The sequence below is a fragment of the Pseudochrobactrum asaccharolyticum genome (assembly GCF_003314995.1).
Taxonomy (GTDB): Bacteria; Pseudomonadota; Alphaproteobacteria; order Rhizobiales; family Rhizobiaceae; genus Pseudochrobactrum; species Pseudochrobactrum asaccharolyticum.
On the sequence record NZ_QNRH01000002.1, the window covers coordinates 805,826 to 860,826 of the forward strand.

Annotated in this window: 56 protein-coding genes and 2 tRNA genes (1 of these 58 cut by a window edge); 30 read left to right on the plus strand and 28 right to left on the minus strand. The window is 51.2% G+C overall.

Features of this window, described 5'->3' with window-relative positions; all coding sequences use genetic code 11:
- Positions 1–490, plus strand: the end of a protein-coding gene (hisC, locus tag DFR47_RS08225; RefSeq protein WP_113944006.1) for a histidinol-phosphate transaminase. The gene continues 620 nt to the left of window position 1, outside the view; only the last 490 of its 1,110 coding nucleotides appear in the window; its start codon lies beyond the left edge, outside the window; the stop codon is at positions 488–490.
- 1 nt (position 491) lies between these two features.
- Positions 492–1,424 carry a prephenate/arogenate dehydrogenase family protein gene (locus DFR47_RS08230; protein ID WP_113943861.1) on the plus strand — a complete coding sequence of 311 codons (933 nt, stop codon included), beginning with the start codon at positions 492–494 and terminating at the stop codon, positions 1,422–1,424.
- Between the two features lie 215 nt (positions 1,425–1,639).
- Here the strand turns inward: DFR47_RS08230 and DFR47_RS08235 are convergent, their stop codons facing one another.
- Entirely contained in the window at positions 1,640–2,656 is a 1,017-nt protein-coding gene (locus tag DFR47_RS08235) for a DUF2125 domain-containing protein (RefSeq protein ID WP_170137457.1), read from the minus strand.
- A gap of 312 nt (positions 2,657–2,968) precedes the next feature.
- Here DFR47_RS08235 and DFR47_RS08240 point away from each other — a divergent pair, with 312 nt between their 5' ends.
- Both DFR47_RS08240 and DFR47_RS08245 read left to right on the plus strand, forming a co-directional pair.
- Entirely contained in the window at positions 2,969–3,493 is a 525-nt protein-coding gene (locus DFR47_RS08240; RefSeq protein WP_113943863.1) for a gamma-glutamylcyclotransferase, read from the plus strand.
- A gap of 113 nt (positions 3,494–3,606) precedes the next feature.
- Complete coding sequence (locus tag DFR47_RS08245) at positions 3,607–3,900, plus strand: YggT family protein (RefSeq protein WP_113943864.1); 294 nt, start codon at positions 3,607–3,609, stop codon at positions 3,898–3,900.
- A 131-nt stretch (positions 3,901–4,031) separates the two neighbouring features.
- Here DFR47_RS08245 and ppa read toward each other — a convergent pair whose 3' ends face one another.
- The 5 genes from ppa to ftsE form a co-directional block, all read right to left on the minus strand.
- Positions 4,032–4,565 (minus strand): inorganic diphosphatase, encoded by a 534-nt coding sequence (gene ppa / locus DFR47_RS08250; protein WP_113943865.1) that lies wholly within the window; start codon positions 4,563–4,565, stop codon positions 4,032–4,034.
- 112 nt (positions 4,566–4,677) lie between these two features.
- Positions 4,678–5,508 carry a lysophospholipid acyltransferase family protein gene (locus DFR47_RS08255; protein WP_113943866.1) on the minus strand — a complete coding sequence of 277 codons (831 nt, stop codon included), beginning with the start codon at positions 5,506–5,508 and terminating at the stop codon, positions 4,678–4,680.
- A gap of 131 nt (positions 5,509–5,639) precedes the next feature.
- Positions 5,640–6,359: a YdcF family protein gene (locus DFR47_RS08260; RefSeq protein ID WP_170137458.1), complete on the minus strand. Its 720-nt coding sequence runs from the start codon at positions 6,357–6,359 to the stop codon at positions 5,640–5,642.
- Between the two features lie 154 nt (positions 6,360–6,513).
- Complete coding sequence (locus DFR47_RS08265; protein WP_113943868.1) at positions 6,514–7,509, minus strand: cell division protein FtsX; 996 nt, start codon at positions 7,507–7,509, stop codon at positions 6,514–6,516.
- Positions 7,502–8,161: a cell division ATP-binding protein FtsE gene (gene ftsE / locus DFR47_RS08270; RefSeq protein WP_113943869.1), complete on the minus strand. Its 660-nt coding sequence runs from the start codon at positions 8,159–8,161 to the stop codon at positions 7,502–7,504. The genes DFR47_RS08265 and ftsE overlap by 8 nt, the downstream gene beginning before the upstream one ends.
- A gap of 301 nt (positions 8,162–8,462) precedes the next feature.
- On the opposite strand from ftsE, the gene hpt reads away from it, so the two are divergent.
- Complete coding sequence (hpt, locus tag DFR47_RS08275) at positions 8,463–9,008, plus strand: hypoxanthine phosphoribosyltransferase (RefSeq protein ID WP_113943870.1); 546 nt, start codon at positions 8,463–8,465, stop codon at positions 9,006–9,008.
- A 65-nt stretch (positions 9,009–9,073) separates the two neighbouring features.
- On the opposite strand, the gene DFR47_RS08280 is transcribed toward hpt, so the two are convergent.
- From DFR47_RS08280 to argH, 3 genes are all read right to left on the minus strand, one after another.
- Positions 9,074–11,593, minus strand: a complete 2,520-nt coding sequence (locus DFR47_RS08280; RefSeq protein ID WP_113943871.1) for a TIGR02302 family protein — start codon at positions 11,591–11,593, stop codon at positions 9,074–9,076.
- A 34-nt stretch (positions 11,594–11,627) separates the two neighbouring features.
- Positions 11,628–11,810, minus strand: a complete 183-nt coding sequence (locus DFR47_RS08285) for a lipoprotein (RefSeq protein WP_113943872.1) — start codon at positions 11,808–11,810, stop codon at positions 11,628–11,630.
- Positions 11,811–11,974: 164 nt separating this feature from the next.
- The gene (gene argH, locus DFR47_RS08290) at positions 11,975–13,375 is read right to left on the minus strand and encodes an argininosuccinate lyase (RefSeq protein WP_113943873.1); all 1,401 of its coding nucleotides are present in this window, start codon (positions 13,373–13,375) and stop codon (positions 11,975–11,977) included.
- A gap of 45 nt (positions 13,376–13,420) precedes the next feature.
- Between argH and tlpA the strand changes: the two genes are divergently transcribed.
- Positions 13,421–14,134: a thiol:disulfide interchange protein TlpA gene (gene tlpA, locus DFR47_RS08295; RefSeq protein ID WP_113943874.1), complete on the plus strand. Its 714-nt coding sequence runs from the start codon at positions 13,421–13,423 to the stop codon at positions 14,132–14,134.
- A gap of 81 nt (positions 14,135–14,215) precedes the next feature.
- Positions 14,216–14,836: a LysE family translocator gene (locus DFR47_RS08300; protein WP_113943875.1), complete on the plus strand. Its 621-nt coding sequence runs from the start codon at positions 14,216–14,218 to the stop codon at positions 14,834–14,836.
- A 5-nt stretch (positions 14,837–14,841) separates the two neighbouring features.
- On the opposite strand, the gene DFR47_RS08305 is transcribed toward DFR47_RS08300, so the two are convergent.
- A complete protein-coding gene (locus tag DFR47_RS08305) occupies positions 14,842–15,342 on the minus strand; it encodes a YaiI/YqxD family protein (protein WP_113943876.1) in 501 nt (166 codons plus the stop codon).
- 105 nt (positions 15,343–15,447) lie between these two features.
- Here DFR47_RS08305 and DFR47_RS08310 point away from each other — a divergent pair, with 105 nt between their 5' ends.
- Positions 15,448–16,335 (plus strand): DMT family transporter, encoded by an 888-nt coding sequence (locus DFR47_RS08310; RefSeq protein WP_113943877.1) that lies wholly within the window; start codon positions 15,448–15,450, stop codon positions 16,333–16,335.
- A 30-nt stretch (positions 16,336–16,365) separates the two neighbouring features.
- Here the strand turns inward: DFR47_RS08310 and DFR47_RS08315 are convergent, their stop codons facing one another.
- The 6 genes from DFR47_RS08315 to irrA form a co-directional block, all read right to left on the minus strand.
- Positions 16,366–17,631, minus strand: a complete 1,266-nt coding sequence (locus tag DFR47_RS08315) for an ABC transporter substrate-binding protein (RefSeq protein WP_113943878.1) — start codon at positions 17,629–17,631, stop codon at positions 16,366–16,368.
- A gap of 48 nt (positions 17,632–17,679) precedes the next feature.
- Positions 17,680–18,501 carry a carbohydrate ABC transporter permease gene (locus DFR47_RS08320; RefSeq protein ID WP_113943879.1) on the minus strand — a complete coding sequence of 274 codons (822 nt, stop codon included), beginning with the start codon at positions 18,499–18,501 and terminating at the stop codon, positions 17,680–17,682.
- A 12-nt stretch (positions 18,502–18,513) separates the two neighbouring features.
- Positions 18,514–19,446, minus strand: a complete 933-nt coding sequence (locus DFR47_RS08325) for a carbohydrate ABC transporter permease (protein ID WP_210207273.1) — start codon at positions 19,444–19,446, stop codon at positions 18,514–18,516.
- A complete protein-coding gene (locus tag DFR47_RS08330) occupies positions 19,439–20,620 on the minus strand; it encodes an ABC transporter ATP-binding protein (RefSeq protein WP_113943880.1) in 1,182 nt (393 codons plus the stop codon). The genes DFR47_RS08325 and DFR47_RS08330 overlap by 8 nt, the downstream gene beginning before the upstream one ends.
- On the minus strand, positions 20,620–21,468 hold the full coding sequence (locus DFR47_RS08335; protein WP_113943881.1) for a metallophosphoesterase family protein: 849 nt from the start codon (positions 21,466–21,468) through the stop codon (positions 20,620–20,622). Before DFR47_RS08335 ends, DFR47_RS08330 begins: the two co-directional genes overlap by 1 nt.
- Positions 21,469–21,603: 135 nt before the next feature.
- Entirely contained in the window at positions 21,604–22,083 is a 480-nt protein-coding gene (gene irrA / locus DFR47_RS08340) for an iron response transcriptional regulator IrrA (protein ID WP_245416485.1), read from the minus strand.
- Positions 22,084–22,227: 144 nt separating this feature from the next.
- Between irrA and DFR47_RS08345 the strand changes: the two genes are divergently transcribed.
- From DFR47_RS08345 to DFR47_RS08360, 4 genes are read left to right on the plus strand one after another with little or no spacing between them, the layout of a single operon-like run.
- A complete protein-coding gene (locus DFR47_RS08345; protein WP_113943882.1) occupies positions 22,228–23,148 on the plus strand; it encodes a metal ABC transporter substrate-binding protein in 921 nt (306 codons plus the stop codon).
- Complete coding sequence (locus tag DFR47_RS08350; RefSeq protein WP_113943883.1) at positions 23,148–24,041, plus strand: manganese/iron ABC transporter ATP-binding protein; 894 nt, start codon at positions 23,148–23,150, stop codon at positions 24,039–24,041. The genes DFR47_RS08345 and DFR47_RS08350 overlap by 1 nt, the downstream gene beginning before the upstream one ends.
- Entirely contained in the window at positions 24,041–24,904 is an 864-nt protein-coding gene (locus DFR47_RS08355; RefSeq protein WP_113943884.1) for a metal ABC transporter permease, read from the plus strand. Before DFR47_RS08350 ends, DFR47_RS08355 begins: the two co-directional genes overlap by 1 nt.
- Positions 24,901–25,749, plus strand: a complete 849-nt coding sequence (locus tag DFR47_RS08360; protein ID WP_113943885.1) for a metal ABC transporter permease — start codon at positions 24,901–24,903, stop codon at positions 25,747–25,749. Before DFR47_RS08355 ends, DFR47_RS08360 begins: the two co-directional genes overlap by 4 nt.
- Positions 25,750–25,960: 211 nt before the next feature.
- Here the strand turns inward: DFR47_RS08360 and DFR47_RS08365 are convergent.
- Positions 25,961–26,035 (minus strand) — tRNA-Gly (locus DFR47_RS08365).
- A gap of 202 nt (positions 26,036–26,237) precedes the next feature.
- Positions 26,238–26,312 (minus strand) — tRNA-Gly (locus tag DFR47_RS08370).
- 285 nt (positions 26,313–26,597) lie between these two features.
- Here DFR47_RS08370 and DFR47_RS08375 point away from each other — a divergent pair.
- The 5 genes from DFR47_RS08375 to leuB all read left to right on the plus strand — a co-directional run bounded on the left by DFR47_RS08375 (position 26,598) and on the right by leuB (position 30,713).
- Positions 26,598–27,113 (plus strand): prolyl-tRNA synthetase associated domain-containing protein, encoded by a 516-nt coding sequence (locus DFR47_RS08375; RefSeq protein ID WP_113943886.1) that lies wholly within the window; start codon positions 26,598–26,600, stop codon positions 27,111–27,113.
- 148 nt (positions 27,114–27,261) lie between these two features.
- Positions 27,262–28,338, plus strand: a complete 1,077-nt coding sequence (gene trxA, locus DFR47_RS08380; protein WP_113943887.1) for a thioredoxin — start codon at positions 27,262–27,264, stop codon at positions 28,336–28,338.
- Between the two features lie 95 nt (positions 28,339–28,433).
- On the plus strand, positions 28,434–29,132 hold the full coding sequence (locus tag DFR47_RS08385) for an LON peptidase substrate-binding domain-containing protein (protein ID WP_113943888.1): 699 nt from the start codon (positions 28,434–28,436) through the stop codon (positions 29,130–29,132).
- A gap of 26 nt (positions 29,133–29,158) precedes the next feature.
- Positions 29,159–29,350, plus strand: a complete 192-nt coding sequence (locus DFR47_RS08390) for a Trm112 family protein (protein WP_113943889.1) — start codon at positions 29,159–29,161, stop codon at positions 29,348–29,350.
- Positions 29,351–29,600: 250 nt separating this feature from the next.
- A complete protein-coding gene (gene leuB, locus DFR47_RS08395) occupies positions 29,601–30,713 on the plus strand; it encodes a 3-isopropylmalate dehydrogenase (RefSeq protein ID WP_113943890.1) in 1,113 nt (370 codons plus the stop codon).
- 94 nt (positions 30,714–30,807) lie between these two features.
- Here leuB and DFR47_RS08400 read toward each other — a convergent pair whose 3' ends face one another.
- Complete coding sequence (locus tag DFR47_RS08400) at positions 30,808–32,685, minus strand: MFS transporter (RefSeq protein ID WP_113943891.1); 1,878 nt, start codon at positions 32,683–32,685, stop codon at positions 30,808–30,810.
- A 381-nt stretch (positions 32,686–33,066) separates the two neighbouring features.
- Between DFR47_RS08400 and DFR47_RS21730 the strand changes: the two genes are divergently transcribed.
- Entirely contained in the window at positions 33,067–33,225 is a 159-nt protein-coding gene (locus DFR47_RS21730; RefSeq protein ID WP_170137459.1) for a hypothetical protein, read from the plus strand.
- A 103-nt stretch (positions 33,226–33,328) separates the two neighbouring features.
- Positions 33,329–34,360 (plus strand): aspartate-semialdehyde dehydrogenase, encoded by a 1,032-nt coding sequence (locus DFR47_RS08405; RefSeq protein WP_113943892.1) that lies wholly within the window; start codon positions 33,329–33,331, stop codon positions 34,358–34,360.
- A gap of 55 nt (positions 34,361–34,415) precedes the next feature.
- Here the strand turns inward: DFR47_RS08405 and DFR47_RS08410 are convergent, their stop codons facing one another.
- Entirely contained in the window at positions 34,416–35,261 is an 846-nt protein-coding gene (locus DFR47_RS08410; protein WP_113943893.1) for a YihY/virulence factor BrkB family protein, read from the minus strand.
- 168 nt (positions 35,262–35,429) lie between these two features.
- On the opposite strand from DFR47_RS08410, the gene DFR47_RS08415 reads away from it, so the two are divergent.
- The 7 genes from DFR47_RS08415 to DFR47_RS22220 all read left to right on the plus strand — a co-directional run bounded on the left by DFR47_RS08415 (position 35,430) and on the right by DFR47_RS22220 (position 40,988).
- The gene (locus DFR47_RS08415) at positions 35,430–36,287 is read left to right on the plus strand and encodes an SDR family oxidoreductase (protein WP_113944009.1); all 858 of its coding nucleotides are present in this window, start codon (positions 35,430–35,432) and stop codon (positions 36,285–36,287) included.
- 257 nt (positions 36,288–36,544) lie between these two features.
- Positions 36,545–36,736, plus strand: a complete 192-nt coding sequence (locus tag DFR47_RS08420) for a twin transmembrane helix small protein (RefSeq protein WP_113943894.1) — start codon at positions 36,545–36,547, stop codon at positions 36,734–36,736.
- A 32-nt stretch (positions 36,737–36,768) separates the two neighbouring features.
- On the plus strand, positions 36,769–37,374 hold the full coding sequence (locus DFR47_RS08425; RefSeq protein WP_113943895.1) for a cob(I)yrinic acid a,c-diamide adenosyltransferase: 606 nt from the start codon (positions 36,769–36,771) through the stop codon (positions 37,372–37,374).
- A gap of 393 nt (positions 37,375–37,767) precedes the next feature.
- Positions 37,768–38,517 (plus strand): electron transfer flavoprotein subunit beta/FixA family protein, encoded by a 750-nt coding sequence (locus tag DFR47_RS08430; protein ID WP_113943896.1) that lies wholly within the window; start codon positions 37,768–37,770, stop codon positions 38,515–38,517.
- 24 nt (positions 38,518–38,541) lie between these two features.
- Positions 38,542–39,471, plus strand: coding sequence for an electron transfer flavoprotein subunit alpha/FixB family protein (locus DFR47_RS08435; RefSeq protein ID WP_113943897.1), 930 nt, complete (start codon positions 38,542–38,544; stop codon positions 39,469–39,471).
- A gap of 281 nt (positions 39,472–39,752) precedes the next feature.
- Positions 39,753–40,634 carry a 3-hydroxybutyryl-CoA dehydrogenase gene (locus tag DFR47_RS08440; protein ID WP_113943898.1) on the plus strand — a complete coding sequence of 294 codons (882 nt, stop codon included), beginning with the start codon at positions 39,753–39,755 and terminating at the stop codon, positions 40,632–40,634.
- A 222-nt stretch (positions 40,635–40,856) separates the two neighbouring features.
- Entirely contained in the window at positions 40,857–40,988 is a 132-nt protein-coding gene (locus DFR47_RS22220; protein ID WP_281011583.1) for a hypothetical protein, read from the plus strand.
- Positions 40,989–41,106: 118 nt separating this feature from the next.
- On the opposite strand, the gene DFR47_RS08445 is transcribed toward DFR47_RS22220, so the two are convergent.
- Together DFR47_RS08445 and cysK are read right to left on the minus strand one after the other, a co-directional pair.
- Entirely contained in the window at positions 41,107–41,550 is a 444-nt protein-coding gene (locus DFR47_RS08445) for a DoxX family protein (protein WP_113943899.1), read from the minus strand.
- 455 nt (positions 41,551–42,005) lie between these two features.
- On the minus strand, positions 42,006–42,974 hold the full coding sequence (gene cysK / locus DFR47_RS08450) for a cysteine synthase A (protein ID WP_113943900.1): 969 nt from the start codon (positions 42,972–42,974) through the stop codon (positions 42,006–42,008).
- A gap of 315 nt (positions 42,975–43,289) precedes the next feature.
- On the opposite strand from cysK, the gene DFR47_RS08455 reads away from it, so the two are divergent.
- Positions 43,290–43,739 (plus strand): universal stress protein, encoded by a 450-nt coding sequence (locus DFR47_RS08455; protein WP_113943901.1) that lies wholly within the window; start codon positions 43,290–43,292, stop codon positions 43,737–43,739.
- A 260-nt stretch (positions 43,740–43,999) separates the two neighbouring features.
- Here the strand turns inward: DFR47_RS08455 and typA are convergent, their stop codons facing one another.
- The 4 genes from typA to DFR47_RS08475 all read right to left on the minus strand — a co-directional run bounded on the left by typA (position 44,000) and on the right by DFR47_RS08475 (position 49,718).
- Entirely contained in the window at positions 44,000–45,817 is a 1,818-nt protein-coding gene (gene typA, locus DFR47_RS08460) for a translational GTPase TypA (protein WP_113943902.1), read from the minus strand.
- A gap of 322 nt (positions 45,818–46,139) precedes the next feature.
- Positions 46,140–47,528 carry a magnesium transporter gene (gene mgtE, locus DFR47_RS08465; protein ID WP_113943903.1) on the minus strand — a complete coding sequence of 463 codons (1,389 nt, stop codon included), beginning with the start codon at positions 47,526–47,528 and terminating at the stop codon, positions 46,140–46,142.
- 408 nt (positions 47,529–47,936) lie between these two features.
- Positions 47,937–49,205 (minus strand): multidrug effflux MFS transporter, encoded by a 1,269-nt coding sequence (locus tag DFR47_RS08470; protein WP_113943904.1) that lies wholly within the window; start codon positions 49,203–49,205, stop codon positions 47,937–47,939.
- A gap of 45 nt (positions 49,206–49,250) precedes the next feature.
- On the minus strand, positions 49,251–49,718 hold the full coding sequence (locus DFR47_RS08475) for a MarR family winged helix-turn-helix transcriptional regulator (RefSeq protein WP_113943905.1): 468 nt from the start codon (positions 49,716–49,718) through the stop codon (positions 49,251–49,253).
- Between the two features lie 155 nt (positions 49,719–49,873).
- Between DFR47_RS08475 and DFR47_RS08480 the strand changes: the two genes are divergently transcribed.
- A complete protein-coding gene (locus tag DFR47_RS08480) occupies positions 49,874–51,910 on the plus strand; it encodes a M3 family metallopeptidase (protein WP_245416486.1) in 2,037 nt (678 codons plus the stop codon).
- A gap of 146 nt (positions 51,911–52,056) precedes the next feature.
- Here DFR47_RS08480 and DFR47_RS08485 read toward each other — a convergent pair whose 3' ends face one another.
- A complete protein-coding gene (locus tag DFR47_RS08485; RefSeq protein WP_022709608.1) occupies positions 52,057–52,263 on the minus strand; it encodes a DUF1737 domain-containing protein in 207 nt (68 codons plus the stop codon).
- Between the two features lie 109 nt (positions 52,264–52,372).
- On the minus strand, positions 52,373–53,260 hold the full coding sequence (locus DFR47_RS08490) for an HpcH/HpaI aldolase/citrate lyase family protein (protein WP_113943907.1): 888 nt from the start codon (positions 53,258–53,260) through the stop codon (positions 52,373–52,375).
- 256 nt (positions 53,261–53,516) lie between these two features.
- Here DFR47_RS08490 and leuD point away from each other — a divergent pair, with 256 nt between their 5' ends.
- Together leuD and DFR47_RS08500 are read left to right on the plus strand one after the other, a co-directional pair.
- On the plus strand, positions 53,517–54,122 hold the full coding sequence (gene leuD / locus DFR47_RS08495) for a 3-isopropylmalate dehydratase small subunit (protein ID WP_113943908.1): 606 nt from the start codon (positions 53,517–53,519) through the stop codon (positions 54,120–54,122).
- Between the two features lie 150 nt (positions 54,123–54,272).
- A complete protein-coding gene (locus DFR47_RS08500; protein WP_113943909.1) occupies positions 54,273–54,692 on the plus strand; it encodes a metallopeptidase family protein in 420 nt (139 codons plus the stop codon).
- Positions 54,693–55,001: the final 309 nt, after the last annotated feature.

Genomic DNA, 55,001 nt, shown 5'->3' on the forward strand with positions numbered 1-55,001 from the left:
CGGTGTGGCGCTGGTCTCTGCGAGCGATAATGTGGTGATGACCCGCACATTCTCGAAGATCCACGGGCTGCCTGCTTTGCGTATCGGCTGGATGTATGCACCTTTGCACGTCACTGATGCGGTGAACCGTATTCGCGGACCTTTCAACATGAACAGCGCGGCGATTGCTGCCGGTACTGCGGCGATCCGTGACCGCGAGCATGTGCAGAAGGCGTGTGCTTACAACGCAGAATGGGCGCAGTGGCTGACAGACGAGTTCACCAAACTCGGTCTGAAGGTGACGCCATCGGTTACCAACTTCCTGCTGGTGCATTTCCCTGACACACAGAACAAGTCTGCTGCCAAAGCCGACGAGTATCTGCAGTCCAAAGGATATATTCTGCGTCGTGTGACATCCTATGGCTTTCCTGAAGCCCTGCGGATGAGCATCGGCTCGGAAGAAGCGAATCGCGGCGTGATTGCCGCTCTTACAGAATTTTTGAAGTCCTGATATGTCTGATATTCATTTTAATAAAATTGCGCTGATCGGTATTGGTCTGATCGGTTCGTCGCTGGCTCGTGTCATTCGCCGTGAGGGTCTGGCCGGTCATATTGCTATTGCCACACGCAGTCCGGAAACGCTGAAACGCGCTGAAGAACTGGGGCTGGGCGACAGCTACACCACGGATAATGCCGTTGCGGTGCAGGATGCCGACCTGGTGATCGTGTCTGTGCCTGTCGGCTCGTCCGGTCTGGTTGCCCGTCAGATTGCGGGCAGCCTGAAACCCGGTGCAATTGTCACCGATGTGGGCTCTACCAAAGGCTCAGTGATTACGCAGATGCAGCCGGAATTGCCGGCGAATGTGCATTTCATTCCGGGGCACCCGATTGCCGGTACAGAATATTCAGGGCCGGATGCGGGTTTTGCTGATCTGTTTATCAATCGCTGGTGTATTCTCACACCGCTGCCAGACACAGATGCCACTGAGCTGGCAAAGCTCAATGCGTTCTGGGAAGCCTGTGGCTCCAAAACAGACCAGATGGACCCGCAGCATCATGATCTGGTGCTGGCAATCGTTTCGCATCTGCCACATATCATTGCCTATAACATTGTTGGTACGGCCAATGATCTGGAGAAGGTAACGGAGTCGGAAGTCATCAAATATTCCGCTTCCGGTTTCCGTGACTTTACCCGTCTGGCGGCATCCGATCCGACGATGTGGCGTGACGTCTGCCTGCATAATAAGGATGCTATTCTGGAAATGCTGGGGCGTTTCTCGGAAGATCTGGCTTCCTTGCAGAGGGCAATCCGCTGGAGTGACGGCGATGCTTTGTTTGACCTGTTTACACGTACCCGTGCCATCCGCCGTGGTATTATTGATGCCGGTCAGGAAGTGGATGCGCCGAACTTTGGCCGTGAAGCTGCAAGCAAGCCAACAAAATAAGCGAAGCTGCAAGCAAGCCTAAAATCTGATCTAAAAGACGCTATACCTGGCTGCAAATGGCAATTTCTGCGCTTCCGGTGCTCATGTACATTTAAGTACACTGCGCTCCGGTTCTCGAAATTACCAATTTCGCTGCGGTCTATCGCTTTTTGATTCAGATTTTGTGTTGCACTATATGAAAATGAAAAACCCGCCATTTCGGCGGGTTTTTTGCATTAAAGGCGCGGTACACGTCCCAGCGGGATAAAGCCTGCGCTTATCTTACCTTCTTTGATCAGAACAGGAACGATCGTGGCGCCGGACTCATCTTTAGGCATGGAACCGAGAGCAAAAATCACAGTGTTGATATTTTTAACCTGATCCGGAAAAGCTGCCTGCAAACTTTGACCCAGTGCCGGCATATTGGTCAGGCGGATTTTCAGGTCGGCATTGGTCAGGCCTTCATCATCAACGGTTACAGGGCCATTGAGGCTGATACTTGCGCCGGAGGGCAGCAGAAACAGCACCTGATTGAGTTGCAGGGCTTTGCCGCGCAAGACGCTGCCATTTTCATCCGGCTCTTTGAATGATGCCAGACTTGCCGGAGAGCTGATATCAATCAGGCCGTCCAGTTCAGGGAGCGCTGCCAGCGGTGTCTTGCCGGTGAGGCGCAGATCATCAAATGTCATCTTAAGCTTCAACGGCTCTTCGAGACTATTCAGATCAAATTGCAGTTCCAGCAGGGAGATCGCCGGAGCGTCAGCATCTGCATCTGGCTTAACGCTTTGCAGGCGCAGCTCTTCAGCGCTGAGGCTGATATCCTGTGCAGAGCGGCCGTCTAATTGTGCTGAGGCTTGCAGTCTGTTCCAGTTTGCTTTGATCGGGTCAGCACCGGACAGAGCAATGGCGGCAGGTCCTGTGAGCTGCGTCTTAACGGTACGGAAAGAGAAGAGAGACACACCAACATCAACTGCGCTGGTTGCTGCATTCAGTGTCTGGTTCTGATCGCGGTAATTAAAGCCGGCGCAGCTGACATACATCGAGAACGGATAGCCGCGCGCTGAAAGCGACTGACATTCCAGAATCTCTTCCTGTCGTGCTATCTTCGCCAATTCCGCACTGACGCGGTCTTTGGCCAAAGATGCCAGATAGAACCAGCCCGCTGTGTATAAAACGACGACAGACAAGGCAATCAGGATGCCCTTGGTCATACGTTTTGAGCTTTGCGGGGATGGACGCGATTTCGCTACCATAACCATGCCTCTCGGATTTCAAAGGGCACTCTGCTGACAGGGCAGAAGAACTCTTTTATAATCATTTTTATCACAATTCCGCTCTGCCATGATGCTGCGCGGTATTGTTTGCAGATATCAGCCCTAAAGCAGTACATTTTTCTAATTAAAATTTGATCCGAAAAGTGTTTGCCTGTTGGGAAAGACAGGGTGCAGCGTGTACACTGTTCCCCGATATTCATTCATGCATTATATGAATTTGAAGAGACAAGCAAAAGCAAACAAATGACCTTAGAGCAGAGATTTCAAGCGGATACTGTGTTGCAGAATACAATGGCCGACAGCAGCACGGATCTTTGGGTTTTTGGCTATGGGTCGCTGATGTGGCGGCCGGGTTTTGACAGTGCGGAAAATCTGCCGGCACTGTTGCACGGGTTCAGCCGCTCGCTTTGTATTTATTCACATGTCTATCGCGGCACACCGGAAGCACCAGGGCTGGTGCTGGGGCTGAACAGCGGAGGTTTTTGTCATGGGCAGGCTTTCCGGGTTGCTGCCGGTCATAAGGCGCCGGTGCTGGATTATTTGCGCGAACGTGAACAGGTCAGCGGCGTTTATGTTGAAAAATATTTACCGGTAGAACTCGCAGACGGCCGCCGGATTGAAGCCTTGGTCTATGTGGCAGACCCGCTGCATGTGCAATATGCTGGTGGATTGAGCGCACAGGCTATGGCCTCTGTGGTCGGACAGGCAAAGGGGCAGGCGGGGCCGAATTGTGATTATGTCATCAATACTGTGCAGCATTTGCAGATGATGGATATCCGCGATGAATTGTTAGAAGCTGTGCTGGAACTGCTATAAGACTGACTTTTTCCGGTCTGTGATCTTGTGATTGACATGGTCGCTGTTTAAATGTGTCTTACCCTGTGCTGTATTGACGGCACCGAATAAGCCCGATTAAGTAGGAGACATTTATGCTCGCAGTTTTGCGCACCGTTGATCTGGCGCTGGATATTTATACCTGGATCATCATTGCCAGTGCGGTGTTTTCCTGGTTGTATGCTTTCAATGTGGTCAATTCCCGCAACCGTTTTGTCGCTTCAATCGGGGAGTTTCTCTACAAAGTGACAGAACCGGTATTACGTCCGATCCGTAAAATCCTGCCGGATCTCGGTGGCATTGATATTTCGCCGATCGTGTTGCTGCTGGCGATCTATTTCATTCGCCAGTTCATGTGGACGACACTGGCGCCGGTTTTGCTCAGCTAATCCCTGTGTGTAACAGCGGTTATCCGTCGTTCGGAACAAACCCCTGTAATTGATAATAAAAAACCCGCTGAAAAGCGGGTTTTTTATTCGCTGCTTGAATATGGCCACTTGGGAGACTGGCCATATAGCAATTATTTAGCGTTTTTAGCGCGTTCGATCGCTTCAACGATGAATTTACGTGCGTAATCTTCATCGCCCCAGTCACCGATTTTCACCCATTTGCCTGGCTCCAGATCTTTATAATGTTCAAAGAAGTGAGCAATCTGCTGCAGGGTGATTTCCGGCAGATCAGTGTAGTTATGAACTTTTTCATAACGACGGGTCAGCTTTGGAGTCGGAACGGCAATGATTTTCTCGTCTTTACCGGCATTGTCTTCCATGATCAGCACGCCGATCGGGCGAACATTGATCACGCAGCCCGGGATCAGCGGACGAGTATTGCAAACCAGAACGTCAATCGGATCGCCGTCCTCGGACAATGTGTGCGGTACGAAACCGTAATTGCCCGGATAGGTCATCGGAGTATAGAGGAAGCGGTCAACCATAAGAGCGCCGGATTCTTTGTCCATCTCATATTTAATCGGATGGCCGCCGACCGGTACTTCGATGATGACGTTAACGTCTTCAGGAGGGTTGGAGCCGATGGAAATGGCATCAATATTCATAGGCGTGTCCTTTCATTTGGCGTTCTGATATCGGTTTTCGTGGAACCGTGCAACAAAAACGCAATTTCATATAAAGCGGCTTATTGTCATGTCCGTGAAATTTGCAACATGATCAGGCTCTGGGTGTCGTTTCGGCTACCGTCTCAGTGGTGTTGCTCTGCTGTGCTTTCAACTCGGCAAGGCGAGCTTTGGCGGTGGCGGGCATCGGTGGCGGATTTTTATCTTGCGAGGCCTGTACGAGAAACTCATCGCAAGCGGTTTCTGTGGCTTCAATCAAACGCTGTAAAAAGGTCTCTTTATCCAGCCCCGGTTCAATCGGCGGCAGAATGCGGCAACGTACCGTGCCCGGATAGCGCATGAATTTGCGGCGCGGCCAGTACAGACCGGCATTATGCGCAATAGGCACAACCGGCAGGCCGAGATTCATATAGAGATGAACTATGCCGTATTTATAGGCTGGTGGTGCACCCGGTGCACGGCGCGTACCTTCCGGATAGATCATGATCTGGCGACCGTCTGCGATTGCTTCCTGCGTGCCTCCGGAAATGGAATGCAGGGCTTTGATCCCTGTTCCGCGATCAACCGGAATCATTTTCATCTTTTTCAGATACCAGCCGAACAGCGGAATGCGCATCAGATCGCGCTTCAGGATATAAACCGGATCCGGTATGTAGGATAAGAAGGCATAGACATCCCAGAAAGACTGGTGCTTTGGTGCGCAAATATAAGCGCCCTCCGGCAGGTTTTCTGCGCCTTCGACCACAAAATCGGTGCCTGCAATATATTTTTGCAGGAAAAGATTGGAGCGCGCCCAGAATTTAGGAACGATCCATGCTTTTTTGCGCGGTAGCAGCAATGTGAGCGGGAGAAACAGAATCATCTGGATGATCAGGCTGATATAGAATGCCAGATTAAACAGCACTGACCGGATGGCTATGATCATATCTTGTATCAGCCTTTTATGGGTGCATGACAGGTAAATCACTCTGTTTTAAACGGAGCGGTACTTCAAATAGAAGAAAACCGGACGCTTATCAATTCCGGACATGCGCGGTGTGAACCTGCGCTTTGATTTTAGCTGCCCTGAACAAGGCTGATATGGGCAAGAGCGCCGGTATATTTGATATATTCGGTGAAGAGTACGCGCAGCGTATCGCCCTGATGCATCCAGTTATTTTTCAGATCACTGTTTATGACCGGATAGGGGATCAGTTCAACATCCGGAATATGGCGTGACAATTCCAGAATAGAGCGTGGCATGTGATAATTATTGGTCACAATGAAAATGCGCTTGTAATTATGCTGCCTGATCCATTTGGCGCTCTCAACCGCATTGCCGATAGTATTGAGTGCAGAACGGTCAAGATCAACGCAGCAGGCAAAGAGCGCGGCATCAGCGCCGGTAATCCGCTGCAGGGCTTCGCGCTTTGTTGAAGGATGTACGCCGCTGATCAGCAGACGTTCACCGCGCTTTTCAGCCAGCAGTTCTAATGCGACTTCAATACGAGCCTTACCGCCGGTGAGGACAATAATCGCATCGGCTCTCTGATCAGAAGCCGGTGCTTCTAAATTACTGACATGTTCACTGAAAATGATAAAGCCGATGCCCAGAGCGACGATCAATGCAAACATCACGACGGCTACGGGCGGAATACGGCGACGCAGGCGTTTCAGCCAATGTCGGATAGTACCCTTTTCTGAACGCTGCTCACGGGCATTCTGACCGGCAGTTTCTGCCGGTTGTGCAGCATCCTGCCGGATGTGATCTGCAGGGTCAGAAGCTTTGTGTTGCACATGCATTGCCGTCGGGCCTGTTTATAAATTCGTATCAACTCAGATTAGCATAGTCAGCGCAAATCAGTCTTTCAGTATAGAGTAGTTCGGGCGGCAGAGGGAACCGTCTGAGCTTGCTTTTTTAGAAAACACAGCAGGTTAGGTCGAGCAGATTTTAATCCTTACTGCCGCTGATACTGTCCATGTCTTTGAGCTGCCGGATAACTGTGAGGCGACTTGTAAGCATAGTGAGAATGCTGACAATGATAATGGTGGCAGCGATGCCGATATAGCCTTCACGCGTAATCGCGAAACTGCCAAACATTGCTGCTGCCTGATCACCTTCCGGTGTTGCCAGATTGTGCGATGTCCACCATGAAATCATCAGGAACACCAGCAAGGCCGCAGCCCCGCCAAAACATGCACCTTTGAGCGCCGTACGAAAGAAGTGCCATTCAAATTCACGGGCAACAAAACGGGCTTCAGCACCGATAAAATGCAGTACTTCAATAATATGGCTGTTACCGGCCATCGCACCGCGTGTGGCGAAAATAACCGTCAGTACGGTTGCGGACAGCATCAGGAACAAAACGCCCATGCCAATCAGCACTGTTGTATGAGCCATAGAGACCAGACGATCGACCCATGTACGGTGATCATCAAAGCTCGCGCCCGGAATGTTTTTTTGCAACTCAGAGCGCAGTGTTTCAAAATCCGGCGGGTTTTGCTCGTCAATGGTGACGACGACAAGGCGCGGCACCGGCAATTCGTCAATATCCAGACCGGTGCCAAGCCACGGTTCAAGCAGACGGGCTGTGGCGGCACGGTCAACAATGCTTGTACCGGTCACACCGGCAAAACCGGATGCGATCCGGCCTGCCTGTGCAAGAGCCGCCTCCATGTCCTGCCCCTCTACAGGGCGGATCTGGATTGTTGCCTCACGTGAAATCTGGCTTTGCCATTGGGCAGCGGAGGTGCGCACCAGACTGACCCCGCCAATCGTGAGACAGGCGAGAAAGGTCATGATGGCGATCACCGTGATCAGCGTCGTACCGGAAACACTGACCGGAGGCACAATCGGCGTCGGCCCGCGCTTTTCACGTTTGCGCTTGCCGAGCAGCTCCAGAAAAATTCCGTAATAATGATCAATCGTTGCGCGCAGGTCAGCCATAAATATCCAGCCTTCCCTGATCCAGAATCATGCGGCGTGCATCAACCTGATCCATCAGAGTCAGATCGTGAGTGGCGATGATAACGGCGGTACCGGAGCGGTTAAGCTCAGCAAACAGGCGCAGCAAACGGCGCGCCAGCGGCGGGTCAACGTTACCGGTCGGCTCATCTGCCAGCAGAATTTCCGGCTGATCAATCAGCGCGCGTGCAATTGCTGCACGCTGCTTTTCACCGCCGGACAATACCGGCGGCAGAACATGCATACGATCACCCAGCCCGACCCACTGCATCAGTTCCTGCACTTCGTGGCGATAGGTTGCTTCTTCCTTGCCGCGCACGCGTAGAGGCAGTGCTACATTTTCATAGGTGGTCATGTGGTCGAGCAGGCGAAAATCCTGAAAGACGATGCCGATACGGCGGCGCAGCAGCGGAATTTCGCTGCGGTCCATTGTGGAGATATCTTTGCCAAAAATGCTGATCAGGCCGCGTGTCGGTTTCAGTGCCATAAACAGCAGGCGCATCAGCGATGTTTTACCTGCACCGGACGGGCCGGTGAGAAACTGAAAGGAGCGCGGCGGAATATGAAAGGAAACATCCCGCAGGATTTCCGATCCCATACCGTAGCGTAACCCTACATTTTCAAAACGAATCACTGTCCAGTTTCCCGATTGTTTTTGCTCAGCGTCTTATGATTGCCGACCATTGACTGATGTGGTTAATCTCGCGTTAATCTGCATGCAAGTTTGGCATTTTGAGGTTGAAAAAAGAATAGAAATTTTGTGATGCCATCTCTGCAGGCCGGTTGTGTATAACCATCAAAAACGCAGATTTGATACGCAACAAAGGCAAATAATGTAAAACTGCCCTTTCAGCCAAGGGCGTAGTGCTGTAACAGCTACTTTTTTCTTGCCGGAACTATTTCGGTATAATCGGATAAAGACCGGAGACGTGTTTATGCCTAATGTAGGTGGCAGAAATATTGAAGTCCTTTTCAGTGCGGAGCAGATTGCTGAGCGCAATCGTGAACTGGCACAAAAAATTGCTGAGCGTAAGCTGGAGCGACCGCTGGCGGTTTCAATTCTCAAAGGCTCATTTATTTTTGCAGCGGATTTGATCCGCGCTATGCACGATGCCGGTGTTGAGCCGGATGTGGAATTCATCACCGTATCCAGCTATGGCGCAGGCACGAAGGGCGGCGATATTCGCCTCGTTCGCGATATCGACAGTGAAGTTGAAGGCCGTGATGTTCTGCTGATTGATGATATTCTTGAATCCGGCAAGACGCTGAACTTTGTCCGCGAACTGATGATGTCGCGTGGTGCGCGCAGCGTCAGTATTGCCGTACTTCTGGACAAGCCGGGACACCGTAAGCTTGATCTCTATGCGGATTTCACCGCTTTCGAATGCCCTGATTATTTCGTTGTCGGTTACGGCATGGATGTCGCGCATTCTTTCCGTCAGCTGCCTTATGTCGGTCGCGTCATGGATGAGCCGAAATAATCCGCATCGGATATATGTTTTTAAAAAAAGCCGCTCATGCAGATGAGCGGCTTTTTTATTATTCATCATTGATCGCGCTGCAGCAAACGTTCCAGATACTCTTTTTCCTGCTGCGGGCTTAAAGCATCGCCAAGCTTTTTGCGGATTGCGTCGAGAATGCGCCGCGCTTTCTGAATATCAATCTGGTTCGGCAGCTGCGTGCCTTTACCATCGGAACTACCCTGACCGGTTTCGCGCCCAAGCGGGTCGCGGGCTTCACCATTTTGCTGTCCCTGACCATCGCCTTGCCCCTGTGCCTCTTGCAATTGCTGCATCATGGAACGGGCACCGCGGCGTAGGGCATCCAGTGCTTCGGCCTGCTGATCTGTAGCCTTTCCGCTTTCAGCATTACCAAGAGAGCGACCGGCACGATCCATGGAGTTTTGTGCCTGATCCATTTCCTTGGAGGATTCCAGACCTTGCTTTTTCAGCTCGTCAGTCAGCTTGTTCAGCTCACTTTGCAAATCGCGCTGCTGTTGTTGCAAGTCTTTGAGCGCCTGTTCGGTCTCTTGTTGTGAGCTGCCGTTTTTCTGGCTCTGTTCGCCTTCACCGTCATAATTATAATCGTCGGTTTCCGTCAGTTGCTGGTCGAGCTTGAAAGTCTCGTTCATCAGCTCCTGCTGACGGCGCATCAGGTCGCCCAGCTTATTAAGCTGCTCTTGCGCACCATTGCCCTGTCCCTGACCTTGGCCTTGGCCTTGTCCCTGACCTTGTTGGGCGCTTTGCCCCGGTTGCAGATTGTTCAGCATTTCCTGCAACTGCTGTAGCATTCGCTGTGCTTCTGCATGATTGCCGGAACGTGCCAGATCTTCAATCTGCTGCATCATCCGGTCAATGTCACGCTGGCTGAGCACACGGACATTCGGATTATTTTGCGCATTCTGGTTTGGATTGTTTTGCTGACGGCGTGCCATTTCGTTTAAGTACCGGTTCATGGCTTCGCGCAGTTCTTGCGTCAGACGGGCGATTTCCTCAGGACCGGCATTGTTCTGCAAAGCCTGACTGAGTGCTTCCTGTGCCGCACGCAGCGCTTTTTCCGCATCGGAAAGCTGACCGTCTTCGATCCCACGCGCCACATTCCACATATAATCAATAATCTCATGCAAATCCGCATCATTGCGTGCCAGTTTCAGGCGCTCCCGCACTGAGCGCAGACCCAGATAGTGGCTGATATTGGCAATGGTGGTTTGCGGATGCATGGTCAGCGCATCCAGCATCTGGATAACAGAGGTTTTCTGATTGCTGTCCAGTGCCAGTGTCTGACGCTGCTCGGCAACGGCACGCGCAAGCGGATTAACAAACGGGCGCTGTGGCAGCACAAAGCGGATTTCTTTACTTGTGCCTGTCTGTCCGGCGTCATCTGTCGCCTGAATTTGCAGGGAGACATATTTGCCCGCCCACGGATGCATGGTCAGATCCTGAAGCGCGGTGATTTCATCCGTATTGTTTCTACCGCGTTTCGGCAATGTCAGCCGTAATTCCGGCGCACCGGTCAGTGACTGACCGGCTGCTTCCGGCTGCTCCAGCAGCCTGATGTCAGACTGTAACTTGGTGACACCGTAATCATCACTCACTTTATAGTGGAGCTCCAGCGTACCATTGAGCGCATAGGTCGGATGACGGGTAAATTCGACGACAGGGGCTGTGTCCGGCGTGATATTAAACTGCCATGCCTGTTGACGCGATCCTGCCTGCAACTGTGCGGTAACGGATTTGCTCAGCGGTAATTCAAAATTCGCACTATTGGCTGTCGCACCAGATTCGGGTTTGGCCTCAACCGGATAGGATTTGCCGTCCTGACCGGTCAGGGTCAGCTGATTGCGGGAACTGCCGCTGATTTGCACACTGAGAATGCTGCCTTGCGGTACATCGAGAGGTTTGCTCTCTGTTGTGACGGCACTTAAAAAGACGGGCGCTTTGCCGGTATAAGCGGGCGGAGTGATCCATGCATCAATGCGGCCTTCCGGCCCTGCAAAGCCTGCCGGTGGCGTCCATAAATCGCTGACTTTTCCTGAAAGCGGACTGACAGAATAAGCCGCAGTTGCAGCAAACAGCAAAATGACCACGGCGCGAAGAGCATAGGGGTCGCGTTGCGGAATAGCCGGATGGGGCAGAAAACCGTGCAAACGCCCGGTGAGAGCCGCCATGCGCTTGCGATGTTCCAGCCAGAGCGCCTGTGCCAGCGGATCGTCGCTTTGTCCGGCAAGCTGGTCATCATTGATTTGCAGCGGGCTGTGCTGCAGACCGTTTTCACGTTCAATCCGGCTGTTGATCGTCTGATCATCCGGCAAACGAAAGCGGTGAAAACGAAACAGGCTGTAGAGAAACGCGAGAGCAAAAACTGTGAGAACCGTGAGATGTAGCCAGCGCGGCATCATCTGGAACAGGCCAAGCCATGCCAGGCTTGCCGACAGCGCAAGTAACAGCAAAACAGGTAGCAGAAGCGGCCACAGGCGCTCAAAGCATAAGACCAGCGCCGCTTTGACCCGCAGGCGATAGAGCTTGCTGTCAGCTTTAAGAACAGGTCTTGTATCGGACTCTGGCATTAAAAATCCGGTTCCCACTTTTCTGGCAATGCGTTTAAATCAGCTTATCCAGAATAAATGGTTTTTCTTCGACAGCTTTTTGATCTTGTTTGCGCCAGTCGTCATGCACAGTAGCATTAGCAGGCGCTTCCAGCGCGCCGCGACGTCCGCAGCCGGTTACAATGCTGCCAACGGCAACAAGCATAATCACAGAGGTCATGAATACGCGGCTATTCATCAAATATATCCTGAAATTGGTGTTTGGCCGGAAAGCCGTATGTATGAGCGCACAGTTTTAACTGAATTGCAGACTAACGCAAACTGTTCAGATGCGAACACAAATCTTTGAAGAAATGGAAAACGGAACCGTATTACGGTTCCGTTTATTCTCAGCCGGACAGATCAGGCCTTAATCAGGCGTTTTTTCCAGTATTTGATCTGACGACGCACTTCCTGCGGTGCAGTGCCACCGAAAGACTGGCGGCTTTTCACAGATTTATCCACAGTGAGGAAACCGAAGACGGCTTCAGTAATCTGCGGATGGATCGACTGCATGTCTTCCAGTGTCAGTTTGGACAGGTCAACCTTCTTCGATTCTGCCAGTGCAACGGCACGGCCGGTCACGTGATGCGCTTCACGGAATGGCAGGCCAAGCTCACGCACCAGCCAGTCGGCGAGGTCAGTCGCAGTGGAATAACCGGAACCGGCAGCCTTTTTCATCGAGGCTTCAATCACGGTGAGGTCGGAAACCATACCGCTCATGGCTGCAAGTGCCAGCTCAATGGATTCGGCTGCATCAAAAACAGCTTCTTTGTCTTCCTGCATATCTTTGGAATAGGCCAGAGGCAGGCCTTTCATCACCATCAGCAGGCCGACCAGTGAGCCGGTGATACGGCCGGTTTTGGCGCGTACCAGTTCAGCTGCGTCCGGATTCTTCTTCTGCGGCATAATGGAAGAGCCGGTGGAGAAAGCATCAGATAAACGGATGAAATTGAACTGCGAGGTTGACCAGATCACGATTTCTTCTGCTAAGCGCGACAGATGCGTTGCGCAGATCGAAGCGATCGACAGGAATTCCAGCGCATAGTCGCGGTCGGAAACGCTGTCGATAGAATTACGGGTCGGTTCGCGGAAGCCAAGCGCTTCGGCAGTCATGTGGCGGTCGATCGGGAAACCGGTACCGGCCAGTGCTGCCGCGCCGAGCGGGCTTTCATTCATACGTTCAATCGCATCGCGCACGCGGGACAGATCACGGCCGAACATTTCCACATAGGCCATGCAATGATGACCGAAGGTTACCGGCTGTGCGGTCTGCAAATGGGTGAAGCCCGGCATAACTGTTGCCGCGTGCTCTTCTGCGCGGATCAGAAAGGCTTCGATCAGGATTTTCAGCGAGGCAGCGGTTTTTTCCAGCTCATTCTTGACCCAGAGACGGAAATCGAGAGCGACCTGATCATTACGCGAGCGTGCGGTATGCAAACGACCGGCCGGAGCGCCAATCAGATCAGCCAGACGGGCTTCCACATTCATATGGATGTCTTCAAGCTTACGCGAGAAGGTAAATTTGCCATTTTCGATCTCGGCTAATATGGTATTGAGACCATCGGAGATCTGTTTGTGATCATCTGCAGAGATGATGCCGGTCTTGGCAAGCATGGCAGCATGCGCCAGCGATCCGGCAATGTCCTGTGCATAGAGCTTGCGGTCATAACCGATCGAAGCATTAATCTCTTCCATAATGGCAGAGGGACCTGAGGCGAAGCGGCCACCCCACATTTGGTTGCTGGATTTTTCTGTCGTCATGCGCTTATGCCCTGAGCCGGAACTATGAGTAAAAAGAACGATACAATGGCCGAAGACAATAAAAAGACGAAACCGAAAAGCGCAATCAGTCCGAAGATGATTTTGTTTGCCGGTATCGCCGGACTTCTGGCCGGTGCCATAGCGGTATACGTGATGGAACCGCCTTCTGGCAATGTTGTTCCGACACAGAATACGGCGAGTAATGCCGCAGCAAGCACCGGAGATGATGCAAAATGTGCATTAAATCAGGAGCAGTTAGCTAAATTGTCGGCTGCTGCAACCGGTGACGTTGCCGCAATGCAGCCATCGGATAAACCTGCTTTGCTGACGCATTTACAATTTGATGCCCCTGACGGTGCTAAAACCACCATCGGTGATATGAAGGGCAAAACGCTGCTGGTTAACCTCTGGGCAAGCTGGTGTGCACCTTGCCGTGAGGAAATGCCTGCGCTGGATAAGTTGCAGACTGAGCAGGGCAGTGACGACTTTGAAGTGGTGGCACTGAATATCGATACCGGTGATATCTCCAAGCCTAAGAACTTTCTCAATGAAATCGGCGTTGAAAAGCTCGGCTTCTATCGCGATGCCAGTCTGACAGTTTTTAATGATCTGAAACGCAGAGGTTTGGCTTTTGGTCTGCCTGTAACTTTGCTGATTGATGAAACCGGTTGTCAGATTGCGGCAATGAACGGCCCTGCACATTGGGCAGGGCAGGATGCGGTTAATCTGGTGAATGTTGCAAAGAATTTGCGCCGCTAAGGACGAATCTACTTTTCCGGAAAAGTGATTTTACACAGGGGCACTATTCTGCTCAGATCACTTTTTCGGGGGAGTTTTCCAATGGAGCTGGATGTCTGGTTTGCCTTTACGGCTGCATCAATTGTTTTGCTGGTGATACCGGGGCCGACAATTTTATTGGTGGTTTCCTATGCCTTAGGGCAGGGCTGGCGCACAGCTGTGCCGATGGCTGCCGGTGTGGCACTGGGTGATTTTACCGCCATGACGCTGTCCATGCTTGGCATTGGAGCACTGCTGGCCACATCTGCTATCGTGTTTACAATCGTGAAATGGTTGGGTGCGGCCTATCTGATCTGGCTTGGTATCAAATTATTCCGCTCCGGTGCCACTATGCAGGCGGAAGCGCGAACAGCAGATGTGTCACCATTGAAAATGCTGACACATGCGTGGCTGGTGACTTCGCTTAATCCGAAAAGCATTACATTTTTCGTGGCGTTTCTGCCGCAATTTCTCAACCGGCACGGCGATTTCTGGACGCAGATGCTGATTTTTGAAGCAACTTTTTTGGTGCTGTCTTTCAGCAATGCATTTCTCTACGCTTTTGCAGCGCATCGTGCACGATCACTGTTTAAGAGCTCGCGGATTTTGCGTGCCTTCAACCGTACCGGCGGCACATTGCTGATCGGTGCCGGTGTGGCAACAGCAACGATGCGTGCCAGTTAATCCGCTTATGCAGTGAAGCCGTCGCGTTTCAGACGCACAATTGCGAGATCAAGTGCTGAGAGAAATGCGGAACGGTCGCGGGCTGAAAATGGTTTTGCGCCCCCAAACTGACCGGCAGACACCGGATTGGCGGAACGCAGCTCATCCATCAGATTGCGGGTTGCAAGAATATTGCCGATATTGGCGGCGCTGAATAGGCGGCCATCCGGTGCGATAACCACCGCACCGGCGGTGACTCCACGATGCGCCAAAGGAATATCCGCTGTGATAACAATGCAACCGGCACGTGACCGCTCGGCAATCCAGTCATCGGCAACATCCAGACCGGCAGGGACGATCACACGTTCAATCAGCGGTTCATCACGGGGAATGGCGATATAGCTGTTGGCAACGACAAATGTTCTGATGCTGTGGCGCTCAGCAACTTTGTAGATCTCGTTTTTAACCGGACAGGCATCGGCATCGACATAAATGCAGATGGTTTTGTTTTCATCGGAGTGTGTCATTCATGCTTCATGGCAAAGCCAAAAGTGATTGGCAAGCGTTTAACGCTTGGCGCGGCGCGGCAGTAGAGATAAGCCGAGTAGATTGTTTCGAAACAGATACAGATCATGCCAGTCAAATATTTCCCCGCTCTATTCGTCTTTCTCTGGGCAACCGGTTTTATCGGTGCCGGTTTTGCCATGCCCTATGCCGAGCCTTTCTGGTTCATGACGGCACGGTTTTTCATTGCTGCGATTATTCTGGCGGTCTGGGCACTGGCAACCGGCGCCCGCTGGCCGGACAGGCGCGGGCTTGTGAATGCGGCAATTGTCGGCTGTCTCATTCACGGGATTTATCTCTCCGGCGTGTTCTGGGCGGTGCGTCACGGTTTGCCTGCGGGGATGACAGCGCTGGTGTCCGGCTTGCAGCCGCTGATTACCACTTTGATTGCCGCACTCTTCTTGCGTGAGACAGTCTTGCCGAGCCAATGGCTGGGGTTGTTGATCGGTTTTTGCGGTGTGGCGCTGGTGGTTGCGCCGAAATTTTCGCTCAGTTCCGGCGGTATTAATCCGGCGACTTTGAGTGCGGCGCTGGCTGCGGTTATGGCGATCAGTATAGGTACGGTATGGCAAAAACGCTTTGCGGTGAAAATTGATCTGAAAACCGGTACGACCGTGCAATATATCGCAGCGGGTATTCTGACCGGCCTGTTGTCACTCGGCTTTGAAACACAGACCGTGATCTGGTCCGGTGAGCTACTGTTTGCGATGGTCTGGCTGGTGCTGGTTTTGTCGATCGGTGCAATTTTGCTGCTGCTGATTCTGATCGGGCAGGGCGAAGTCTCAAAAGTCGCGTCGTTCTTTTATCTGGTGCCGGGAACAGCGGCGATTATGGCCTATCTGCTGTTCGGTGAAACGCTGACGCTGGTGCAGATCATCGGCATGGTGCTGACCACTTTCGGTGTGGCTCTGGCGACATTACAGCGTACAGGGCAAAAGAAAAAACCGGCAGTTTAAAACTGCCGGTTTCAGACTTTTCAGGTGTCATTAGCGGCGTGGCAGCAGCTTTTTCACTTCATCGGCCGTATCTGCCAGTGCTTCTTCCGGTGTTGTTTTCTGTTCGACAACGCGGGACAGGTTATCAACGATGGTCTGGGTGACTTTCACGCCGTTCGAACCCGGGAAAGCATACCAAGGGATCATGATGTTCATTTGGCTCAGGCCGGCTTTAAACAGCGGGTTTTCGTCATAGAATTTTCCGAGATATTCATCGGACTTGGCGGCCAGCTCATTATTCGGCACATAGCCGGTACCCGGTACAACGACCGATGCGCCGTAAGGACCGGCAGCAAATTTGGCAAATTTCCATGCGGCTTCAATTTTCGCGTCGTCCGATGTCAGGATAACAACCGCATTACCGCCGGTTGGCAGGCGGCCTTTTTCCGGATTGAGCAGTGGAATCTTGGCTGTGCGCATGTCGAATTTGTCGCCGACATTTTTGATTGTATTGCGCAGGCCACCGGTTGTCTGGAAAGCAAAGCCGACATTACCGGCCGCAAAGGCCTGTTCACCGGCTTCTTTGGTGAAGACCGGCAGACCGCCTTCTTTCACCATGCGATCCAGAGTTTTAAATGCGGCTTCACCCTCAGCGCCGTTAAAGGCGACCTGTTTTTCGTCATCCGAAAGCATCTGACCACCGGCACCGAATAACAGCGCAGAGAACATCCAGTCATCGCCCTGCCAGCGGAAATCGATGCCCTGAACGCCGTTGCCCAGCGCTTTGATTTTACCGCCGATGCGGATGACATCATCCCATGACGTTGGCGGAGTATCCGGATTTTCGCCGACTTTTTTAAACAGGTCCGCATTATAATACATGATCGGATTGGAGGTGGCGAAAGCCAGACCAACCTGACGGTCGCCGACCTTGGCAAGGTTCAGAATAGTTTGCGTGAAACCCTGCTTGTCAAAATCGGCTTCTTTCTCAATCAGAGGCTTCAGATCAAGGCCGATATTGCGTTCACTCAAAATGCGCAGACGGTTCAGACCGGTAAAGGTGACATCCGGCAGTTCAGCGGTGCCGTTCTGGCGCATAATCAGCTGAATGCCGTCTTCATAGGTCGCGGACGGATTGACGAAGTGGATTTTGATGTCCGGATTTTCTTCCATGAATTTCTTGGAAATATTGGCCATCACATCCTGAAAGAAACCCGGCATCGGATAATGCACATTGAGCGTGGTTTCTGCGAGAGCTGTGCTGCACAGGCCGGTCAGAAGGGCGGCGGCAGTCAGAGTGCGGGAGAAAAATGTCATTACGGGCTCCGTAAATGCGGGGAGGAAGAGCGTTGCAGGGGAGAGGGATCAGCCTTTGAGGCCGGTCATGGTGATGCCTTCAATGAAGCGGCGCTGCGCGGCAAGAAAGGCAAGAACAAGGGGCAGCGTGATAATCAGCGTGGCGGCCATCAGCGCGCCATAGTCATCACCGGCTTCAGCCGCACGGAAATAGAGCAGACCCAGCGGCGGCGTGGCTTTTTCCATACCGGTCACTACGATCAGGGGCCAGAACAGATCGTTCCAGTGGGCAACCACTGAGAAAATCGCGAAGGCAGTAATTGCAGGCCATGCATTCGGCACAATAACGCGGGCAACAATGCCGGTTTCCGACATGCCGTCGAGGCGGGCGGCATTGATCAGATCATCGGGCATTGAGCGGAAGAATTGCAGGAACAGGAAGATGCCGAACACCGAGATGAAGAAGGGGGCGCTGATGGCGAAATAGCTGTTCAGCAGGCCGGTGCGTTCAAAACCAAGATAAAAAGGCAGGGCTGTGGCATGGATTGGCACCAGCAGACCGAGCATTACTGCGCTCATCATCACCTGTGCTGCACGAAAGCGCAGCTTGGCCATGGCATAGGCGCAAGGGATAGCGATAATGACCTGAACCACCAGAATAATACCGCAGACCAGCACACCATTGAACAATAGCAGCCCCATTGGCACACGGGAAAAGGCTTTGGTGATATTCTCAATCAGAGCCCAGTTTTGAGGGATAAGACTGAGCGAGGACGAGAAAATATCCGATTGCGATTTGGCTGCGGTGGAGAGCATCCAGATATAGGGTGCGAGAAACAGCAGCGCACCGAGAGACAGAATACCGAGGCGGACAAAGCGTAAGGCTGACATGATTTTCGCCTTTTAATAATGCACGCGGCGGTCAAGCACGCGATATTGCAGCAACATCATCACGATCAGCACCATGAGGAAAATAACGGTCATGGCTGAGGCATAGCCGACACGCAGGAACACGAAGCCTTCCTGATAGATCGTATGCAGCAGCACTTCAGAAGCCTTGTTCGGCCCGCCCTGTGTGAGGGTTTTGACCGATTCAAAAACTTTGACGGAATTGATGACGCTGATGGTCAGGACAAAAAGTGTGGTGGGGCCGAGCAGCGGCCAGGTGACTAAACGGAAACGCTCCCATGCACTTTTGGCGCCATCCATCTCAGCGGCAGAATACAGCTCGCGGGGAATGGCGGTCAGACCAGCCAGAAACAGTACCATATTGAAACCGACCGATTGCCAGATGCCGATCATGGCAAGGCTTGGCAGCACGGTTGAGGAACTGCCGAGCCAGTTTGGCCCGTCAATCCCTAACAGGCCGAGCATGGCATTGACCGGCCCCATTGTCGGGTGCAGCAGATATTGCCAGACGGTGGCCATGGCAACCAGCAGCGATGCGACAGGCAGAAAATAGACTGTTCGGAAAAACGCTTTGCCGCGTGTTTCACTCTCAATCAGCAAGGCTGCGCCTAATCCGAGAAAAACGGAAACCGGTGTAACAATCAGCGTATAAACAGCAGTATTTTGCAGGGAAATACGGAAGGTGCGGTCTTTGAAAAGCTCAATATAATTTTCCAGACCGATAAATTCATAATCCGTATAGCCGAGTTCAAAATTGGTGAAGCTGAGATAGAGTACAGCCAGTGTCGGCAGCAGAATAAACAACACCACCAGCGAGACAGCAGGCGCCATTAGTTTCCATGCCAGCCGCTCTTCACGTTTGCGTGCCGCATTGGCTGCCTCACGCGCTGTCATAACAGGGGCGAAGGTTTGTGCAATGTCAGACATGGCTGTCTGCCTTGATGCGACCGGTCACTGTATGAGTAAGTTTACGCAGGCGCTGGCCTTCCGTATCAAACAGCAAGGCTTTATTCGGCTCAAAGGTCAGATGCACCGGCATATCCGGTTGCAGTTCTGCGACTGAAGCAGGTGTGCTGCGGGCGGTGAGTAGTTCCTGTGTGCCTGGAGCATGGAGATAGACCAGTGCTTCGGAGCCGAGAAATTCGATACGCGCCACAGTAGCCGAGATTGTTCTTTCTGTAGGCTTGTCATTAGAGCGGCGGATTTGCAAATCCTCAGGGCGGATAGCCACGCTGAGTGCAGAACCGGCGTGAATATCGACCTGATTTAAAATCGGCTTTCCGGCAAAATGGATAATACCCTGATCGCTGGCACGGGCATTGAGCACATTGATTTTCGGACTGCCGATGAAGCGGGCAACCTCGATATGGCGCGGATTATTATAAATCTCTGCCGGTGTATCGATTTGCAGCAGATGGCCGCCGATCATCACAGCAACACGGTCGGCCATGCTCAGTGCTTCGGACTGGTCATGGGTCACATAAAGACTTGGCACACCGGCGCGGCGATGCAGTTCGACAATCTCGGCACGGGTATGCACGCGCAAATTGGCATCGAGGTTGGAGAGCGGCTCATCCATCAGGAAGACTTGTGGCTGACGCACCATGGCGCGCGCCAGTGCCACACGCTGGCGCTGACCGCCGGACATTTGTGCAGGCTTGCGGTCGAGCAGATGGTCGATTTTCAGGCTCTGTGCCGTTGCCAGTACTTGTTGCTGAATGGCGGCACGTTTAGCTGCCTGCCCCGGTATCCGGTTGCCGATCAGTGGCAGGCGTTCCATCGTGCTCAGATCGCGCATGGCGAGAGGCACTGCAATATTCTCACGCGTGGTCAGATGCGGATAGAGTGCATAGGACTGAAATACCATTGCGATATTGCGGTCGGAGGGATGAGCAGCGGTGATGTTACGCTCACCCAGCCAGATATGCCCCTCATCTGCGTGTTCTAACCCTGCGGCGATACGCAGGATGGTGCTTTTTCCGCAACCGGAAGGCCCGACCAGTGCAATGAACTCACCGTCTTCGGCTTCAATCGTCACATCTTTAAGAATGTGCTGATCGCCAAAGGATTTGGAAATATTCTTCAGCGCGAAATGAGCCATTATGCCTGCTCCGTTGCATCGGCGCTGGTAATGGCGGCAGTATGGCTCGAAGGATAAACTTCATGCACCACATCATCGAGCAGATACGGGCGCAGCTGTGTCAGTTCGGTGATCTCACTGTGGACTGTATCACTCAGCGTATGGATCACTGCGCCGACAATACGCTCGCCCGGCAGGTCGCGTTCCATCGGGCCGACGATAAAGCCGGAGGAAGGCCCCCAGATCAGGGAAATACCCTGATGATGGCCGGCCCATGCGCGGTGCAGGTGACCACTGGCATAAAGGCGGACATTATACGCGTCGAACAGATCGAGAAGGCGTTTACGATCTTTCGGAGAGGCACCCCAATAGCCGCTGTCACCTTCATCAGGACTATCGACGAAAAGCGGCTTATGGGCAAAGATAGCTACAGGTTTGCCATAGGCACCGTTCAGCGCCTCTTCCAGCCATTGAAATTGTTCTTCTTCTTCCACATGGCCGCTGCCGATCAGCAGGCTGTTGAGGCCGATCAGGCGCCAGCCGGACTGGTCATGCAGCCAGCGGTCCGGGCCGACGAGATCGCGCCAGCGCTCCAGACGTTCATCATTAACCGGCTGAAGGGAGGAGGGCAGATGGCCGACATCATGATTACCGGGCACACAGAGCACCGGCATATTCAGCTCACCGAGCAAGTCAGCACAGAAGGTCAGATCATCGTCAAAATCTGCGCCATCAACAGCCAGATCACCGGTATGGATGACGAGATCCGGTTGAACATCTTCCAGCCATTCGACAAGCGGGCGCCAGTTTTTTGTGAAATGGGCTTTGGACGGGCTGAGATGAGTATCGGTAATCTGAACAATCCGCATGGATCTGCTCCTTCACAGAGTTTGAAGAGAAGATGCGGATGTGTATTTCTAACGGGGGACACAGACCGCCACTGCGCGTTCACTACACTGCGTTGGTGACAGACAGACATCAGACCGGTGACACAATTGTAACATTCACAATTGCTTATTTTCCACTTTCTTCAGGCTGACCAGAATATCGATTTTGGTAATTGTATAGCCCTCCGGCGCCTGTGGCGCTGGTGAAAGCATGAGCGGGGCACCGCCGATATCAATCATGCGATCTTCATCCTCGAAATAAAAATGCTGATGGTTACGGGCATTGGTATCAAAGAATGTGCGTTGACCGCTGACTGAGATTTTGCGGATCAGACCGGCCTCAGCAAACTGGTTGAGCGTATTATAGACAGTCGCCAGCGACATACTGAAACCATTATGCAGCACGAGCAGATGCAGATCATCGGCAGAAATATGCTGATGATGTCCGCTGAGCAGAAACTGACCGAGAATGAGGCGTTGTTTGGTCGGGCGCAGGCCGGCTTTCTGTAAAATCGGCCGGATACGGGACGTATCCTGCATTTGCATCAGGCGTTGTGACCGCAATTGCGCGCGTAAATTTTCAGGCACTTCCAGCATGGCACGCTCCGTTATTCTAGTTGCGAATGATTTGCACTTGCAAAATTATTACAGATTCTTTACGAAGGGTGCAATTGACAATCATTTGCAACTAGGATTTTCTATTTGCAAGAACGAAATCTGGTATGGATTGAGGAGTTGAGAATGTTCAGCAAAATGAGGCGCGTGCTGCTGGCCGGTATTATTGGTACGGCTTTTTCTGCCGCGCTTGTCGTGGTGCCTGCTGCGGCTAAGGAAAAATTCAAGGCAGTGACAACCTTTACGGTGATTGCCGATATTGCACGCAATGTTGCAGGTGATGCCGCGATTGTTGAATCCATCACCAAGCCGGACGCGGAAATTCACGATTATCAGCCGACCCCTGGCGATATTATGAAGGCGCAAGGTGCACAGCTGATCTTCTGGAACGGTCTTAATCTTGAGCGCTGGTTTGAAAAATTCTTCCAGCACCTGAAAGATGTGCCAAGTGTTGTTGTGTCTGAAGGTGTTGAGCCAATGGGCATTACCGAAGGTCCGTATAGCGGTAAGCCGAACCCGCATGCCTGGATGTCCCCGTCTGCAGGTATGATTTATGTCGATAATATCCGCGATGCTTTCGTGAAACATGATCCGGAAAACGCGGAAATCTATAAAGCCAATGCCGAAGCCTATAAGGCTAAGCTCAAGGCACTGATTGATCCGATCAAGGATGAGCTGAAAGATATTCCGGAAGACAAGCGCTGGCTGGTTACCAGTGAAGGTGCCTTCAGCTACCTGGCGCGTGATCTCAACCTGAAAGAACTTTATCTCTGGCCGATCAATGCTGACCAGCAGGGTACACCGCAGCAGGTTCGCAAAGTGATTGATGCCGTTCGCAAGAACAATATCACTGTGGTTTTCTCTGAATCCACGATCTCTCCCGCTCCGGCCAAGCAGGTGGCGTCTGAAACCGGCGCGAATTACGGCGGTGTTCTGTATGTGGATTCACTGTCCGAGCCGGACGGTGCCGTGCCGACCTATCTCGACCTGCTTCGTGTGACGACTGACACGATTGCGAAGGGTCTTAAATCCGGAGATGCGAAATAATGAATGCCCCGCTTAATGCCCGCCCAACGACAGTCCGGTCTCCCGCATCATCCGATGCGGGAGCAGGGCTTATGGTGAGTGGCGCGACAGTGACCTATCGCAACGGTCATACGGCCCTGCGTGATGCCAGCTTTGAAATTCCGACCGGTACAATCACAGCCCTTGTGGGGGTGAACGGTTCCGGTAAATCCACCTTGTTCAAAGCGCTGATGGGCTTTGTGCGGCTGGCAAAAGGCGATATCCGGATTCTCGGACTTCCGGTCAAACAGGCACTTAAGAGCAATCTCGTAGCCTATGTTCCGCAGTCGGAAGATGTGGACTGGAATTTTCCGGTTCTCGTTGAAGATGTGGTGATGATGGGACGCTATGGCCATATGGGTATGATGCGCCGTGCCAAACAGGCCGATCATCAGGCGGTTACTGATGCGCTGGCGCGCGTGAATATGACGGAGTATCGCAAACGCCAGATCGGTGAATTATCCGGCGGTCAGAAAAAACGTGTTTTTCTGGCGCGTGCTTTGGCACAGGACAGTCGGGTCATTCTGCTGGATGAGCCTTTTACCGGTGTGGACGTTAAAACCGAAGAAGCAATCATCAAGCTGCTGCGTGATCTGCGCGATGAGGGGCGGGTGATGTTTGTCTCGACCCATAATCTGGGCAGTGTACCGGAATTCTGTGACCGCACAGTGCTGCTGAACCGCACGGTTCTGGCCTATGGCGACACGGAAACCATCTTTACGCAGGCTAATCTTGAGAAAACCTTTGGCGGTGTTCTGCGCCATTTCGTGCTCAATGATGCCGATAAAGGCAAAGCGCATCCGGTGAATATTCTGACCGATGATGAGCGGCCGCTGGTGCTCTATCAGGACAATCACGGTAAGGGAGCAGAGTAATGGAACTGCTGCTTGAGCCGTTCTCCTATCAATATATGATCAATGCCATGTGGGTTTCGGCGCTGGTCGGCGGCGTGTGCGCATTCCTGTCCGGCTATCTGATGCTCAAAGGCTGGTCACTGATCGGCGATGCTCTGTCTCACTCCATCGTACCGGGTGTGGCGGGCGCTTATATGCTCGGTCTGCCTTTTGCGATCGGTGCTTTCTTCTCCGGCGGTCTGGCTGCGGCAGCGATGCTGTTTCTCAATGAGCGTACCAAGCTGAAAGAAGATGCGATTATCGGTCTGATTTTCACATCCTTCTTTGGTCTTGGCCTGTTTATGGTGTCGCTGAAACCAACCGCAGTCAGCATTCAGACCATTGTACTGGGTAATATTCTGGCGATTACACCGGCGGATACGCTGCAACTGGCGATTATCGGTTTTGTATCGCTGGTCGTGCTGCTGTTCATCTGGAAAGACCTGATGGTGACTTTCTTTGATGAGAGCCATGCTCGTTCGATCGGCCTGAACCCGACCGTGCTGAAAGTCATTTTCTTCACGCTGCTGTCCGCCTGTACTGTTGCGGCGATGCAGACAGTGGGCGCGTTTCTGGTGATTTCTATGGTGGTGACACCCGGTGCAACAGCCTATTTGCTGACAGATCGTTTTCCGCGTTTGCTGACGATTGCTGTGATCATCGGAACGCTCACCAGCTTTACCGGCGCTTATATCAGCTATTTTCTCGATGGCGCGACCGGCGGGATTATTGTTGTGATGCAGACGCTGATCTTTCTGGCAGCATTTTTCTTCGCACCGAAGCACGGTATGCTGGCCGCAAGACGTCGGGCAGCTGAAACTCTCAAAGCAGAGGTGCAGTCATGAGCCTGTTTGAAACTCTGATGATGCCGTTCCGCTTTGAATTCATGGTCAATGCTATGGTCATTGCCATGCTGATCGCGATACCGGCCGCATTATTATCGTGTTTTCTGGTGCTTAAGGGCTGGTCGCTGATGGGAGATGCTGTTTCCCATGCGGTGCTGCCGGGTGTGGTGCTGGCCTATATCATCAATATTCCGCTTGCTATCGGCGCTTTCGTGGCAGGGATGTTCTGTGCACTGGCAACCGGTTTTCTGAAAGAAAACAGCCGGATCAAACAAGATACCATTATGGGCGTTGTCTTCTCCGGTATGTTTGGCCTCGGATTGGTGATGTATGTGAAGGTGCAGTCTGATGTGCATCTGGATCACATTCTGTTCGGTGACATTCTTGGTATCGGCAAACAGGATATGATTGAAACAGCAATCATTGCTGTGATTGTGACTGCACTGCTGGTGCTGAAATGGCGGGATCTGCTGCTACATGCTTTTGATCCCGCGCAGGCGCGTGCTGTGGGGTTGCCGGTCAGATTGCTGCATTATGGCCTGCTGGCTATCCTCTCGCTGACCATTGTCGGTGCTTTGAAAGCGGTGGGTATCATTCTGGCAATTGCAATTCTGATTGCACCGGGGGCAATTGCCTTCCTGCTGACGCGTAATTTCAGCTCCATGCTGATTGTTGCGGTGATTGTGGCTGTCGCTTCGTCGGGACTTGGCGTTTATGTCTCGTTCTTTATCGACAGTGCACCTGCACCAACCATCGTTTTGCTGATGACCTTGGTGTTTATTGCGGCGTTTATTATTGCGCGCCGTCGTGTTGCCCGTACAGAGAGACAGGTTTTCTCCTCTTAACTTCATGCCCGAAAACGATTCTCTGTAAGCAAGGCGTCGCGCTGAGAGCATTTCTGATCACAGATCGGAAATGCTCTTTTTTTGTGTCATGTTGATTTGCACGAGCATTCAATGCGCCGCGAAATACGGGGCTGACATCGGGAGAAATGAAAGCTGAAACCAGAAAAGCAAAAAGCCGCGCAGTGCGCGGCTTTTGAAGGCTTAACCAAACTGGAGCGGGCGAAGGGATTCGAACCCTCGACCCCAACCTTGGCAAGGTTGTGCTCTACCCCTGAGCTACACCCGCTCGCGCCAGTTTGTTGGTTAGGCCTGCGCTATATGTCAAAATCCCAAGTGATTTGCAATAGGGAAAATTCAAAATCTGTAATTTTTTTGAAGGCTTTACGACAAAACAGCAACCGGGTTTTGAGGATGTGTCAGTTAAGGGGAAATACAATCAGAAAAGCAAAAAGCCGCGCTGTTGCGCGGCTTTTGAAGTCTAACCAAACTGGAGCGGGCGAAGGGATTCGAACCCTCGACCCCAACCTTGGCAAGGTTGTGCTCTACCCCTGAGCTACACCCGCTCGCGCCAGTTTGTTGGTTAGGCCTGCGCTATATGGCAAAAGCTCAGGTGATTTGCAACAGGGAATTTGCAAAAACATCAAACAGTTTTGTGTATAATTATAAAAATGCACATTACAGGCCGAATTTGTGGTTCTCGGCGCTCTGATATATCGGATCAAGCGGGAGTGAAGACATAAATCCTTGTTATGATTCGGATTTAAGCGGGCAGTTTTTTCAAGGATTTTGCATTTAGGGTGGCAGTTTTATAAGAGTGGTATAGTTTTTCATGGAGGAGAAATAAAATAATGCCGAAAACTGCTGCCGAATTGCATGATTATCTCGCATCATTGGGGATCGAGGTCAAAACAGTGACTCATCCGCCTTTGTTTACCGTTGCTGATTCTCAAAATCTGCGTGGGGAGATCGCAGGCGGCCACACCAAAAATCTTTTTCTGAAAGATAAGAAAGACAATTTCTTTCTGGTGACTGTTGAGGAAGATGCAATTGTTGATCTGAAAACGATTCACACGGTGATTGGCGCGGCCAGCAAAGTTTCTTTCGGTAAGCCGGAAAAGCTGATGGAATATCTGGGGCTGATACCGGGATCGGTTTCCGTCTTGGGTGCGATTAATGACAGCGAGCATAAAGTCAGCATTATTCTCGATGAGGCTTTGATGCGTCATGAGATTATCAATGCGCATCCGCTGACCAATGAAGCGACGACCTCCATTCATTGTGATGATCTGATGCGTTTTCTGAAAGCAACAGGCCATGATGTGCGTATATTGTCTGTCAGCACGGCAGAAGTGGCTTCTGCCTGATGCGAGCCTCGAAAGAGGGGTTGAAAGCGTGCATTAAAATGCCGAATTAACATGGCAGAGATATTATATTCTGCCATAATCAATGGCAGGTGACAGCAGAAGCTTTACAATGTCTGTCATGACAAGACGAGCGGATTAAGGGACGAGAATGAACAGCGGTAACAATCCTTATGGCGGCAATCCTTACGGGGCCTCTTATGGTCAGGCAGGCGCGCAGGGTAATACCAGCGTAACCTATAATAATGCGGCGTCTGCACCTGAGAGTGCGCCGGCGCAGGATGATGACAATTCCGGCTCGCTGTCCGCTTTAGCAGGTTTTGGCAGTTCCGGTGCTGCGGTTGCCGGATTGATTAAAGATACTACGACAGCGGATTTCGCTGCCGATGTTATCAATGAATCCCGTAATCAGCCGGTGCTGGTGGATTTTTGGGCGCCGTGGTGCGGCCCGTGCCGTCAGCTGACACCGGTGATTGAAAGCGCTGTGAATGCAGCGCAGGGCACTGTTAAACTTGTGAAGATGAATATTGACGATCATCCGGTGATTGCCGGACAATTGGGTATTCAGTCTATTCCGGCCGTGATTGCTTTCGTCAACGGACAGCCTGTTGATGGTTTCATGGGCGCCTTGCCGGAAAGCAAGATCAAAGAATTTATTGATAAGGTTGCCAAAAGCGCCGGTTCGGTCAGTGGCCCGCAGGCAGCCATTGAAGAAGCTTTGGCGGCTGCACAGGAAATGCAGGCGCATGGCGAGCCGGATCAGGCTGCACAGATTTATGCTGCGGTTTTGCAAAATGTGCCGGATAATATGACGGCCCTTGCCGGTCTGGCGGGATGCCTGTTTGATCTTGGTGATCTGGAAAAAGCCCGCGAAGTGCTGGCGCGTGTACCGGAAAAACAGAAAGAAGATCCGGCTATCCGTGCAGTTGAAGCGCGTCTGGCTTTGGCGGAGCAGGTTGCGCATCTCGGTAATCCTGCTGAATTGCAGGCACGTTTGAATGCAGATCCGAATGATCATCAGGCGCGCTTTGATCTGGCAATGATTGCCAATGCGCTGGATAAGCGTGAAGAGGCTGCCGACGGGCTGCTGGCGATTATGAAAGCAGACCGTACATGGAATGACGATGGTGCACGCAAGCAGTTGCTGCAGTTCTTTGAGGCCTGGGGCTTTAAAGATCCGGCCACATTGAGCGGACGCCGCAAATTGTCGTCGCTCTTGTTTGCTTGAGAATGACAGGAGCGATCTCTGACCAGAAAGATCGCTCCGTTTTGATGATATAATGAAGCCGGTCGGGAAGTCCGGTGTGGATGTGAGGTGAATTTATGCAGGCGGGCAATGTCCATTACCGAAAAGCGTCAGACTTGCCGGAAGTGATTCCGGTGTTTCCGCTGGTGGCCGGCCTGTTATTGCCTCGCGGACAAATGCCGCTGAATATTTTCGAGCCGCGCTATTTGGTGATGGTGGATGAAGCTTTGGCCGGTGACCGGATCATTGGTATTATTCAGCCGAAAATCGTCAACGGTGTTGCGGTGGAAGATAAAGAAGGTGCGGCCAAAGGTACGGATAAACCGGAACTGAGTGCCGTTGGCTGTCTTGGACGGATCACCTCCTATACTGAAACCGGTGACGGACGTGTGCTGATCACCGTGCAGGGCATTTGCCGGTTCCGGCTGGAAGAGGAGCTCTCTGTAGCACATCCGTTCCGTATGGCACGGGTAACGCCTTACTTGCAGGATCTGGAAGAAGAGCAGGGCGAGAAAGACGTTGACCGCGAAGCATTGTTGCAGGCTTTCCGCGACTATCTCGAAGTCAATGGTCTTGAAGCCGACTGGGAAAGCATTGCTAAGGCCGGGAATGAGACACTGGTCAATGCATTGTCGATGATGTCGCCATTTGGCGAAGCTGAAAAGCAAGCACTGCTGGAAGCGCCTGATCTGAAAACCCGTGCAGAAACGCTGGTGGCGATTACAGAAATTGCGCTGGCACGTAACGGCGATGATTATGGCTCAGGTCTGCAGTAATATGCTGCGATAAAGGGTGATCGGATATGAGTTCTGAAGGCTTTGAAAAGAAAATCGATCCGAAAATGCTGGAATTGCTGGTCTGCCCTTTGACCAAAGGCGTGCTGGTCTATGACCGTGAGCATAGTGAGCTGATTTCTAAAAAAGCAAAACTGGCCTATCCGGTGCGGGAGGGGGTACCTATCCTGCTGGCATCCGAAGCCCGTAGTTTAGAATAGATTATATTCGAAGAGCCGCTTTTATACAGGCAATGTATCCGGTTTAGGATTATTGCGAAATTTGCAAAAATATGAGTCAAATCTTGCGTTTGACACTTTCCCCCCTTTGAGCTTTTGGGCTATGAATAGCGTGAATTTTTCGCGTGAGCGCTTTGCCTTTGAAACAAGTTGCAGAGGAAGAGTGCTCTGAGTTTAAAGAAGTTCATTTGTACGGCTGTCCGGCAGATGATCTGAACAAAGGCATGGCATAATGGCGACCAGAAAACTGTTTCTTCTGCCGGGCGACGGCATCGGCCCTGAGTCAATGGCGGAAGTCCGCAAAATCATTACCTATCTGAATGAAGAAAAAGGCCTTGGCTTTGAGACAGATGAAGGCCTCGTCGGCGGTTCTGCTTATGATGCCCATGGTCAGGCGATTTCAGAAGGCGATATGGAAAAAGCGCTGGCTGCTGATGCCGTCTTGTTTGGTGCTGTCGGTGGCCCGAAATGGGACAGCGTGCCTTATGAAGTACGTCCGGAAGCTGGCCTCTTGCGTCTGCGTAAAGATCTGGCGCTGTTTGCAAACCTGCGTCCTGCAATCTGCTATCCGGCGCTGGCTGATGCCTCATCGCTGCGCCCTGAAGTCGTTGAAGGTCTCGATATTCTGATCGTTCGCGAACTGACCGGCGGTGTCTATTTCGGTGAGCCGAAAGAAATTATCGATCTGGGCAATGGTCAGAAGCGCGGTATCGATACACAGGTTTATGAAACCTACGAAATCGAGCGTATTGCCGGTGTGGCTTTTGAACTGGCGCGCACACGCGGCAACAAAGTCACCTCGATGGAAAAACGCAACGTGATGAAGTCCGGCGTGTTGTGGAACGAAGTTGTAACCGCAACCCATAAAGCCCAATATGCTGATGTACAGCTGGAACATATGCTGGCCGATGCCGGTGGTATGCAGCTGGTGCGCTGGCCGAAGCAGTTCGACGTGATTGTAACGGATAACCTGTTCGGCGATATGCTGTCTGACGTTGCTGCTATGCTTACCGGCTCGCTCGGTATGCTGCCATCCGCATCGCTGGGTGCACCGGATGCAACAACCGGCAAGCGTAAGGCGCTGTATGAGCCTGTACATGGTTCGGCACCGGATATTGCAGGGCAGGGTATTGCCAACCCGATTGCAATGATTGCTTCTTTCGCAATGTGCCTGCGCTACTCCTTCAACCTGATTGAAGAAGCTGACCGTCTGGAAGCGGCAATTGCTGCTGTTCTGGATGATGGTATCCGTACCGGTGATATCTGGTCGGAAGGCTCGAAGAAAGTCGGCACTGTTGAAATGGGTGACGCAATTCTCGCCAAGTTCAAAGCATTGTCTGCTTAAAGATTCTGGTAGCCAGATAATGGCTGCTGATCGTTTCCAATAAAAAACCGTCGGAGCATTGCTGCTCCGGCGGTTTTGTTTTGCTGCAGAGTTTTTACTCTACGTGATCAAGGTCACGGTCTTTGGTTTCACGTACAAAGATCAGACCGATAATCAGTGTCATCACTGCAATGATGATCGGGTACCAGAGGCCATAATAAATATCACCCTTTGCCGCACTCATCGCAAACACGGTTGCCGGAAGCAGACCACCGAACCAGCCGTTACCAATGTGATAAGGCAGAGACATACCGGTATACCGGATGCGGGTCGGGAACATTTCCACCAGAATAGCGGCAATCGGGCCATAGACCATGGTTACATAGATCACCAGAATGGTCAGGATCAGCACCGTCAGCGGCCAGTTTACTTCATCCGGATTAGCCACCATTTTAAAGGTGCCTGCATCCGCAATGGTATAAACTTTTTGCTCGCCGATTGTTGCCGCATCAGCAGCGGTAATCAGCTTGGCAGCGACCATCTGATCCGCAGTCATCGTGGCAGCTTCACCGGCACGAATAGTATCTGCATTCAGCGACAGTTCCGGATTGGCAGTCACAAATGCATCCAGTTTGGCATCCGGCACTTTGGCTGGATTACGCACCAGAGGGAAACCGGCTTTTTGCAGAGCCAGATTAACGTCATGGACGAATGCAGGTCCACGTGCAGCTGCATCAGCACCGGTTGCATCATAGGATGTTACAGTGCTGTCGCCGATTTTAACACTTGCTGGCGTGCCTGCTGCGCCGGTCTCAATCGTATATGGTACGGAAGAGCGGGACAGGAAGGCTGTGGCTACGTCACAGGACGTAGTGAATTTTGCAGTGCCCACCGGATTGAACTGGAAAGTACAATCGCCCGGTGCTGCGGTAATGGTTGCGCTGATTGTAGCTTCTGCACGGGCAAGTGCCGGATTGGCAGCAGCTGTGAGGGCTTTAAACAGCGGGAAATAGGTGAAGATTGCCAGAGCCAGACCAGCCATGATGATTGGCTTACGACCCACTTTATCCGACAACCAGCCCCAGAACAGGAAGAATGGTGTGGCAATCAGCAGGGCGATCGCAATCATGATATTGGCTGAAATGCTTTCAACCTTCAGCACGTTTTGCAGGAAGAACAGCGTGTAGAACTGACCGGAATACCAGACAACAGCCTGACCTGCTGTCAGACCGAACAGCGCAATCAGAGCGATCTTGGCATTTTTCCACTGACCAAAAGCTTCTTTCAAAGGTGCTTTGGACTGTTTGCCTTCTTCTTTCATTTTCTTGAAAGCAGGTGATTCACTCATCTGCATACGGATCCAGACGGAAATACCGAGCAGTACAACTGAAATCAGGAACGGAATACGCCAGCCCCATGCTGCAAATTCTTCTGCGGTCATGGAATTCTGGATCAGAAGAATCACGATCAGCGACAGGAACAGACCGAAAGTCGCTGTGGTTTGAATCCATGACGTGTAGAAACCACGACGGCCATTTGGCGCATGTTCAGCCACATAGGTCGCCGCACCGCCATATTCTCCGCCCAGCGCCAGGCCCTGCAGCATACGCAGACCAATCAGGATGATTGGCGCGATGATGCCGATGGATGCTGAACCCGGCAGCAAACCGACGAGGAAGGTTGAAAGCCCCATCACCACGATGGTGACAAGGAATGTATATTTACGGCCTACGAGATCACCGATACGGCCGAAGAACAATGCACCGAACGGGCGCACCAGAAAGCCTGCCGCAAAAGCCAGCAGCGCGAAAATATTACGGGTTGTTTCAGGATATTCACTAAAGAAGGCGGCCCCGATATAAATTGCCAGTGAGCCGTAGAGATAGAAATCATACCATTCAAAGACTGTTCCAAGCGATGAGGCAAAAATAACTTTGCGCTCTTCCTTGGTCATTTTAGGGGCGCGTTCGCGCGCACCATCAATTGCTGCCATTCTTTTTCCTCCCGGATAAACCCTGTGACCGTTCCCTTATTGTCACCGGGTGTTGATTGTTTTCTGCCTTTCAGTAATTCCGAATATGCTCATTTTGAGTCTGGGCCGTTCAGGCCGGAGGTGTCTGCAATCGTGCGGCTTGTTGTGCCGCTTGGCAAAGCAGTCACAGACAGAATGAACTGAAAACGGGATTTGCGTCAGTATTCTTTAGTATAATAATCGCGAAATATTTTTCTCTGATGCGTGTATGCCGGACGAACGCAGCCCTGCGAAATTGAAAATTTGTTATTTTCCTAAAGAAACTGAGGCTTTCGGGATATAAACGGCAATTGACTCTTGCCAAAATCGCGGTACAAGCAACGGTGAATTAGGAGAGATCGCGTGGAATCCCTCGCTTCGCCATCAGTATTGCCAGCATTTTCCGGAGACATTTCCGGCGGCGAAGCTATGGTCTTATCTTCTCCTGCATTCGGTATTACCAAAACGGCCATGATTGCCCTGAAGACAATCACCTCGAAAACGACCACCAAAACGGTCTGATCCCTTGGCCTGCTCACCCTCTCCCGGGTTAGGCCCGGGGCAGAGAACCTGCGTGGCCAACGGGTTTTCTGGTGTGAAAGCGGAGAGGGACAGGAGATTTCATATGGGTTTCAAAGTAGCGATTGTCGGTGCCACAGGTAATGTGGGCCGTGAAATGCTCAATATTCTTGAAGAGCGTGGTTTTCCGGCTGATGAAGTGGTGGCGCTTGCGTCCCGTCGCAGCCTCAATACTGAAGTGTCTTATGGCGATAAAACCTTGAAAACCAAGGTTCTCGACACCTATGATTTTTCCGATGTCGATATTTGCCTGATGTCTGCCGGTGGTTCGGTTTCTAAAGAATGGTCGCCGAAAATCGGTGCGCAGGGTTGCGTTGTTATCGATAACTCATCCGCATGGCGCTATGATGCTGATGTGCCGCTGATCGTTCCGGAAGTAAACCCTGAAGCAATCGACGGTTTCCGCAAGCGCAATATCATTGCCAATCCGAATTGCTCGACAGCGCAGCTCGTTGTTGCTCTGAAGCCTCTGCATGATGCGGCCACCATCAAGCGTATCGTTGTTGCGACTTACCAGTCGGTTTCCGGCGCCGGTAAAGAAGGTATGGACGAATTGTTCCAGCAGTCGCGTGCGGTTTTTGTTGCTGATCCTGTCTCTGCTCAGAAATTCACAAAGCGTATTGCCTTCAACGTCATTCCGCACATTGATTCCTTCATGGAAGACGGTTCCACTAAAGAAGAGTGGAAGGTCATGGCTGAAACCAAGAAAATGCTGGATCCGAAGATCAAGGTTTCTTGCACCGCTGTGCGCGTTCCGGTGTTTATCGGTCACTCCGAAGCTGTGAATATCGAATTCGATAAGCCGATCAGCGCCGATGAAGCCCGCGAAATCCTGCGTGAAGCACCGGGTTGTCAGGTTGTCGATAAGCCTGAAGACGGCGGTTATATCACCCCGTATGAAAGCGCTGGCGAAGACGCGACATTCATCTCGCGTATCCGTGAAGATATCACCCTCGAAAACGGTCTTTCCATGTGGATCGTTGCCGATAACCTGCGCAAAGGTGCGGCTCTGAACACAATTCAGATCGCTGAACTGCTGCTGGAGCGCAATCTGATCAAGCCTAAATCAGCTGCCTGATTTTGAGTGAAGTATGAATTAAAAGGCGCGGGAAACCGCGCCTTTTTTGTGTTTCTTATTGTTGTTCGCGGTTACGATATTGCATGATCGCGGCATTGACTTCCGCACCGATAATGAAGATCGCGGCGATAATATAGAGAAACACAATCGCCACCATGATCGAGGCCAGACCGGCATAGGTTGTAACGTAACTGGCAAAACTTTCCAGATAACGCGCAAAAGCGGTGGCTCCAGCCAGCCATGCGAGCAATGTCAGCACAATGCCCGGCAGAATATCAACCAGTGAGCGTTTGCCCGCCGGTAGCCAGATGTGCACGACAAACAGACCGAAAATCAGAACGGAAAGCGCAATTGCATAGCGCCAGAAACTGAAAGACACCGACATGGTTTCCAGTGCCGGTACCCATTGTTCGGCTAGGCGAATGGCCAAAGGCGCTAGAATCAGCAGAAAACTGATCGCCATAATGCTGAGGGTCGCCACGATGACGAAGCCCAGGCTTTGCGCTCGGCAAAACAGGATAGAGCGGGTATCGGTGACACGATAGGCGCGGTTGAGTGCAACACGCAGCGCCTCAACACCATTGGAGGCAAAATAGGCCGCGGCGATCACACTGAGGGTCAGGAGGTCACCGCGCTGAATGGTCAGAACATTCTGCACTTCACGGGCAATCGGTGCCGCAATTGCAGGCGGCCAGGTGTCAAAAATGACATGCACAGCCGTATCGGCAAACGCATCTGCGCCGAGAAAACTGGCAAGGGCTGTTGCGAAAATCAAGAACGGAAACAGCGCCATTAGGCTGGAGAGGGCGATATGGGATGCAAAAGCCCAGCCGTCATCGGAGATAAAATGGCCGATCGCATCAGTAACAGTCTGTCTGAGGAAACGGATTATTTTTCGCATAGACAGAAAATTCCTTTAGTTCAGCTTGTGATATCAAATCTGTTACGGGGCTGATGTCATGTTTGTGTGGTATAACTGACGATAAGTCAAAAACTCAACGTGTATAAAACTTTGCGGACAGGAATTGCAATTATGTCAGCCCGTAACCCAACGGATAAAGAGCAACCGATGACACCAAATACGCAAACTTCACCTGCTCCACAAAAAACTATTCTGATTACCGGTTGTTCCAGCGGTATCGGCGCTTTTTGTGCGCAGGCACTGAAACAGCGTGGCTGGAGAGTGTTTGCGACCGCTCGTAAGGCTGAAGATTTGGCCTATTTGCGGGAGCAGGGCTTTGAAGCATTTTATCTGGATTATTGTGAGCCGGAGACAATTGCAGCTGTTGCTGAAGCGGTTCTGAACGCTTGTCATCACCAGCTTGATGCCTTGTTTAATAATGGCGCTTATGCGCAGCCCGGAGCGGTAGAAGACTTGCCTATGGAAGCTTTGCGCCTGCAATTTGAGGCTAATTTCTTTGGTTGGCAGGATTTAACACAAAGGCTGATCCCTGCAATGCGTGCCCGCAAGCAAGGACGGCTGGTGCATTGCTCATCCATTCTCGGGTTAGTGCCGATGAAATGGCGCGGCGCTTATGTGTCTTCAAAATTTGCACTGGAAGGGCTGATGCTGGTGCAGCGTATGGAGTTGGAAGGTTCCGGTCTTACCGTCTCGATGATTGAACCGGGGCCGATTACCAGCAAATTTGCGATTAATGCAGCTGCTTTTGCGCAGAAATATATTGATATGGAAGCGTCTGTTCACCGGCAGGATTATCAGCGGCAATTTGCAAAATTGCAGGGTGGCGGGACAAAGTCCTCAGTAAAGCTCGGCCCTGATGCGGTATTTGAGGTTTTACTGCATGCATTGGAAAGTGACCGGCCACGCCCGCATTATCCGGTGACGCGTCCGGCAAAGCTGGGCATTCTTGCCAAGCGTCTGTTGCCCTCTCGCTGGCTTTATAAAATGCTGTCCGATCAATCATAACGAACAAGCGGCCTTCGCATTGTCCGCGCAAAACCGCTGCGCACTTTTGCTGGAAATGCCGGTTTGTTTGGTCGCATTATCCAGACGCAAAACCACTACACACTTTTGCGGGAAATGCTGGTTTGCTTGGTCGCATTGTCCTGACGCAAAACCGCTACACACTTTTGCGGGAAATGCTCTATCAGCCGCAAAAAGCATCTGTTACACATTGTGAGGGGAAGACAGAGGATGGCTGAAAAGCAGTCGGGAGGAATAAGATGGACAGCGGTTTCAAATTTTTAGCGATCATTGCAATGATCGCTGTGGCAGTGGTTTTGCTGCTGGGCTTGCGCAATATGGTGCGAAACGGTGATGGCAACACTTCCAATAAGCTGATGCGGTTGCGTATTATGTTTCAGTTTATCGCCGTGCTGCTAATGGTCGGCGCATTATACTTTGCCCGACGTTAATTCGTCTGTGAAACAGTCCGTTGTGAGGCAATTTGGTCAAGCTGAATAAAATTTACACGCGTACCGGTGATGATGGCACAACAGGTCTGGCCTGTGGCCCCAGACGGCGCAAAGATGATCTGCGTATTGTTGCCTGCGGTGATATTGATGAGCTGAATGCATCAATTGGCCTCGCCCGGCTTTATACGGCTCTGATCCTGCCGGAAGTTGATGCAATACTGACAAGGATACAGAATGATCTCTTTGACCTCGGCGCTGATATTGCCACTCCCGATGCTGTTTCAGATTCTGCCAGCGCTGCTGCTGCAAATCTCGGTTATGAGCCATTAAGAATTATCAGTACGCAGGTTGATCGTCTGGAGCAGGAGATTGATGCGCTGAATGTGCAGCTTGAACCGCTGCGTTCATTCATTTTGCCCGGAGGATCACCGGCGGCAGCAAATTTGCATATGGCCAGAACGATTGCACGCCGAGCCGAGCGTTCCATGGTAGCTCTGGCGGCACAGGATGGCGAGATCGTTTCTGATCCGGCGCTGCGCTACATCAACCGCCTGTCAGACTTGTTGTTTGTGGCAGCCCGTATCGGGAATAATCAGGGGCAGGATGATATTTTGTGGGTTCCGGCGCTGACGCGCTAGAAGGTATCTGCAAAAATTCGAGGCGTTTTGATAACCAAATAGGTATCCGGCGCTCTGGCATGTTTATTTTGCGACATGCTTGTTCAGGTTTCGAAGATGGTTATGACGAGATTTCATAGCCTTGGTCTTGCAGGCGATTGACCTGCTTCCCGTTCAGAATTACGGTCTTATGAAATTTCTGAAATTCCGGTCAATATTGTTCGCACAATATGGGTCGGGCATCAGGCAGGTTTGCGATACGATATTAGAATGTCGGCATCAGGCAAGTTGTTGCTTATGTCATAGTTTAAAATTGTATCTGACTAAGAGGCAGGCGGATATCAGTGGGTAAAGAGCTGATATCTTGTCGAAGAGAGCAGCACATGCTGTTCCAATGGAGAGGATCTTAACCGAATGAAAGTTCTGGTCGCAGTTAAACGGGTTGTTGATTACAACGTCAAAATCCGGGTCAAGAGTGACGGTTCAGGCGTTGAGCTGACCAATGTCAAAATGTCGATGAACCCGTTTGATGAAATCGCGGTTGAAGAAGCTCTGAAACTGAAAGAAGCCGGTAAGGTTTCTGAAGTGGTGGTTGTTTCGATCGGCCCTGCACAGGCGCAGGAAACCCTTCGTACCGCTTTGGCCATGGGTGCTGACCGCGCGATTCTCATTAAAAACGACGATGTTGTTGAGCCGCTTGCTGTTGCTAAAATTCTCAAAGGTGTGGTTGAAGCTGAACAGCCGCAGCTGGTTATTCTTGGCAAACAGGCCATCGATGATGATGCGAACCAGACCGGTCAGATGCTTTCCGCATTGCTGGGCTGGGCACAGGCAACATTTGCTTCTGAAGTACAGCTCTCAGATGCTTCGGCCAATGTGACCCGTGAAGTTGACGGCGGTTTGCAGACCATTGAAATCAAGCTGCCTGCAATCATCACCACAGACCTGCGTCTAAACCAGCCGCGCTATGCTTCTCTCCCGAATATTATGAAGGCCAAAAAGAAGCCTCTCGATGAGAAGACACCGGCTGATTACGGCGTTGATACTGCACCACGCCTGAAAATTCTGAAAACCGAAGAGCCTTCCGGCCGTAAAGCCGGTGTGAAAGTGGCTTCTGTTGCTGAGCTTGTTGATAAGCTCAAAAACGAAGCAGGCGTATTGTAAGCGGGTCAGGACAGGAAAACGATTATGGCTATTCTTCTTTTTGCAGAACACGATAATGCAACCCTTTCCGACCAGACTGCCAAGGCTCTGACCGCAGCGCTCGCTATTGGCGGTGATGTGGATGTGCTGGTTGCGGGTAAAGGCGCGAAAGCTGCCGCAGATGCTGCTGCGAAACTCAAAGGCGTGCGTAAAGTCCTGCTGGCTGAGAGCGATGCTCTGGAAAACCGTCTGGCAGAACCAACCGCCGCATTGCTGACCGGTCTGGCCGGTTCTTATGACACCGTGATTGCACCTGCCACAACATCCGGCAAAAACGTGCTGCCGCGCGTTGCTGCTCTTCTCGATGTGGCACAGGTATCCGAGATCATTGAAGTTGTATCTCCGACCGTGTTCAAGCGTCCGATTTATGCGGGTAACGCGATTCAGACTGTTGAAACGACTGATGCTAAAAAAGTCATCACTGTGCGTACAGCATCTTTCGCTGCTGCCGGTGAAGGTGGTTCCGCCGCAGTTGAGAGCGTTGATGCCGGTAATGATCCTGCAGTATCGAAATTTGTTGAAGCCAAGATTTCAGGCGGCGATCGTCCGGAACTGACTTCGGCAAAAATCATTATTTCCGGTGGCCGTGCACTTGGTTCTGCTGAGAAATTCAATGAAGTGATCACACCGGTTGCAGACAAGCTCGGTGCTGCTATTGGTGCCAGCCGTGCTGCGGTTGATGCCGGTTATGCACCAAATGACTGGCAGGTTGGTCAGACCGGTAAAGTCGTTGCGCCGCAACTCTATATCGCTTGCGGTATCTCCGGTGCGATCCAGCATCTGGCCGGTATGAAGGATTCCAAAGTGATCGTTGCGATCAACAAGGATGAAGAAGCACCGATTTTCCAGGTTGCTGATTATGGTCTGGTTGGTGATCTGTTCACCATTCTGCCTGAGCTTGAAAAAGCGCTTTAATCAGGATCATGACAATCAGACATGATTGTCTTTGATATTATAACGCGTCCGGATATTTAATCCGGGCGCGTTTTGCTTTAATCATGGGCGGAGCATTTCACAGTCAAATTGAATCAATTTGACGCCCGTGATAATGCGACCCAAAAAGAAACCAGAGCGCGCTATCATCTCATTTGAACGTAATCCGCTCTAGACTTATTTGCATGAGGCTGCTCATGTAGGCAGAACAGAGATAACTCTCTAGCTGTAAATTTATTGATACGAAGGGACCGGAGCGCATCATGAGTTTTACAATCAAGACAGTGGGTATTATCGGCGCGGGGCAGATGGGCAATGGTATTGCTCATGTTTGCGCACTGGCGGGCTTTGACGTGCTGTTGCATGATGCTTCGCTTGAGCGGCTGGAAAACGGTATTGCTACCATCAGCGGAAATATGGCGCGACAGGTTGCTTCCGGCAAACTGGCTGAAGATGCGCGTATTGCCGGTCTGGCACTGATTAAACCGGCCAAAACCATGGCTGATCTGGCGCCTTGCGATCTGGTAATTGAAGCGGCAACGGAAAACGAAGCTATCAAGAAGCAGATCTTTGCGCAGGTCTGCCCGCATCTTCATAGCAATGCTATTCTGGCAACCAACACATCATCGATTTCGATCACCCGTTTGGCGGCAACCACGGATCGCCCTGAGCGCTTTATCGGTATTCATTTCATGAATCCGGTGCCGGTGATGAAGCTGGTTGAACTGATCCGGGGTATTGCGACGGAAGAGCCGACCTTTGCCGCTTCGACCGATTTCGTGCAGAAGCTGGGCAAGACGATTACGGTTTCTGCCGACTTTCCTGCCTTTATCGTCAATCGCATCCTGCTGCCGATGATCAATGAAGCGATCTATACGCTTTATGAGGGGGTCGGTACTGTGGATGCAATCGATACTGCGATGAAGCTTGGTGCCAATCACCCGATGGGGCCGCTGCAACTTGCCGACTTTATCGGTCTGGATACCTGCCTGTCGATTATGCAGGTTCTTTATGAAGGCCTGTCGGATTCTAAATATCGTCCGTGCCCGCTGCTGGTTAAATATGTCGAAGCAGGCTGGCTGGGACGCAAAACCGGCCGTGGTTTCTACGACTACCGTGGTGATGAGCCGGTACCAACCCGTTAAGAATTAATACTGCCTCAGAGGCAAAACGGATCAAAACCCCGTATTTCGTCAAGAAATGCGGGGTTTTTTATCAAGTTAATAAATAAAAGGTTATCTTTAACGGGTCGTTAAGTATGTGAATTCATATGATGTTCACCTTTATTGGCTAATATTTACCTTAAATTCACTGTTGCGATTTGCGCTTCAGAAAAAATAATAATTCTAAATTAATCAGGGTGTAGGATGATGGGTCTGATCGTTCAGTTTCGTCAAGTTGTTAAAGTTATTCGTGAGTTTCTGGCACCAAGCTATCGTCCGGAACGCCATTATATGCGTGGACCCGGTCCTGCTTGTGCAGCCCGTCATTCACACTAAACTGACTTTTGGGCGCCTGTCGGGCGCACCGCATGTTAAAAAATACCTTGCGCCGGATAGCTCCCAGATCCGGTTGTAAAGAGAATGAAAAAGCCGGCTCATGAGCCGGCTTTTATGTTTAGAACTGTTTGCCAAGCAGGCGGTCTAGGGATAAGCGGCCACTACCGGCGACGCTCAGATACATAAAGACGCCGAACCAGACAGTTGAGAGCTGGAAGCCGCTGCCGCGCGGGATCATCACCAGCAGCAGAATGACAATCATCTGGATAAACAGCATGAAAGCGAGCGGGCGTGTAAACAGGCCGATTGCAATGGCGATGCCACCGGCAAATTCGAGAATACTGGTAAAATAGGCAAGCGGCACAGCAGGTTCGAGCCCTAATTGCTGGAACAGTTCAATATCGCGGGGCATATCGCCGTTAAATAATTTTTCCCAGCCAAAGAATGCCATGATGCCACCGCTGGCGGCACGCATAACGGCATAGGCTAAATCGTGAAAACGGGCATAAAGAGGCGCCAGAAATGGCAGAATTAAAGACGGTTGAGAGTGTTTATCTGTCATGGATGAAGGGTCTCTGCGCGAAAGCGGGTTGATAAAGACAATAAGTTTCAGTTGTTTTCTGCGATATGCGGAATCAAATTACGCTTTAAAAGTATTAAACCGTACGGTTCGATTTTTGAGTTGAGATGTAGCAGACCTGTCATTATTTTCTTTATGAACTTTACGTGATGATGAATACTAAAGCGGTTTCCGTTCATGTTGAATCGCAGTGCTCGCTTTAGATTTTTAGTTTGTCGCATTATCCCGGACTGTCCAAGTTGAACCAACTTGACTGTGAAATGCTCTAAGGCGCAGAGCCGTAGTGGGGTAGGAGTGACGCGTGTATGCTGCAAGTCGTCACCTGCGCCGTATAGTTTCTCTGGTTACAGGTACAAAAAACCGGCACAGAGGCCGGTTTTTAAGAACTCAGATGTCATAGCAATCTTTGGTGTGCCAAGTCGGCACATGGCATTTTATCAGGCATCCAGACCGTCAAACAGAGCGGTGGAGAGGTAGCGCTCGGCAAAGGATGGAATGATAACGACAATGTTTTTGCCTTTGTTTTCCGGACGCTTACCGACTTCCACTGCAGCTTTAAGCGCTGCTCCGGAAGAAATACCGACCGGAATACCTTCTACACGGGCAATCTGGCGTGCATAGGCGAAAGCATCTTCGTTCGCGACCTGAATGATTTCATCATAAATGCCGGTATCTAGCGTTTTAGGTGCAAAACCCGCGCCAATGCCCTGAATTTTATGCGGGCCCGGATTGCCACCGGAAAGCACAGGCGAATCTTTCGGTTCAACCGCAACCACTTTGAAAGACGGTTTACGGGCTTTCAGAACTTGTCCGATGCCGGTGATGGTGCCGCCGGTGCCGATACCGGAAACCAGAATATCAGCTTCACCATTGGTATCATTCCAGATTTCTTCTGCCGTTGTTTTGCGGTGAATTTCCGGATTGGCGGCATTTTCGAACTGTTGCGGGATGATAGCATCCGGATTACCGGCGGCGAGTTCCTCAGCCTTGGCAATCGCCCCCTTCATACCTTTGGCACCCTCTGTCAGCACCAGTTCTGCGCCAAGCAGCTTCAGGAGCTTGCGGCGTTCAACCGACATGGTCTCAGGCATAGTAAGAATCAGGCTGTAGCCTTTGGCAGCAGCAGCAAAAGCCAATGCGATACCGGTATTGCCGGAGGTTGGCTCAATGAAAACGGTTTTGCCCGGAACAGCTTTGCCTTCTGCCTCGAGGCTTTCAATCATGGCCAGACCAATACGGTCTTTGACGCTTGCCAGCGGATTGAAGAATTCAAGCTTAACGAGAAGATTAGCGACAACGCCGTTTTCACGGGCGAATTTATCCGCGCGGACAAGCGGAGTATTGCCGATTGTTTCAACAATAGAAGAATAAATACGGCCGCGGCCTGGCTTGTTAGAATCGCTCATACCAAATCTCCTGATCTTTTCGCAAATCATAGGGCCTGATGGCTCAGGATTATAGAAGCAGGCTTCCAGATTATGCGGTCAAATTAGAATAATATTCTATCAAATTGAAAATTTAGAATTATTTTATAGCCAAATGATGACGGTCATCGTTTGCCACGCATTACCGGTTCCAAAATTTACAATGAAACTGAGGAATTGGATCACAAACATTTTTGATTGCAATCAATGTAATTTCTACTGTCAATTCTTAGATAAATAATATGAAGTGCTGCTCAGCTATTGTTTAGCAGACACTGTAAGAAGGAAGGGCGAAAAATGTATAAGCATATTTTAGTGGCAACAGATGGTTCAGATCTTGCCAATAAAGGTCTGGAGCAGGCGATTGGTCTGGCCAAGGAGCTTTCCGCTAAAATCACAATTCTGACGGTGACAGATCTGTTCCCAAGCTATGGCATTGTCGTAGCGCCGGGTCTGAGCACATCGCCGGAAATTTTTGAAGAATACCGTACTTCCATGGCAGAACAGGCAAAAGCCATTGTGCAGCAGGCGATTGGCAAAGCCCGTGATGCGGGTGTGATTGTTGAAGGTCTGCATATTGAAAACCAGTCACCGGCTGTCGGTATTGTTGAAGCTGCAGAGACCCATCAGGCTGAACTGATTGTTATCGCTTCGCACGGCCGTCGCGGTGTAAACAAGCTGCTGCTCGGCAGTCAGGCTGCAGAAGTTTTGTCTTTGAGCAAAGTGCCGGTGCTGGTTGTAAAGTAACCGTTCCGTATCTTTGTTGAAGGTATAAAAAAACGGCGCTTACTAGAGCGTGTTGCGTTTAATCGTACCCACTGCGCTCGCTCTAGATTCTTTTAATTATCGCATGTTCGCGGTAGCTCAAATGAATACATTTGAGCGCGACATGCTTTAGCAGTTTCAGAAAAAGTGGAAGCCGGTTTTTCGTTTGAAACTGCGTTTATATATTGAAAAAGGCGGCTTTCTGAAGAAAGCCGCCTTTGCCGTTTTCTTTTTAAGTATGATTACATACCTTTGGACTTCGAAAAACGCTTACGGTCATTCGGGTCCAGATAGAGTTTACGCAGACGGATGGATTTCGGTGTTACTTCCATCAGTTCGTCATCCTGAATCCAGGACAGAGCGCGTTCCAGAGTCATGCGGATCGGCGGAGTCAGCTTAACAGCTTCATCCTTACCGGATGCGCGCATGTTGGTCAGCTTCTTGCCTTTCAGCACGTTGACTTCCAGATCATTGTCGCGGGTATGAATACCAACGATCATGCCCTGATAAACTTTGGTACCGGCATCGATAATCATCGGACCGCGGTCTTCAAGGTTGAACATTGCATAAGCAACCGATTCGCCCTGATCATTGGAGATCAGCACGCCGTTGTTGCGTCCGCCGATTTCACCTTTGTGCGGCTGATATTCGTGGAACAGACGGTTCATGATCGCTGTGCCGCGTGTATCAGTCATCAGTTCAGACTGGTAACCGATCAGACCGCGGGTTGGTGCGAAGAACACCAGACGAACGCGGTTACCGCCGGATGGGCGCAGCTCAACCATTTCCGCTTTGCGTTCAGACATTTTCTGAACAACAGTACCGGAATATTCTTCATCAACGTCGATAACAACTTCTTCTACCGGTTCCAGCAGGTTGCCGTCTTCGTCTTTGTGCATCACAACGCGCGGACGCGAAATGCTCAGCTCAAAACCTTCACGACGCATGTTTTCGATGAGAACAGCAAGCTGCAATTCACCGCGGCCGGAAACGTAGAACGAGTCTTTGTCTTCGGATTCTTCAATGCGCAGGGCAACCGAACCTTCAGCTTCTTTGAGCAGACGGTCGCGGATAACACGGCTGGTAACTTTGTCACCTTCAGTACCGGCCAGCGGGCTGTCGTTCACGATGAAGGACATGGTAACGGTTGGCGGATCAATCGGCTGAGCCTTCATGGCTTCATTGATTGACGGGTCGCAGAATGTGTCTGCCACAGTACCTTTGGAAAGACCGGCAATCGCAACGATATCGCCTGCAACGCCTTCTTCAATTGCTGTACGTTCCAGACCACGGAAAGCGAGAATCTTGGAAATACGGCCGTTTTCCAGCAGTTTACCGTCCTGACCGAGTACTTTTACAGCCTGGTTCGGCTTCAATGTACCGGAATGAATACGACCGGTGATGATGCGGCCGAGGAACGGATCAGCTTCCAGAATGGTACCGATCATCGAGAACGGACCTTCGGCAACCTTAGGTGCAGGAACGTGCTTAACGATCAGATCGTAAAGCGGAGCCAGACCCTGATCGCTTGGACCTTCCGGATTTTCTGCCATCCAACCGTTACGGCCTGAACCGTAAAGGATCGGGAAGTCGAGCTGTTCGTCAGTCGCATCCAGTGCTGCAAACATGTCGAAAACTTCGTTGATCACTTCTTCATGACGGCCATCCGGACGGTCGATCTTGTTGATCGCAACGATAGGACGTAAGCCCAGCTTGAGAGCTTTACCAACAACGAACTTGGTCTGAGGCATCGGGCCTTCAGCGGAGTCAACGAGAACGACAACGCCGTCAACCATCGAGAGGATACGCTCAACCTCGCCACCGAAGTCGGCGTGGCCCGGAGTATCGACGATATTGATGCGGGTATCTTTCCAGACAGCGGAAGTTGCCTTGGCAAGAATGGTGATGCCGCGCTCGCGCTCGATATCACCGGAGTCCATCATGCGTTCTGTGACGCGCTGATTGTCACGGAATACACCGGACTGTTTCAGAAGTTCGTCAACCAGGGTCGTTTTGCCGTGGTCAACGTGTGCGATGATCGCGATGTTACGCAATTGCATTGATTATCACTCTGAATAGGGGGTTGGGACGCCCAGGACAAAACCGAGTGAACGCCGCAGATAATGGGGCGCTCTTACAGGTTTTTCGTCAATTTTAAAAGGGGGAGGGCTGATTTTAGCATATCGCATATCTCAAACCTGCTGTGCACTGACTGCATAAAAACCTGTAAGCGCCGTTTTTGAAGAATAAAACGGCCGGAAAACACCGGCCGTTTGGGGTGTTAGAGCGCATTCCGAAAAGTGTGAAGTGGTTTTCGGATAGAATGCGCGTAAAAACAAAAGCTAGAGCGGTTTCAACGATTCAACATTAACTGAAACCGCTCTAAAGCAGGGTTCCGGTGAGGAAAATCACCGCAACGCTGAAATAGATGATCAGTCCCATGACATCGACGAGCGTGGCGACAAAGGGAGCCGAAGCGCTGGCCGGATCGAGCCCGAGGCGCTGGAGAATGAATGGCAGCATGGAGCCGGAGACCGAACCGAACAGCACAATGCCGATCAGCGCGACGCCGATAGTAATGCCGATCAGCACCCAATGCTCGCCGTAATCATAGAGACCGGTTTTTTGCCAGATAGCGATGCGGACAAAGCCGATCAGACCGAGCATTGAGCCCAGTGCCAGACCGGTTGGTATTTCGCGCAGTGCGACGCGCCACCAGTCGCCGAGTTTGAGGTCTTGCAGCGCAAGTGCGCGGATCAGCAAAGAGGTAGCCTGCGAGCCGGAGTTGCCGCCCGAGCTCATGATCAGCGGAATGAACAGCGCCAGCACGATGGCTTTTTCCAGTTCGACTTCAAAATGCTGCATTGCACTGGCGGTCAGCATTTCACTCAGGAACAAGATACAGAGCCAGCCGCCGCGTTTGCGCAGCATTTCAAAGAAGCCGATCTGCATATAAGGCTTGGTGAAAGCTTCCATACCACCGAATTTATAGGCGTCTTCTGAGGTCTCCTCGGTCATGGCATCGAGCACGTCATCCACGGTAACAATACCGAGCAGATGATGCTGTTCGTCGACGACAGGGATAGCCAGAAGGTCGTGTTTGCGGAACAGGCGGGAAACTTCTTCCTGATCCATCAATGGTGGTACGGTTAGCGGTGTCTGGTCACGCCCGACTTCCGCAATGCTGGCCTTCGGGTCTGCAATGATGAGACGACGCAGTGAAACCACATATTTCAGGATGCGGGTTGCCGGATCTTCCACATAAATGGCGTAGACTGTTTCACGCGAGCGCTCGACCTGACGGATATGCGCCAGTGTCTGCTCTACAGTCCAGGTGGTTGGCACTGAGATAAATTCAGTGGTCATCAGACCACCGGCTGTATCTGTCGGATAGCCCATCAGTTTTTTCAGATTGGCTTTGGTTTCCGCAGACAGGATTGCAAACAGCCGGTTGCGCGACGGCCAGTCCATATCATGGAAGATATCGGTGGCGCGGTCAGCGGACATGCCGTTCAGGATTTCTCCGGCATGGGCAGTGTCGAGGCTGTCGATAATCTGTTCGGCATAATGCAGTTCCGGCTGATCAAGCAGCAAGACGGCCTGATCTGTGGACACTGCGCGGAATAAAGCCACCTGATCGTCGAGGTCGAGTTCGTTAATCAGCTCAACGGCATCGCCGGTGTGCAGCTGGCCAACCTGCTCAAGCAGGGCGGATATTGCTAGATTGGTTGTATCGAGGGCTGCACCATAGGTGCCGGTATTGTTGTTCATTGGTTTGCCTCTCTGTCGATCCGCCGTCATGACAGACCGTGACAAACCAACCGCCTTCTGCGATCAGGTCAGGGCTGCCGATGACGGCATAAACAATCGACTGTGACTGTCGCAGGGCATAAGAGTAAAACTCCGGTTAAAATCAGACCAACGGGTCTTCCCGTGCTTTTTGTGCTGTTGAGCGGGGGATGTCAACCCTGCCGGAGCGTATCCCGAAAAGTGGGAACCGGTTTTCGGAATAAGATGCGCGTAAATAAAAGTATAGAGCATTTCCAATAATCCAATCTAAACGGGAAATGCTTTAGTGGATTGAATTTGACGTTTGACTTCCGACCGACACCCACGGGATGCAAATGTCGGAATAAGACCACTCGGATCGCTTCTGTTTTCAAAAAGACCTGTCTGATTTTATCGTTGTTCAGAAATTTTAGGCGTAACCGGATGTTCTATCGTCTGGCTCAGAGGCAGTTTGAACCTGTTCCACATGATATAGCTGATTAATGACAGTAATCCCATCAGCGGCAACAAAGTTGACATAGCAATCACGGGATCGCCCATTGAGGCGGAGAGTATGCCGCCGACCAGACCGCCGCCCATCTGGAAAAAGCCCATTAAGGCCGAGGCCGAGCCTGCAATCTGCGGAAACGGTGCCATGGCCGCTGTGGTCATTTGTGGCGTGAGGAACGCGATACCCATCACATAGAGCCCCATTGGCAACATGACCCGCAAATAGCTTGGTTCATAAATGCGCAGCATGACAGCAAGCAGGATACTGGCCGAACAGGTGCAGAGCAGGCCGATACAGGACATTTGAAACACGCTCAGCCGGTGCATCATCAAGCGGTAGATAATCCCGCCTGAAATATAGAAGGCGGTTTGCAGCAGCATTCCCATGCCAAACTGACTTGGCGATAAGCCAACGCGGGACATCAGAATAAAAGGCATGATGGTTGCGGACGTATAAAGGGCACCGGTGGCACCGGTCAGTACCAGACTGGCCAGCAGGAAATGCGGGGTTTTCAGCAGGCTGAAATAGGATTTGATCAGGGTTTTCGGACGGATGCGGGACGGATCAGGATTGCCTGTTTCCTGTACAAAGAGCAGCATGATGGTAATAACCACGATACCTTGCAGGATCATGACCATAAAAATCGCATGCCAGCCGAAGAATTCCAGTGTCAGTCCACCGAGTGTCGGGCCGATAGCAGGGCCGACAGACAGGACAATGCCGATCAGATTCATAACCCTTGCCGACTTGTCGCTGGTAAACAGATCGCGGACAATCGCGCGGGACATGGTGACGCCGACCGCTGCGCCCACACCCTGTAGTAGCCGTGCCAGCACCATAATCTCAATTGTCGGTGCCAGTAGTGCCAGCACACTTGCCGCCAGATAGACGGACATGAACAGGATCGTAATCGGCTTGCGTCCGTAGCCGTCGGAGAGGGGGCCGCAAATCAGCTGGGCAAAGCAGAAACCACCGAAATAGGCAGTGAGTGTGAGTTTGACTGCAGATTCCGTGGTGCCGAAAGCGGTCACAATGTCCGGCATTGCCGGTGTGTAGAGTGACATGGCCAGCGGCCCGATCGCCGAGAGAAAACCACCGATAATACCGACGCGGCGTTCGGACATGATGACCAGAGGAGAGGCTTTTTCGCGAGGCGATGAATCGGGCATAGCGGCATGCTTTATGGTTGGATTGTAATCGAGCGGGAAAGCAGATCAGCTTTTCCGGTTTTCCTGATTGATTTCTCTTAAATGTGCGCGGATTGTCATCAGATTGCCCATGAATTTTTCCCATTCCTCAGGCGGCAATGCGCGTGAGACTTCAGCAATGGTTTCAAGAGCAATGTGCTTTAAAGCATCGAGTACGGGTACAGCGGACTCATTGAGAAAAATCAGCTTGGCACGGCGATCATCGGGATCAGGCTCACGGCGCAAAAGCTGACGGTTCTCCAGCCTGTCGAGATAACCGGACAGGGTCATCGCTTCAATATTCATACTTTCAGCCAGTGCAACCTGACGGGCAGGCTGATAGCGCGCCACATGCACCAATGTCCGTGACTCAAAAGCCGTGAGCTCAAGACCTGCAGCAACGATCTTGCGTTCGCGCTCAAGACTGAAGAGGCGGCTGATATCATAGACCAAAAAACCGAAACTATCGGGATTATAGGATTTTCCGGAAAACATAGTAAGGTTTCCTTATAATAAGTTCTATTTACTATTTATGTTTCGCGCGGTCAATTATCCTTATAAATCACTTGTGGCGGATAAGCGGGCTGCTTAAATGTTTGAAATGTAATTTTGCAAACCGGAGATCGTGAGACATGCCGCAGGACAATCAGATGACGCCAGCAAATGAAGCACTCAGCCAGTGGAGCGGCCCGCTTGGTCTGCCGGATTTCAGCAAGTTCACTGATGCTGATTTTAAAGCAGCTTTTGATATTGCTCTGGAAAAAGACTGGGCAGATGTGGAAGCGGTTCTGCAAAACCCGGATGCGCCGACAATTGAAAATACTTTGAAAGCTTTGCAGCTTTCCGGTCGCGAGCTTTCGCATATTGCTGCAATTTTCTGGATGCGTGCCGGTGCGCATACCAACGAGGTTATTCAGGCGCTGGAACGTGAGGTTGCGCCGAAAATGTCCCGCCATCACTCGCGCATCATGATGAATGAAGTGCTGTTCGCCCGCCTTGATGCGCTTTATCAGAACCGTGCCAGCCTCGGGCTGGATACGGAAACACTGCGGGTGCTGGAAAAAAGCTGGAAAGGTTTTGTGCGCAATGGTGCCAAGCTGAATGCACAGGACAAGGCACGGCTGGCTGATATTAATGAAAAGCTTGCCGGTCTCGGTGCGGGTTTCGGCCAGAATGTGCTGAAGGACGAGGCATCATGGGCGTTGTTTATCACGGATGAGGCCGAGCTTGCCGGTTTGCCGGAGCAGTTGCGGGCTGCGATGAAAGCGGCAGCTGAAGAGCGCGGTCGTGAAGATGCCTGGGCGGTTACACTGTCCCGTGCAATTGTGGAGCCGTTCCTGACATTCTCCTCTGTTCGCCATTTGCGTGAAAAAGCCTATCAAGCATGGGCAAAGCGTGGTGAAAATGGCGGAGAGACTGACAATCGTGCCTTGGTAACAGAGATTGTCAGTTTGCGAGATGAAAAGGCAAAACTGCTGGGCTATGCAAATTTCGCTGCGTTCAAGCTTGATGACACAATGGCCAAAACGCCGGATGCGGTGATGGAATTACTGCTGCCGGTTTGGGAAAAAGCCAAACAGCGCGCATCGGAAGAACAGGCTGATCTGGAAAAGCTGATTGCCGGTGAGGGGCAGAACCATCCTGTCGCCGGTTGGGACTGGCGCTATTATGCAGAAAAACTGCGTGCCGAGCGTTTCGCTTTTGATGAAGGCGATCTCAAACCTTATCTGCAGCTCAATAAAATTATCGAAGCGGCTTTTGAAGTTGCAACCCGTCTGTTCGGCCTGACATTTAAAGAGCATCAGGGCATTCAGACATGGCATCCGGATGTGCGTGTGTGGGAAGTGTTCAATGCGGATGGTTCACGACGCGGCCTGTTCTTAGGTGATTATTTTGCCCGTCAGAGCAAACGCTCGGGCGCATGGATGAGTGCATTGCAGTCGTCACATCGTCTGGATGCTGGCCAGCAGCCGATTATTTATAATGTGATGAATTTAGCCAAGCCGCCTAAAGGCGAGGTGGCGCTGTTGTCGCTCGATGATGCACATACGCTGTTCCACGAGTTTGGCCATGCCCTGCACGGATTGCTGAGTGATGTGACATGGCCTGCGATTTCCGGCACTGCCGTCTCGCGTGATTTTGTCGAGCTGCCATCCCAGCTCTATGAACATTGGCTGACAGAGCGTCCGGTGCTGGAGAAATTCGCCACACATTATAAAACCGGTGAGACAATCCCGCAGGATCTGATTGATAAGGTGCTGAAAGCTGCCACGTTCAATGCCGGTTTCAACACTGTGGAATTCACCTCATCGGCGCTGGTGGATATGGCTTTCCATACCAGTGACAAGCCTGTGACTGATCCGCTGACTTTTGAGGCAGAGGTTTTGAAAAAGCTGGATATGCCGGAAGCGATTATTATGCGCCATCGTACACCGCATTTCCTGCATGTGTTCAGTGGTGACGGATATTCTGCCGGTTACTATTCTTATATGTGGTCGGAAGTACTGGATGCCGATGCGTTTGCGGCTTTTGAAGAAAGCGGCGATGTCTTCAATGCTGATCTGGCAGAAAAGCTGAAGACACATATTTACGCGGCGGGTGGTTCCAAAGATCCGGAGGAGTTGTACAAAACATTCCGTGGCCGGATGCCAAGTCCGCAGGCGATGATCGAAAAGCGCGGCCTTTAGAGCGCCGTGTGCCAGACCTGGCACACAAAGGTCGCTCTAACACTTTAAAATTAGAGCATAATTTTACCTTAAACTGTTTCAAGTTTAAGGAATTATGCTCTCGTAAATAGAAAAAGCCCCTGCAAATTATGCAGGGGCTTTTATTTTTAGAAACTGCCGAGCTTGATATCCGGCGAATATTCATGACCTTCAACGGTCTTGGTTACGGCCTGACCGCAATACATTTTCTTCTCTTCAGCATTGTAGCTGTGGCTTGGTGAACCATAGAGCATCCAGCCTTTGTTCAGGGCTTCGGTAACGCGATGACAAAAAGAAGAATCATCTGGTCCGGTCAGAAAACGATAAAGCTGCATGGAAAACTCCTGTAGTTTGCAGAAAGAAGAATCAGCGCACACGCGCTAGAGCGGTTCCCGTAAGATTGAATCATTGGAACCGCTCTATCTATTTGTTGTTACGCACATCTTAGTCCGAAAACCGCTTCACACTTTTCGGGATGCGCTTTAGAATACGTTCGGCCTGACGAATATGTAATTGCTCGACCATCGTGCCATTCAGAGAAATGGCACCTTTGCCAGCATTTTCCGGCAGATTAAAAGCAGCAATTACCTGATTTGCCCATGCGGCTTCTTCGGCAGTTGAGGAATAGCTGTTTAAAGCTGTTTCAATCTGGGAGGGATGGATCAGAGTTTTTCCGTCAAAACCCAGTATGGCACCTTGTTCACACTCGGCAGCAAAACCGGCCTGATCCTGAAAATTATTATAAACACCGTCCAGCACATCAATACCGCCCGCACGGGCTGCGAGGATAACCTGCATCATCCATGGCAGTAATGCACTACGCTGGTTGGTGGTTTTTACACCGGTGCTCAGGGCAATATCATTCGTGCCGATAATGAAGCATTTGAGGCGCGCCGCGGATTTTTGTGCCAGTCGGGCAATTTCATCCGCATTGAGAATACCGCGCGGGGTTTCAATCATTGCCCAGATTTCTAAGTTCTCCGGCGCATCATCATGGTCGAGCTGGCGGGCAACATCGATAATCTGCTGTGGAGTCTCTGCCTTTGGCAGAACAACAGCCTGTACACGAAGTCTAGCAGCCAAACGCAGATCATCCTGCCCCCATTCTGTGCTGAGACTATTGATACGGATGGCCTGAGTGATTGTGACTTGTCCCTGTTCCTGAAAGTGACGGCGCAGATTTTCACGCGCCTGCTGTTTTATTTCCGGAGCAACGGAATCTTCAAGATCATAGATAATGGCATCAGGATGCAGTGTTGTGCTTTTGGCGAGCGCTTTCTGATGACTGGCCGGTACATAAAGAACAGCACGGCGTGGCTTATAAAGTGACATTCAAAATTTTTCCTTGCACAAAAAGGTTCGCGTATTTTTTAGTCGTCGGAGGCTGCCCAAAAGTACAGAATATTGTTTGTATTGAATGCCATAAGCAATCAATGAAATATTGCTGGTTATCGGCACCGATAAGGCGATTTTCGGCATGGTGCGGCACTTCGCTTGGATTTTACCTCTTCTCAGGCCTTTGACTCTGCAAAAAGCTGGTGTAAAGCACAATGAGAAAACGCATTTTGACTTATAGGTTTGTAGACCGATGGAAAAATTCACCAAGCTTACCGGCGTTGCCGCTCCGTTGCCGATCATCAATATCGATACGGATATGATTATCCCTAAGGATTATCTGAAGACAATCAAGCGTACAGGTCTTGGTAAAGGTCTTTTCGCGGAAATGCGCTTCAATGAAGACGGTTCGGAAAATCCGGATTTCGTTCTGAACAAGCCTGCTTATCGCAATGCACAGATTCTGGTTGCCGGCGATAACTTCGGTTGCGGCTCCTCACGTGAGCATGCGCCTTGGGCTTTGCTGGATTTCGGTATCCGCTGCGTGATCTCAACCTCTTTTGCAGATATCTTCTATAATAACTGCTTCAAGAACGGTATTCTGCCGATCAAAGTTTCTCAGGAAGATCTTGATAAGCTGATGGATGACGCCTCCCGTGGTGCCAATGCCACTTTAAGCATTGATCTGGAAAGCATGACAATTTCCGGCCCTGACGGTGGTTCGATCGGTTTTGAACTGGATGAGTTCAAACGTCATTGTATGCTGAATGGTTTGGACGATATCGGTCTGACAATGGAAAAATCGGACAATATTTCAGTTTTCGAAAAGAAAGCTTCTGCTAACCGTCCATGGGCTTGAGCCGTTTAAAACCGGTCTCTCTTGGCATTTATTCTTTAAATGCCTATATAATGTCAGAAACCACGCTGCAGATGGCTGTTAGCGTGGTTTTTTTATGGGATACTTTTAGATCACCTGCTGGGTTATCAGCAGGACAGAAAGACAGGAACAATGGTTCAGACTGATCTGAGCGGAGACTGGGCAACACGGCTTGCCCCGTCTATCGATGAATTACAATCACTGGCACTGAATGCTTATGCGCATATGCCAGATGATTTTCGCGCGCTCAGCCCGCAGATCCGTATTGAAGTTGCAGATTTTCCTGATGAGCAAGTCATGGAAGATCTGGATCTTGATACGCCTTATGACATTCTCTGTCTTTTTGAAGGATGGGGTATTGGTGAACGCTTTCATTTGCGCGCTCAGGAAGGTCCGGAACTGCTGACTCTCTATAGACGGGCGATTCTGGATTATTGGAGTGAGCATACTGAAACACTTGGTGAGATTATTAGCCATATCCTGCTTCATGAAATCGGACAGAGTTTAGGCTTGTCGGAACTTGAGATGGAGCGTTTCGGCAGCGAACATTAAAATACAGTCTGCATACTCTATATATAGGGCATATAATACCGTGCTACGGCACATATAGAGAAGTCGGCTAAATGAATGTGCTTGGCATTTTTGCCTGTGGAAAGAATCTTTTCGATTTAGGCATTTTTCTTAGTTTCCCGTGTTGACAGTTTGGCTTGGTGGGGTCTATATGAGCTCAACAACGAGGGCGGCGGCGCTGCTAGCGGCAGAGAGTTTCGCCCTTGAGATTGGTTGATTGAGAGATTGGCTAATCGCTAAAGCACTGAAAAGATTGAGAGATTGATTTAGTGTTTACGAGATTTTAAGGTT

What these genes read in the sequence shown, in the direction of transcription:
- DFR47_RS08410 (WP_113943893.1), bottom strand. Translation starts at nt 35,261, where the DNA reads ATGCGAAAAATAATCCGTTTCCTCAGACAGACTGTTACTGATGCGATC.
- trxA (WP_113943887.1), top strand. Translation starts at nt 27,262, where the DNA reads ATGAACAGCGGTAACAATCCTTATGGCGGCAATCCTTACGGGGCCTCT.
- DFR47_RS08320 (WP_113943879.1), bottom strand. Translation starts at nt 18,501, where the DNA reads ATGTCAGCCTTACGCTTTGTCCGCCTCGGTATTCTGTCTCTCGGTGCG.
- DFR47_RS08405 (WP_113943892.1), top strand. Translation starts at nt 33,329, where the DNA reads ATGGGTTTCAAAGTAGCGATTGTCGGTGCCACAGGTAATGTGGGCCGT.
- DFR47_RS08500 (WP_113943909.1), top strand. Translation starts at nt 54,273, where the DNA reads ATGGTTCAGACTGATCTGAGCGGAGACTGGGCAACACGGCTTGCCCCG.
- DFR47_RS22220 (WP_281011583.1), top strand. Translation starts at nt 40,857, where the DNA reads ATGATGGGTCTGATCGTTCAGTTTCGTCAAGTTGTTAAAGTTATTCGT.
- DFR47_RS08415 (WP_113944009.1), top strand. Translation starts at nt 35,430, where the DNA reads ATGACACCAAATACGCAAACTTCACCTGCTCCACAAAAAACTATTCTG.
- DFR47_RS08470 (WP_113943904.1), bottom strand. Translation starts at nt 49,205, where the DNA reads ATGCCCGATTCATCGCCTCGCGAAAAAGCCTCTCCTCTGGTCATCATG.
- DFR47_RS08255 (WP_113943866.1), bottom strand. Translation starts at nt 5,508, where the DNA reads ATGATCATAGCCATCCGGTCAGTGCTGTTTAATCTGGCATTCTATATC.
- DFR47_RS08440 (WP_113943898.1), top strand. Translation starts at nt 39,753, where the DNA reads ATGAGTTTTACAATCAAGACAGTGGGTATTATCGGCGCGGGGCAGATG.
- cysK (WP_113943900.1), bottom strand. Translation starts at nt 42,974, where the DNA reads ATGAGCGATTCTAACAAGCCAGGCCGCGGCCGTATTTATTCTTCTATT.
- DFR47_RS08360 (WP_113943885.1), top strand. Translation starts at nt 24,901, where the DNA reads ATGAGCCTGTTTGAAACTCTGATGATGCCGTTCCGCTTTGAATTCATG.
- argH (WP_113943873.1), bottom strand. Translation starts at nt 13,375, where the DNA reads ATGACGACAGAAAAATCCAGCAACCAAATGTGGGGTGGCCGCTTCGCC.
- ppa (WP_113943865.1), bottom strand. Translation starts at nt 4,565, where the DNA reads ATGAATATTGATGCCATTTCCATCGGCTCCAACCCTCCTGAAGACGTT.
- DFR47_RS08490 (WP_113943907.1), bottom strand. Translation starts at nt 53,260, where the DNA reads ATGTCACTTTATAAGCCACGCCGTGCTGTTCTTTATGTACCGGCCAGT.
- DFR47_RS08350 (WP_113943883.1), top strand. Translation starts at nt 23,148, where the DNA reads ATGAATGCCCCGCTTAATGCCCGCCCAACGACAGTCCGGTCTCCCGCA.
- DFR47_RS08235 (WP_170137457.1), bottom strand. Translation starts at nt 2,656, where the DNA reads ATGGTAGCGAAATCGCGTCCATCCCCGCAAAGCTCAAAACGTATGACC.
- DFR47_RS08330 (WP_113943880.1), bottom strand. Translation starts at nt 20,620, where the DNA reads ATGGCTCATTTCGCGCTGAAGAATATTTCCAAATCCTTTGGCGATCAG.
- DFR47_RS08455 (WP_113943901.1), top strand. Translation starts at nt 43,290, where the DNA reads ATGTATAAGCATATTTTAGTGGCAACAGATGGTTCAGATCTTGCCAAT.
- DFR47_RS08245 (WP_113943864.1), top strand. Translation starts at nt 3,607, where the DNA reads ATGCTCGCAGTTTTGCGCACCGTTGATCTGGCGCTGGATATTTATACC.
- leuD (WP_113943908.1), top strand. Translation starts at nt 53,517, where the DNA reads ATGGAAAAATTCACCAAGCTTACCGGCGTTGCCGCTCCGTTGCCGATC.
- DFR47_RS08475 (WP_113943905.1), bottom strand. Translation starts at nt 49,718, where the DNA reads ATGTTTTCCGGAAAATCCTATAATCCCGATAGTTTCGGTTTTTTGGTC.
- DFR47_RS08265 (WP_113943868.1), bottom strand. Translation starts at nt 7,509, where the DNA reads ATGGCTGACCTGCGCGCAACGATTGATCATTATTACGGAATTTTTCTG.
- DFR47_RS08435 (WP_113943897.1), top strand. Translation starts at nt 38,542, where the DNA reads ATGGCTATTCTTCTTTTTGCAGAACACGATAATGCAACCCTTTCCGAC.
- DFR47_RS08420 (WP_113943894.1), top strand. Translation starts at nt 36,545, where the DNA reads ATGGACAGCGGTTTCAAATTTTTAGCGATCATTGCAATGATCGCTGTG.
- DFR47_RS08375 (WP_113943886.1), top strand. Translation starts at nt 26,598, where the DNA reads ATGCCGAAAACTGCTGCCGAATTGCATGATTATCTCGCATCATTGGGG.
- DFR47_RS08385 (WP_113943888.1), top strand. Translation starts at nt 28,434, where the DNA reads ATGCAGGCGGGCAATGTCCATTACCGAAAAGCGTCAGACTTGCCGGAA.
- DFR47_RS08240 (WP_113943863.1), top strand. Translation starts at nt 2,969, where the DNA reads ATGGCCGACAGCAGCACGGATCTTTGGGTTTTTGGCTATGGGTCGCTG.
- irrA (WP_245416485.1), bottom strand. Translation starts at nt 22,083, where the DNA reads ATGCTGGAAGTGCCTGAAAATTTACGCGCGCAATTGCGGTCACAACGC.
- DFR47_RS08280 (WP_113943871.1), bottom strand. Translation starts at nt 11,593, where the DNA reads ATGCCAGAGTCCGATACAAGACCTGTTCTTAAAGCTGACAGCAAGCTC.
- DFR47_RS08285 (WP_113943872.1), bottom strand. Translation starts at nt 11,810, where the DNA reads ATGAATAGCCGCGTATTCATGACCTCTGTGATTATGCTTGTTGCCGTT.
- hpt (WP_113943870.1), top strand. Translation starts at nt 8,463, where the DNA reads ATGCCTAATGTAGGTGGCAGAAATATTGAAGTCCTTTTCAGTGCGGAG.
- DFR47_RS08325 (WP_210207273.1), bottom strand. Translation starts at nt 19,446, where the DNA reads ATGTCTGACATTGCACAAACCTTCGCCCCTGTTATGACAGCGCGTGAG.
- tlpA (WP_113943874.1), top strand. Translation starts at nt 13,421, where the DNA reads ATGGCCGAAGACAATAAAAAGACGAAACCGAAAAGCGCAATCAGTCCG.
- DFR47_RS08315 (WP_113943878.1), bottom strand. Translation starts at nt 17,631, where the DNA reads ATGACATTTTTCTCCCGCACTCTGACTGCCGCCGCCCTTCTGACCGGC.
- DFR47_RS08355 (WP_113943884.1), top strand. Translation starts at nt 24,041, where the DNA reads ATGGAACTGCTGCTTGAGCCGTTCTCCTATCAATATATGATCAATGCC.
- DFR47_RS08310 (WP_113943877.1), top strand. Translation starts at nt 15,448, where the DNA reads ATGCCAGTCAAATATTTCCCCGCTCTATTCGTCTTTCTCTGGGCAACC.
- DFR47_RS08430 (WP_113943896.1), top strand. Translation starts at nt 37,768, where the DNA reads ATGAAAGTTCTGGTCGCAGTTAAACGGGTTGTTGATTACAACGTCAAA.
- DFR47_RS08400 (WP_113943891.1), bottom strand. Translation starts at nt 32,685, where the DNA reads ATGGCAGCAATTGATGGTGCGCGCGAACGCGCCCCTAAAATGACCAAG.
- DFR47_RS08480 (WP_245416486.1), top strand. Translation starts at nt 49,874, where the DNA reads ATGACGCCAGCAAATGAAGCACTCAGCCAGTGGAGCGGCCCGCTTGGT.
- typA (WP_113943902.1), bottom strand. Translation starts at nt 45,817, where the DNA reads ATGCAATTGCGTAACATCGCGATCATCGCACACGTTGACCACGGCAAA.
- DFR47_RS08345 (WP_113943882.1), top strand. Translation starts at nt 22,228, where the DNA reads ATGTTCAGCAAAATGAGGCGCGTGCTGCTGGCCGGTATTATTGGTACG.
- leuB (WP_113943890.1), top strand. Translation starts at nt 29,601, where the DNA reads ATGGCGACCAGAAAACTGTTTCTTCTGCCGGGCGACGGCATCGGCCCT.
- mgtE (WP_113943903.1), bottom strand. Translation starts at nt 47,528, where the DNA reads ATGAACAACAATACCGGCACCTATGGTGCAGCCCTCGATACAACCAAT.
- DFR47_RS08485 (WP_022709608.1), bottom strand. Translation starts at nt 52,263, where the DNA reads ATGCAGCTTTATCGTTTTCTGACCGGACCAGATGATTCTTCTTTTTGT.
- DFR47_RS08390 (WP_113943889.1), top strand. Translation starts at nt 29,159, where the DNA reads ATGAGTTCTGAAGGCTTTGAAAAGAAAATCGATCCGAAAATGCTGGAA.
- DFR47_RS08300 (WP_113943875.1), top strand. Translation starts at nt 14,216, where the DNA reads ATGGAGCTGGATGTCTGGTTTGCCTTTACGGCTGCATCAATTGTTTTG.
- DFR47_RS08305 (WP_113943876.1), bottom strand. Translation starts at nt 15,342, where the DNA reads ATGACACACTCCGATGAAAACAAAACCATCTGCATTTATGTCGATGCC.
- DFR47_RS08445 (WP_113943899.1), bottom strand. Translation starts at nt 41,550, where the DNA reads ATGACAGATAAACACTCTCAACCGTCTTTAATTCTGCCATTTCTGGCG.
- DFR47_RS08230 (WP_113943861.1), top strand. Translation starts at nt 492, where the DNA reads ATGTCTGATATTCATTTTAATAAAATTGCGCTGATCGGTATTGGTCTG.
- DFR47_RS08335 (WP_113943881.1), bottom strand. Translation starts at nt 21,468, where the DNA reads ATGCGGATTGTTCAGATTACCGATACTCATCTCAGCCCGTCCAAAGCC.